Consider the following 57,671-nt stretch of genomic DNA (forward strand, 5'->3'; position numbering starts at 1 on the left):
GCTTTGCGTAACATTAGAATCGCTCCTGCATGTATTGACGAAGCTCAGGATCGTTTGCGATTTCCTTCAGAGTTAAAGCCACGACATCATTCAATGTTTGTTCAATGTCTGAGTCTGAAGCGCTAAGTGTGCCTGAGCGTTTAGCTGTACCAGTATAGGTCTTAACTAACTTGCCTTGCGGAGTTTCTGCGGTGATTTCAAGAATCACTTTCGCGTCCATCTCGTTTTCCATCACAGAATGTTTAACGTTGACTAGCGCTTCTTGTACTTCTAATTGAATAGAATTATCGCTGTTTAAATCCGAGTGAAAACCTTGAGAAGAGAACTGTTTCTCTAGCGCCTCTTCTAGCGAAATACGTAGGTTTTGCTTGGCATGGATTGGCAGAATGTTAGAGCGTCCGTTATCGACAAGTGCAACGTATTGCGCTGCACGAACGTCTTTACTGGTTAAGCTGTACGTCTTGCCTTGCACGATCGGGTTAGTGCTTAGTGTCGATTCAGCCTGTAGGTTCAGTTGTGGTTGTTGTGGCGCTGAACATGCAGCAAGCAAGGCAACCGAAGCCGCGAGTACCAGTTTTCTCATTTTATTATTCCTTTTAAACATGTTGCTAAAGTCAGGGCTTTATTGCTTTGCGCCTAATTTAGCAGGATCTTTTGTTGCCTGTAAAATCACGAACTTACTGTTAGAAGCGACTAGTTTCACATTTTTATCGCCAAACAGACGTTTTAGCTTCGCATCGTAACCAAGGTGACGGTTACCTATGACTAGTAATCTGCCACCTTTGTTCAAAATTTGTTTAGAGTCGCAGAACATCTGCCAAGCGATATGGTCGGTTACTGCTTGTTGTTGGTGGAATGGTGGGTTACACATCACCATGTCAGCACTATCAGGGTTAAAACCATCCAAACAGTTATTTGCAATGCATTGAATGTCGTAAGGTTCGCCTAGGTTATCAACTAAGTTTTGTTTAGCTGACTCGATAGCCATAAAGCTTTCATCCACACTCGTTAGGCGGGCTTGAGGGTTTAATTGGCCCATTTTCACTGATAGCACACCGTTGCCACAGCCGAGGTCTATGATGTGTTTCAACGTTGGATCTTGAGGTAGGTGTTGAAGCATAAAACGTGCACCTAAGTCCAGACTTTCGCCTGAGTAAACATTTGGTAGGTTTTTCAGTTGAATGTTTTCTCCATCTACTCCCCAAGCGGTCATCGGATCGACTTCTATGACTGGCAGTGTATTAGCATTAGAAAACACCAAACGATGTTTTTTCCACGCGAGAGACGTTTTTGTCTCACCTAAGTGTTTTTCAAACAATTTAAGTGTTGAAGTGTGAATCTCTTTTGCTTTGTTGACGGCAATAATTGGGCAAGAGTCAGGTAGCGTTTTACGTAGTTGACTTAATAACCAAACTAGGTGGCGATTACTTTTTGGCAATTGCATCAAGACCAAGTCTGTATTCTCAGGGATATCGTCCATCGTAGTGAGAAAGGCGACTGGCTTACATTGGTTATCTTCGAGGTTTTGCTGTGCACCCTTGTGTGAGATGAAGGAGTCACTCATGAGGGTGACATTGTGATTGTCCGAAAACCAACATGCCAAAGCGCCGAAGCTATCGTTAATAACAACAATGTTTTGGTTATCTGGTATTGCTAACTCTTCCACGTGATTGATGAGGTACTCATCCCCCGCATCCCATGCTTGAAGAGTCTCGTTAGAGCGCTTAGGGAAACGATGAAGCGATAGGCTTCTCTCGTGAAGATTCAGTTCGGTTTTCATAGCTAAACGTAAGTCAATTTGGAAATAAGTGATTATTGTCGCAAATGATGAGAGCTCAAGATACAAAAAGCTGTCAAATTTACTGATTTTCACAGGCTTTTGCTAAATCATGGCACATTGAAAGAGAGGGGAATATGAGTTCGCTTATTTAATTTGCCAATCGAGAGTATATACTTAGCGAATTGGCATCAATGAGGATGAAATATGATCCAAGAAATCATAGAAAAGAAACTGCATAGTGAGTTGCAACCTAATTATTTGAAAGTGATCAATGAGAGTTACATGCACAACGTTCCACCGGGTTCAGAAAGTCACTTTAAAGTGATAGTGGTCAGTGATGCATTCGCTGGTCAGCGCCTCATTGGGCGTCACCGTCAAGTACACACTGTACTGGCTGATGAACTTGATAATCACATTCACGCATTGGCGATTCACACCTACACCAATGAAGAATGGAAACAAGAGCAAGACGGTGCACCAGATAGTCCGATGTGTATGGGTGGCGGTCGTTAGAGTGTGATTAAAACACTGATTTAGAAAGATGGTTTCGACCATCTTTTTTTGTTTTACATCTTTACGGGATTAAAATGTGGCACAAATAAAGGTTAAAAAATGTGTTAACAGTGTTTCAACAAATGAATGAAAATTAACGCATGTTTCAAAGCGTGAATGTTTTATTTCCTTAGCAGATGCAAGGGATTTGGCATTTGTGCGATGGGTCAAAGTTATGACTATTCTTTAACCTTTTACACTCGATTCTACCGAAATAAACCCTCCTTTCCTAAGATTGGTCATGGCATCAAGTTCCTAAAAAATGCTAGACTACCGCACCTGATAAATCTCGCCTAATATTTGTGACGAGATAATTAATAGGATGTTGCGATTTTGATGTTTTAAACAGCATCGAAACCGGACACTGATGTCGTGTCTAAAAGTTACGCAATCAAAAGAATCTTTTTCCCGATAAAAGTAGTGCAAGTGCGTATGATTACAATAAAGAAGGGCTTGGATCTTCCTATCGCAGGAACTCCATCCCAGGTGATTAATGATGGTAAGACCATCAAAAAAGTCGCCTTGCTTGGCGAAGAGTACGTTGGCATGCGTCCTACCATGCATGTCCGCGTTGGTGATGAAGTGAAAAAAGCGCAAGTTCTTTTTGAAGACAAAAAGAACCCTGGCGTTAAGTTCACAGCACCAGCAGCCGGTAAAGTGATCGAAGTTAACCGTGGCGCTAAGCGTGTTCTTCAATCTGTAGTGATTGAAGTGGCAGGCGAAGAGCAGGTAACATTTGATAAGTTCGAAGCAGCTCAACTAGCAAATCTAGATCGTGAAGCGATCAAGACTCAACTGGTTGATTCTGGCCTTTGGACCGCTTTACGTACTCGTCCGTTTAGCAAGGTTCCAGCAATCGATTCAAATTCTAAGGCTATCTTTGTAACTGCAATGGATACTAATCCACTAGCAGCTCAGCCTGAGTTGATCATTAATGAACAACAAGAAGCATTCGTTGCAGGTCTAGACATTCTTTCAGCCCTGACAGAAGACAAGGTTTACGTATGTAAATCTGGCACTAGTTTGCCACGCTCTTCTCAGTCTAACGTAGAAGAACACGTCTTCGATGGCCCTCACCCAGCAGGTCTTGCTGGCACCCACATGCATTTCCTATACCCAGTAAATGCACAAAACGTGGCTTGGAGCATCAACTACCAAGACGTTATTGCGTTCGGTAAGTTATTCCTTACTGGTGAGCTATACACAGATCGTGTTGTATCTCTTGCTGGTCCTGTAGTGAATAACCCACGTCTTCTTCGTACTGTTGTAGGTGCTTCTCTTGAAGACCTAACTGACAGCGAATTGATGCCAGGTGAAGTTCGTGTGATTTCAGGCTCTGTACTTTCAGGTACTCACGCGTCTGGTCCACATGCTTACCTTGGTCGTTACCATCAGCAGGTTTCTGTCCTGCGTGAAGGTCGTGAGAAAGAACTGTTTGGCTGGGCTGTTCCTGGTAAAAACAAATTCTCAATCACGAAATCTTTCCTTGGTCACATCTTTAAAGGTCAGTTGTTCAACATGACAACAACGACTAACGGTAGTGATCGTGCAATGGTTCCAATTGGCAACTACGAACGTGTAATGCCACTTGATATGGAACCTACTTTGCTGCTTCGTGATCTATGTGCAGGCGATACTGACAGTGCTCAAACACTGGGTGCGCTTGAACTGGATGAAGAAGATCTAGCATTGTGCACCTTTGTATGTCCTGGTAAATACGAGTACGGTCTGCTACTTCGTGAATGCCTAGATACCATTGTGAAGGAAGGGTAATCCATGCTTAAGAAATTCATAGAGGATATCGAGCATCATTTTGAACCAGGCGGCAAACACGAAAAATGGTTTGCACTGTACGAAGCAGCGGCAACGCTTTTCTACACGCCAGGTCTAGTAACAAAACGTAGCTCGCACGTCCGTGATAGCGTTGACTTAAAACGTATCATGATCATGGTTTGGTTCGCGGTATTCCCAGCAATGTTCTGGGGTATGTACAACGCGGGTGGCCAAGCTATCGCAGCACTTAACCACATGTACGCTGGTGATCAACTAGCGACAGTTATCTCTGGTAACTGGCACTACTGGCTAACAGAAATGCTTGGCGGCACCATAGGTGCTGAAGCAGGTGTTGGCAGTAAAATGCTACTAGGTGCGACTTACTTCCTACCAATCTACGCAACAGTATTTATTGTTGGTGGTTTCTGGGAAGTGCTTTTCTGTATGGTGCGTAAGCACGAAGTTAACGAAGGTTTCTTTGTAACTTCTATTCTATTCGCACTTATCGTTCCACCAACGCTACCTCTATGGCAAGCGGCACTAGGTATCACATTTGGTGTTGTTGTAGCTAAAGAGATCTTCGGTGGTACTGGTCGTAACTTCCTTAACCCTGCACTTGCAGGCCGTGCGTTCCTATTCTTCGCTTACCCAGCTCAAATCTCGGGTGACGTAGTATGGACAGCAGCTGACGGCTTCTCTGGTGCAACTGCTCTTAGCCAATGGGCTCACGGCGGTAGCGGCGCGTTGATCAACAACATCACTGGCGCTCCTATCACTTGGATGGATGCTTTCATCGGTAACATCCCAGGTTCAATTGGTGAAGTATCGACTCTAGCTCTAATGATCGGTGCAGCGATGATCGTATACATGCGAATCGCTTCATGGCGCATCATTGCGGGTGTAATGATCGGTATGATTGCAGTGTCTACGTTGTTCAACGTGATTGGCTCTGACACCAACCCAATGTTCAACATGCCTTGGCATTGGCACCTAGTTCTAGGTGGTTTTGCATTCGGTATGTTCTTCATGGCGACGGACCCAGTATCAGCTTCATTTACCAACGGTGGTAAGTGGTGGTACGGCATCCTTATCGGTGCAATGTGTGTGATGATTCGTGTAGTTAACCCAGCGTACCCAGAAGGTATGATGCTGGCGATTCTATTCGCGAACCTATTCGCACCTCTGTTCGACCATGTAGTTATCGAGAAGAACATCAAGCGGAGACTAGCACGCTATGGCAAGTAATAACGACAGCATTAAAAAGACGCTGGGTGTTGTTATCGGGTTGAGCCTTGTTTGTTCAATCATCGTATCAACAGCGGCAGTAGGCCTGCGTGATAAGCAAAAAGCTAACGCTGTCCTAGATAAGCAATCAAAGATTGTAGAAGTTGCTGGCATTGAAGCTGACGGTAAAAAAGTACCTGAGCTATTTGCTGAGTACATTGAACCTCGTCTAGTTGACTTCAAAACAGGTGATTTTGTCGAGACTGCAGAAGACGGTTCTACAGCAGCTAACTATGACCAACGTAAAGCAGCGAAAGATCCAGCAGAGTCTATCAAGCTAACAGCTGATGAAGACAAAGCTAAGATCCTACGTCGTGCTAATACAGGTATCGTTTACCTAGTGAAAAGCGGTGATGAAGTATCTAAAGTTATCATCCCTGTTCACGGTACAGGTCTTTGGTCAATGATGTACGCATTCGTTGCGGTTGAAACTGACGGTGACACTGTGTCTGGTATCACTTACTACGAGCAAGGTGAAACTCCTGGACTTGGTGGTGAAGTAGAGAACCCAGCATGGCGTGCTCAATTCGTTGGCAAGAAACTATTCGACGAGAACCACAAACCAGCAATCAAGATTGTTAAAGGTGGTGCTCCAGAAGGTTCTGAACACGGCGTTGACGGCCTATCTGGTGCGACACTAACTGGTAACGGTGTTCAAGGTACATTCGACTTCTGGTTAGGTGACATGGGCTTTGGTCCATTCCTAGCAAAAGTTCGTGACGGAGGTCTGAACTAATGTCTAGCGCACAAAACATTAAAAAGAGCATTATGGCGCCGGTGTTGGATAACAACCCGATCGCGTTGCAGGTTCTTGGTGTATGTTCTGCTCTTGCAGTAACAACTAAACTAGAAACAGCATTTGTAATGACACTAGCGGTAACATTCGTAACCGCACTGTCGAACTTCTCTGTTTCTTTAATCCGTAACCACATTCCTAACAGTGTGCGTATCATCGTTCAAATGGCGATCATCGCATCTCTAGTAATCGTGGTAGACCAAGTGCTTAAAGCATACCTATACGATATCTCCAAACAGCTATCTGTATTCGTAGGTCTGATCATTACGAACTGTATCGTAATGGGTCGTGCTGAAGCATTTGCGATGAAGTCTGCGCCAATCCCATCTCTAATTGATGGTATCGGTAACGGTCTTGGTTACGGTTTCGTTCTTATCACTGTTGGTTTCTTCCGCGAGCTGTTTGGCTCAGGCAAACTATTTGGCCTAGAAGTACTACCTCTAGTGAGCAACGGTGGTTGGTACCAGCCAAACGGCCTGATGCTACTTGCACCATCAGCATTCTTCTTAATCGGTTTCATGATCTGGGCTATCCGCATTATCAGACCTGAACAAATCGAAGCGAAGGAGTAAGGACGTCATGGAACATTACATCAGTCTGCTAGTTAAATCGATTTTCATCGAGAACATGGCACTGTCTTTCTTCCTAGGTATGTGTACTTTCCTTGCCGTATCTAAGAAAGTTAAGACCTCTTTTGGTCTGGGTGTTGCAGTAGTGGTAGTACTTACTATCGCGGTTCCTGTGAACAACCTAGTTTACAACCTAGTTCTAAAAGAGAACGCGTTAGTTGAGGGCGTAGACCTTAGCTTCCTAAACTTCATCACCTTTATCGGTGTAATTGCGGCACTTGTACAGATTCTAGAGATGGTTCTTGACCGTTTCTTCCCACCTTTGTACAACGCGCTTGGCATCTTCCTACCGCTGATCACAGTAAACTGTGCGATCTTCGGTGGTGTATCTTTCATGGTACAACGTGACTACAACTTTGCTGAATCTGTTGTTTACGGTTTCGGTTCTGGTGTGGGCTGGATGCTAGCAATCGTTGCTCTTGCAGGTATCCGTGAGAAGATGAAGTATTCAGACGTACCTCCTGGTCTACGTGGTCTTGGTATCACGTTCATCACTGTAGGTCTGATGGCGTTAGGCTTCATGTCTTTCTCTGGTGTTCAACTGTAAGTCGGGTAAACCGCATTAATTAAGGAATAGTCAATGGACATTATTCTTGGTGTAGTGATGTTTACTCTGATCGTACTTGCGCTAGTACTAGTGATTCTTTTCGCTAAGTCTAAGCTTGTACCAACAGGTGACATTACAATTTCTGTGAACGATGACCCTTCACTGGCGATCGTTACACAACCAGGTGGTAAGCTACTATCTGCGTTAGCTGGTGCTGGCGTATTCGTATCTTCTGCTTGTGGTGGCGGTGGCTCATGTGGTCAGTGTCGCGTAAAAGTTAAATCAGGTGGTGGCGACATCCTACCTACCGAGCTTGACCATATTACTAAAGGTGAAGCACGTGAAGGTGAGCGTCTAGCGTGTCAAGTTGCAATGAAAACTGACATGGACATCGAGCTTCCTGAAGAAATCTTCGGCGTTAAGAAGTGGGAATGTTCAGTTATCTCTAACGATAACAAAGCAACATTCATCAAAGAGCTTAAGCTACAAATCCCAGATGGCGAATCAGTACCTTTCCGTGCTGGTGGTTACATCCAGATTGAAGCGCCAGCTCACCACGTTAAATACGCTGACTTCGATGTACCTGAAGAATACCGTGGTGATTGGGATAAATTTAACCTGTTCCGCTACGAGTCTAAGGTAAACGAAGAAACGATCCGTGCGTACTCTATGGCTAACTACCCAGAAGAACACGGTATCATCATGCTTAACGTTCGTATCGCGACTCCGCCGCCGAACAACCCAGACGTACCACCTGGTATCATGTCATCGTTCATCTGGTCTCTAAAAGAAGGCGACAAGTGTACGATTTCTGGTCCATTCGGTGAGTTCTTCGCGAAAGACACTGACGCTGAAATGGTATTCGTTGGTGGTGGTGCAGGTATGGCCCCAATGCGTTCTCATATCTTCGACCAGCTAAAACGTCTGCACTCTAAGCGTAAGATGTCATTCTGGTATGGTGCACGTTCTAAGCGTGAAATGTTCTACGTAGAAGACTTTGATGGCCTAGCGGCTGACAACGATAACTTCGTATGGCACTGTGCTCTGTCTGACCCTATGCCAGAAGATAACTGGGATGGTTACACAGGCTTCATTCACAATGTTCTTTACGAGAACTACCTACGTGATCACGAAGCACCAGAAGATTGTGAATACTACATGTGTGGTCCACCTATGATGAACGCTGCTGTAATCGGCATGCTAAAAGATCTAGGTGTAGAGGATGAAAACATCCTACTAGATGACTTCGGTGGTTAATCCCTCTAAGTGATTGAATCTATGGCTAGCTCTGTAAGAGCTAGCCATTCTTTTTTGTAAAATACAAAATGATATTCAACAGTTGCTATAGGAAATCGGTTTATCTCAAGAGAACCCATTTTCCATATCAATTTAACAACAATAGGAGTAAACAAGTGAGTAAATGGCTTGTTGCATTCGCTTCTCTATTGGTTTTAGCTGGCTGCGACCAACCAGCAGATCAAATTCATCTAAGTGGCCCAACAATGGGTACGACTTATAACATCAAATACATCGAGCAAGATGGTTTACCAAAACCAGATGTCTTGCAGGCAGAGATTGATCGCTTACTTGAAGAAGTGAACGATCAAATGTCGACATACCGTGAAGATTCAGAGCTGAGTCGATTTAATCAGCATCAAACCAGTGAACCGTTTGAAGTCTCGCCACAAACCGCTACGGTAGTGAAAGAAGCGATTCGTCTTAACGGCCTTACTTTAGGTGCACTTGATGTAACTGTAGGACCATTGGTTAATCTTTGGGGGTTTGGCCCTGAAGCGCGCCCTGATGTGGTGCCTTCAGATGAAGAACTGGCGGCACGCAAAGCGAATACTGGCATTCATCATCTTTCCGTTGAAGGTAACAAGATGTCAAAAGACATCCCGAACCTATACGTGGACCTATCGACTATTGCGAAAGGTTGGGGGGTGGATGTAGTAGCCGATTACTTGCACTCTCAAGGCATTCACAACTATATGGTGGAAGTTGGTGGTGAGATGCGCTTGAAAGGCCTTAACCGCGAAGGTGTGCCATGGCGCATCGCGATTGAAAAGCCAACTGTTGATGAGCGCTCAATCCAAGAAATTATTGAGCCTGGTGATATGGCAATTGCAACAAGCGGTGACTATCGTAATTACTTTGAGAGCAATGGTGTGCGATACTCTCATATCATCAATCCTCAAACAGGCAAACCTATTCATCATAAGGTAGTGTCTGTAACGGTACTGGATAAATCGTCGATGACAGCTGATGGTCTTGCTACTGGTATTATGGTGCTAGGTGAAGACAAAGGCATGGAAATCGCGAATGAAAATAACATCCCAGTTTTCATGATTGTGAAAACGGACGATGGTTTTAAAGAACTGGCTTCGGAAGCATACAAGCCGTTCATGAAGAAATAACAACTTAGTGAGCATGTCCCAATGAGTACATTTCTAATTACTTTTGCTGTCTTTGTTGCGGTGATTGCCGCGATGGCAGTTGGCTACATCTTCCAGAAGAAGGTAGTGAAAGGCAGTTGTGGTGGTCTTGGTGCGGTAGGCATCGAGAAGGTATGTAACTGTCCTGAACCATGTGATGCACGTAAAAAACGTGAAGCTCGTGAAGCACTACGTGCTGAAAAACTTGCTGCATGGGAAAAAGATCGCATTGCTTAATATGTGAATCCTAAACAGAAAAACCCAGCTTCGCGCTGGGTTTTATTTTTTCTGAGCCGTGAATGTTCGTTACTGGTAAATGGTCTGATTTCGGCCATTCCCTTTTGCTTGATACAGCCGGTCGTCCGCTACCTTAATCTGTTGGTCAAGGTTGCCGTCGATGTTTGATACTCCAACGCTAATCGTTACTTGAATACTCTCGTCCTGATAAGGTACGGGTGTTTTCTCTACACGTTGACGCATTTGTTCCAGTCGATTGACGAATTCATCATAACTGCCACAAGATTGTATACAGAACTCTTCACCACCAAAGCGTGCAATCACGTCTTCTGGGAAATAGATCTTCAGGATATTCGCTACCATCACCAAGGCTGCATCCCCGCCGTCATGCCCGTAATTATCATTCACCTTTTTGAAGAAATCGATATCTAGCATCGCGATGTTGCGCTGTTTACATCCGCAACAAGCTTGACCAAATAAAAATCGACGATTCCATAAGCCAGTTAATGAATCTTGGTTGGCCATCCGGAACAATTCGGTAGTCGCTTCTTTCATGTCTAAGATTTGATGGACACGACAGAAAAATTCCTCTTGGTTGAAGGGTTTATATAAAAAGTCGTTAGCGCCAGCCTTCAGAAAGCGTGCGGTCATGGTGTGGTCGTCACTGCCAGAGATGCCTAGGATAGCCAGTTGGTTTTTATCCAGCTTTTGGCGCAGTTCTCGGATCATAGTGATGCCGTCTTTTACCGGCATGTCATGATCTGTCAAAACCAAGGTGATGTCGGGATTTTGCTCGATGAGCTCAATGGCTTTTTGTCCATTTTCGGCTTGAAGCGTTTGAATATATTGATGTTCTAACAGCTGAACAACATGGTGACGAACGGTCATCGAATCATCAACAACCAAACATTTGTGGTGCTGGTTATTGGTCAAGCGCTTAAGCAATGGCAGAAGATAAGAGACAGATGCCATGCTGTCTTTCAGGATGTAGTCCAATACACCTTTTGCCAACATTTGCTCTCGAATATCTTCCTGAAACATGGCTGTCAGCACAATGACCTTATGTTTACAAGCAAGGAGGAGGTCGATGATCTCTCCATCCTGTGCGTCCGGCAAACAATAGTCGAGAACGGCACATAATAAGTCATGTTCATTCATCAAAAAGGATTTAGCTTCTTCAAAACTCTCTACGGCAAGCACTTCATAACCAGCTTGGCTTAAGATTTGATGCAAATAATTTCTGAAGGCGCGACTGTCTTCGACAACCAGTATTTTCTTACTCAAAGAAGTGTCCCTACTTTTAGTGTTACTTGCATCAATAATAACGAAATGTGAATACAGTGCTATCAATAATTCAGATTATTGACTCCAGATAACACTATTTTCAAAGCGGCTATTTATGGCTATACTGTTTTTTTAAACAGTATTTGTTTTGTGTGTAGATCGTGCTTGAAAGAATAAGAAAAATAATTCACGTTGATATGGATTGTTTCTATGCTGCCGTTGAGATGCGCGATAACCCAAATTATCGGGGAGTCGCCCTTGCGGTTGGTGGGCATGAAAAGCAGAGAGGCGTTATCAGCACGTGCAATTACGAAGCACGTAAGTTTGGTGTACGCAGTGCAATGCCAACCGCAAGAGCATTACAACTATGTCCGAACCTGCTTGTGGTTCCGGGGCGCATGCACGTGTATAAACAAGTTTCTCAGCAGATTCGTGCCATCTTTGAGCGTTACACGCAAATCATCGAGCCTCTCTCTTTAGACGAAGCTTATCTCGATGTCACGGACTCATCAGCATGTCGAGGCTCTGCAACTTTAATTGCCGAATCGATTCGCCACGATATACATGTTGAACTGGGATTGACCGCATCAGCGGGCATCGCACCGATTAAGTTTCTTGCCAAAGTAGCCTCTGACATGAATAAGCCAAACGGTCAGTTTGTGATCCCGCCGGATAAAGTTCAGGAGGTGGTGGACAAACTTCCACTCGAAAAAATTCCTGGAGTAGGCAAAGTCAGTTTGGAGAAGCTTCATCAAGCTGGGTTCTACTTATGTGAAGATATTAAAAAAAGTGACTATCGTGAACTGCTGCGTCAGTTCGGGCGTCAAGGTGCTTCGTTATGGAAACGCAGTCACGGTATTGACGATCGTGAAGTAGTGGTAGAGCGTGAACGTAAATCAGTTGGTGTTGAGCGTACGTTTAGCGAGAACATCTCGACTTACGATGAATGCTGGAAAGTAATAGAAGAAAAACTCTACCCAGAATTAGAAAAACGGCTAGAGAAAGCCAATCCAGATAAATCGATCATCAAGCAAGGCATCAAGCTCAAGTTTGCTGACTTTCAACTTACGACGATTGAGCACATTCATCCCCAGTTGGAACTAGAGGATTTCAAGGTGCTGCTGCGTGATATTCTTAAACGCCAAAATGGTCGAGAAATTCGTTTGCTGGGCTTGAGTGTGATGCTCAAGCCCGAAGCACAAGCTCGTCAATTGAGCTTTTTCTAGGATCGAGCGATTTCCACTTGTTTCAATACTTGCTCGAAAGAGACATTCGCCATTGCTCCATAACCTTGCAGTTTGCTCGCTTTTAACTGAGTGATAAGTGGCGTACTAATGCCACATAAAAAGCGAGAAACCGCTGCATTACTGACGGCGGTAGGTGATAGTTGGATGAATTCGTTAATCCATGCTGATAGGTGAGTGAGTTCAGGTATTTCATTTTGAGAGCTTGGAAACGTAGCGACGTGCCCGCGACATACTGAGCAGTGACCACATTGCGTCGGTGCATTGTGATCAGCGAAGTAATGGGCCAGTTGATGACTCAAGCAATCGTCAGATTGGAATAAATTCAGCATGGTATGGATACGGTCAATATCCTTGCGTTCTTTGGATTGAAATAATTCAACCAAATGCTGAGCGAGTCCGTCTTGGCTTTGAGTGTCTGGAAGGACAGAATACACATCTGTTAGTTGTTTGCTTTCCAGCTCAATCCAGCCGTTTTGATGGAAGTAATCCAAAGCCGCAACCACTCGACTTCTCTCCGATTGGTAATGCATCCACAGCGCTTCCAAATCAACCTGACACCAAACTTTGGCCCTTGTCGAACAGGTAAAAATAGCCTCAATAAACTGGCGACGTTCACCGTGAAATTGGTTGAGAATGAATTGCTGATCTTGCAAAAACTTGAAGCGATATTCAGCAAAATAACTGTATTTTGCGGTAATAACTTGGGCAAGCTCCAAATAAACTAGCAGTGTCTTTAATGGCAATTGACGAATGTTACTGTCTCGAGATAAACGCAAAGCCATTACTTCCCATTGAGGAGCATGTTCGCGAATTTGCTCCAACACATAATGAATTGAGATCGGTTCTGGGGTATCACCAAACACAAAGTTTTCTAGGACGGTTAAGCCCGAAGTATTCCCAAGTAAAATGCATTCTGAACGCTCGCCATCCCGCCCTGCACGTCCAATTTCTTGCGCGTAGTTCTCGATTGACTTAGGTAAGTCAAAGTGAATTACTCGGCGAATGTCGGATTTATCGACTCCCATACCAAACGCGATGGTCGCGACAATGCAGTCAATTTGTGACGCCATAAATTGATGTTGAATCTGTTCGCGGATTTCGCTTTTCATGCCAGCGTGGTAAGCATGTGCATTGACGCCCAAATGGATCAAAGACTTTGCCACTTGCTCGGCGGTTTGCTGCTGTGTCACGTAGACGATGGTCGGAAGTTTTGGTGCAGCCGTAATAAGATCGCCAAGTTGAGTGGGCTTATTCGCTTCTTCACAAGGAATAACGGAGATATCAAGGTTAGGGCGATAAAAGCCAGTCACTGTAATGTGTTCACTCGCGATATTGAACTTCTTCTGCATATCTTCAATAACCGCAGGGGTTGCAGTGGCGGTTAACAATAGAGATTGTTTGATGTTGAGGTCTTGCTGATATTGCGGAAGTTTGAGGTAATCAGGGCGGAAGTTGTGGCCCCATTCAGAGATACAGTGCGCTTCATCGACCACCATTAAAGAGATAGGAATTTGACGAATAAACTCTCGAAAGCGCTCGTTCTTCAAGCGTTCAACCGAGATCATCAAGATTTTAATCTTGCCACTTTTTACGCCCGCCATTACTTGTTGAGTTTCTTCGCGACTTTGGCTGCTGTCCACTGATGCTGCAGGAATCCCTCGACTTTGTAAAAAGCTTAATTGGTCTTTCATTAAAGCCAAAAGCGGCGAGATCACTAACGTTAGATTGGGTAGCAAAGTCGCGGGCAGTTGGTAACAAAGTGATTTACCTGAGCCAGTCGGAAAGATTGCGGCAGCGGAATGACCACTCATCACAGCTTCAATGACGGGTTGCTGTCCTGATCGTAAAGAATCAAAACCAAACACAGACTGAAGTGTTTGCTGAAGTCGGTCACTTTGCATAATAGGGAAACCTCTATTTGATGGTAAACTGTCGCAGAAAACGATTCTTTAAATTACCACATTCTAAATGCTTAATGCGCGCCCTAAAAGTATGAACAAAGCTGACTTAGTCCAAATTATCATTCAACACTTAGAAGAGAAGCTGCAAGTTGCTCACGCCTCTACACAACGAGCAATTGACGCCGCGACAGATGAAGAAACTGTCCCTGAGCATAAATACGATACACTAGCACTTGAGGCATCTTATCTTGCGCATGGACAGGCCATGCGCGTGCAAGAAAGTGAAGAAGAGCTTCGCCAGTACCGCACTCTTGTGTTGCGTGATTTTGTCGATGCTCGTATCGCGGTTGGTGCTTATATTGAATTAGTGGACGAAAATGATATCGAAAAAGCTTTCTTTATAGGGCCTTGCTCTGGCGGATTGACTGTCGAATGGCAAGGCAAAGAGGTGTTTGTTCTTACGCCGAAATCCCCCCTTGGTCGTGCTTTGATGGGGAAAGAAGAAGGGGAGGAAGTTGAGATGAAAATTGGCGATAAAACAACTTGTTATGAAGTCGTGACGATTTGCTGACATCCCACCCATAGGTGGCTGTTATAGTTAAACAGAATAATCATGAAAAAGAGAAAGTAATGAAGAAACTGCTCACGCTCTCCTTGTTGACTATCAGTGCCAGTGGCTACGCAGCTCAGTGTCGCGTTGATATTAACAACGAAGTTCGTATGGATGGTCAGAACTTAGAAATCGTACATGCCAATGGTGAAAAAGCGGTCGTCGATGAAGACAATAACCTGTTCATCAAAGGTGAAATGATCGAGCTAGATGATGATCAAAAAGCGGCAATTGAAAGTTACCGCGAGAAGATGAATGCTTATATTCCGCAAGCGAAACAGCTGGCGAGTGATGGCTTAGCCCTAGCAAATGACATCATCGATGATATCGCAGTAAGCCTTGATGCGCCTGATTCGTTTGATAACGTTAAGGTTGCGGTAAAGGATTTCTTTGCCGATGTAGAAGCCCGTTACTACAAAGACGGTGATTTTATTCTGCCTGCTGACAGTTTTGACTCGATGACAGAATCATGGTCACAAGACTTCGAAAAGGCACAAGAAATCTTTAACAAAGAATTCCTAACCAGCGCATTTGACGCTTTGTCTGCCAAGATGAAAGAAGACGGTGGTTTGAACTTGACTGCGCTGTCTGAAAGCATGACGGAACTGCAAGCCAAGGTACAAGAACGCTTAGCTGAGCATTCGAAAGACGTCGAAAAACAAGCGGAAGATTTGTGTGAATCACTGGATGATATGGCAGGTGAAGAGCAAGATCTGCTGAAGAAGATCCCAGCGTTAAAAGATTACCAAGTCTTCACGATTTAATTCGCGAAACACAAATAACAAAGAGCGCCTGTTATCGGCGCTCTTTTTACATGGGTACTATTCAGTATCTATACGAGTTATTCCGCATTCATCTGAGTTAACTTATCGCCCACTGGTTTCGAGAAGTTAAAGCCATCGTGTTCATCCCAATTGATTGACCATGTCATCACACCAGCGTAGTTCGGGTAGTTGAATGCTGGTTTCACTGTGCCACATGAAGTGCCTTTGGTTAAGCAATCTAATGCGTCTAGGATGTTCTGTGTTGGCGCCTGACCTGAGTTAGCTGAACTTGGACCCGACGGCAAGCCAATCGCGACTTGGTCATCACGCAGTGGCTCAAACATGGTGCCGTCTGCTAATTCAAAGCCTTCAATCAACATCTTAGATTGCGCCACCATCATATCCACTGAGCCTTCTGGTGCCGATCCTGGTAAGTAAGGGTTTGGCAAGCCACCGTTGTTGTATAACTGAACGTGTAGCAAGTCGAGTGTGCTGCGTGTTTCGTTAATCACAGGAATGTATGCGCCCCAAATACCGCTATAAGCAATGTAGCCACCTTGTACATAAGGGTGCTCAGGTGCCATGGTTAGGTACATATCGCCGCCCATGTTCTGCTCGATTTGCAACAAAGCACCACCTAAACGAGCTTGGATTTGCGAACCATGCAGCAGGTTAGAGCCACTTTCTAAATCTACATCCAAGCCATCAAAACCCCACTCAGCAATCAATCCGGTTAGGCTAGACACGAAGTTTGCTTCATCTTGGTCAGTGTTGAGTGTGATTGTGCCTTCTGCGCCACCAAGAGACAGAACGAACTTCTTACCTTTAGCTTGCAGAGCGGCCATGTCTTGCTTGAATTGAGTTGGGTCTAGCGCAGGACAATCACTATAGATGTCACCAGAGTACAGGTTGAAGTGCACGGTACCATCGCTGTTACGGTCGTTTTCTGCAAAGGCAACATCAATCACATCCCATGCATCAGACATGTCAGCGAGGCGGATAGGACAGCCTGCACCGTTCACGAAGTTGTGCCAGTAGCCAATCAACTTATGACGTTTCTCAGTTTGTTCAACAACGGTAATCGATGCCGCATCAGAAAGCGCTATTGTACCTGCAAGATCGGTGGCTTGAGCGCTTACCGTAAAGCTACCAATCGCGGCAGGTGTCCAGTTCGCCGAGTAAGGTGCTGTCGTGTCGGTTGCGACAATGGCACCGTTCACCATAAAGTCGACGTGTTTCACGCCAGAGGTTAGTGAGGTTGCATCCGCGCTTAGAACGAGATTTTTACCTAAACCGACGGTTTGACCTGCACTCGGTGACGTCAATGAAATCACCAAATCTTGGTCACTCACAGTCACGTTAACGACAGACTCGGACGTGTTGTTATCGTTGTCTGTTGCAACGGCTTTAAGTTGATTGGTACCAATTAGCGTTGCATTCCACAAGACTGAGTATGGTGCTTGAGCAACCACACCTAAACTGGTGCCATTGGCGAAGAACTCCACTTGAGTCACGTTATCGTCTGCATCGCTGGCATCCGCCGAGACTTCAACATTGTCGCCTGCGAGTAATACTTGGCCTTCGCTTGGTGCGGTGATAGCGACTTGAGGCGGTGTCGAACAGGCACCTAGCCCAGTCCATGCATCCTGCCAGTACAAACCTTCACCTGGCTCATAAGCCCAGGCTGCATCAGAAGAACACCAGCCTGCAACATCACAGCGATATTTCTGGTTGAGATTAGAGACGAGTGCACCTGCTTCATAGCGGTTACCTGCCACATAAGGCAAGGCGTCTGCACAACCGCCAGAACTAGAGTCGCTGACGACGAGCGAGACTTCTTGGCTCATGGTTGACAGGTTCGAATCATCGGTTGCTTGCGCTTTGAAGGTATGAGTACCGACTGCCGCCGTCCAGACATATTCATATGGAGCCGCAGTATCGACAGCCACGGATTGGTTGTTTAAGAAGAACTCAACTTGGGTGACTAAACCATCGCTGTCTGCTGCATCGGCCGTTACCGAAATAGTGTCACCTACATTTGGTGTTTCTGTACCTGTTGGGCTCGTTAGAGAAACGGTTGGAGGTGGCAATTCGGTTTGTGGTTGAACGAAGATAGAAACATTGGTTGCGGTTACCGCACCTTCGTTGTCGGTGGCGATTGCCGTTAACTGAGAGACACCCTCTACTGCTGTCCAGTTAGCTTGGAAAGGGGCTTGGCTTACCATTGCAACAGTTTGATTCCCAGCAAGGAACTCTACTTGAGCCACTTGCCCATCTTCATCAGCAGCATTGGCTAATAGCGTTATTACGCTGCCTTCTGGTATCTGTGCGTTATCGGTTGGAGAAGAGAATGAGACTGTTGGAGGTAGGTTTGTACCGCCACCATCACATTGCCCAAGGCCTTTCCAAGCCTCCCATGGTCCCGAGTTGTTTACCGGATTATTGCCTTGGGTCCAATAGGCCGCTTCATAAGCTGCGCCTTGGGTCCGTACTTGATCGCCAGAGTTATAAACGGTGGTACCATCCCATGCTGATAAATTTTGGCAGTTATAAGCTTGAGCTTGGTAGCTGACACTGAGTGCCGCGATGACCGCACCATGCAGTAGCGTGACCTTCATTTTTCTCTCCTTGAGTTACAAGATGTTCTGTTGAACTAATTAGATAACTAGTTGATAAATAGACATCAGGAGAGAAATTCGAAGCGTTATGTTTCACTTTTCAACACGAAATCACGTTGAACTATTCGTACTTTACAACTCGGCTCATTATTTTTCGGCTCACTTCACGCTGATTTATAAATTCATCAAAAAGACAAAAAACGATACTTGGCGAATATGAGATGTACGTGGAAATTTACAAACTGAATGTCTGCTAATTGATCTGATTGTCGAGTAATTAACCTAATGACTCTTGTTGAGTAGAAGATATTGCTATACTGTACTAGTCAGCTAGTTCATTGATATTTTGTGTGAGTGGTATGACACAACAAACTTCTTCTCAGCCTCGTGAGCATTTTGGCTCACGCCTTGGATTCATCTTAGCGGCAGCAGGTGCTGCAGTGGGTCTAGGTAACATTTGGGGCTTTCCTACCCAAGCAGCAAGTAACGGCGGCGGTGCCTTCTTGTTGGTGTACTTGGTGATGATTCTTATCGTTGCATTCCCAATGCTGGTGGTTGAAATGGCGATCGGTCGTCATGGTCAAGCAAACCCAGTAGACAGCATGCGTTCTTTAACAGACAACCCTGTGGGCAAGAAGCTTGGCGGCCTAGTTGGTTGGATTGGTCTGAGTGTGCCAAGTGCGGTTTTGGCGTTTTACTCGATTGTAGGCGGTTGGTTGATCTGCTTTATGTTGGGCGCAGTGACCGACATCATGGGTATGGAAGCGGCGACACAATGGTTGAAAGGCTTCAGCGTTGAACGCAACTTGTTTGGTACGATTACATTTTATGTATTAACCATTTTGATCGTACAAGGCGGCGTGAAGCAGGGCATTGAGAAGTGGTCAACACGTTTAATGCCAGCACTGTTTGTTCTGTTCGGTTTGCTGCTCATCTACATCATGACGCAAAACGGTGCGATGGAAGGTTTGAAGCACTACCTAGTGCCTGATTTCGAGAAAGTATGGGATCGCAAACTTATCCTTGCCGCAATGGGCCAAGGCTTCTTCTCACTGACCATCGGTGGCTGTTCGATGCTTATCTATGGCTCTTACCTAAGTAAGAAAGAGAACCTGCCGAAGATGGCGATGAACGTGACTATGGTCGATACCGCAGTTGCCTTTATTGCTGGTCTAGTGGTGATGCCAGCAATGTTCGTTGCGATGCAAAAAGGCGTTCAAATCTATGCAGAAGATGGTTCGCTATTAAGTTCAGATACGTTGGTATTTACAGTTCTACCGCTGATGTTTGATAGCTTAGGTTTGCTTGGCCAACTGTTCTCAATCGTGTTCTTCTTACTGCTGACGATTGCAGCACTGACGTCATCTATCTCGATGCTTGAATGTCCGGTTGCTCTGGTTGGTGAGCGATTCAACACTAAACGCAGCACGACAAGCTGGGTATTGGGTGGCCTGATTGCGCTGTTCAGTGTGGTTATCGTATTTAACTTCGGTGCACTATTTGGCATGGTTGCGACTATCGCGACGCAATATTTACAACCGATGGCAGCACTGTTGTTCTGTCTGTTTGGTGGTTGGGTATGGAATCGTCACTCGAAAATCAAAGAGCTTGAACAAGGTTGTCCTGAGTTCACCCAAGGTTGGTTTGGTAAGTTGTGGCCTGCATACGTGAAGTTTGTTTGTCCGATTCTCGTGGCGACTGTTATCTGGGCTTCGTTCGGCTAATAAGCTGACTCAAAACATAAAAGAAAAGGGCTTGATGAATGCATCAAGCCCTTTTTTCTATTCGTGTTTTTGCTATCCGTCTCGGCTCACGATTAACGGAACTGACCTGCATCAGGTAAGAAATCGAAACCTGCCGTCGCCAGCTTTGCTTCAAGCGCAGCACGGTCGATATCAAAAAATACGACCAACTTATCTAGATCACCGGCAAAGTCGTCACGCAGCTTCATATTGACGATGCTCATTAACATGATTGGATCCATGGACTCAAAATTTGCCAGATTCATTACTTATCCTCAAAATCTGAAATCAGCAGGTTTGCTGCTGCAAACGCGGCTTTTTCACGAGCTTCTTTTGGTAGGGATTCGTCGGCAGCGATGTCGTTTAACGCTTTTACTGCACACGAGATCGCTTGAGGAATGTAGCCTTGATCGCCACTACCGATTTGAGCGTAAAGCTCACGAACTAATTCACAACAGCCGTATACTTGCATGGCTAAATCCTTAAGGAATGATAACTGCTCTCAAATATACACATAGCCGTTTTGAAACTCAAAGCAGAGAATTGTTTTGGCTCAAGTTAACACGCAACTTGAGCAAACATTCATCACTGTAATTGTGCTTCTAACTGATAAGTGACCTCTGGAGAAAGGTTGAGCTGCTTCGCAAGCTCCTGCAAATACGTTTTCTCCATAAAGTTTTGCTCATCGGCCACAATCAACGACGCCAGATAAATTTCTGATGCCTGTTGTGGCGACGTTGCTAAGCGCGCGATTTCTGCTGGATCGAGAGGTTTATGCAGCTCTTGATGAACCAACTGTCTTACATGATCATCTGCACCCATTTCTGTCAGTGCTTGTTCGATGCGAGCCATTTCTTGTTCATCGACGTGGCCATCGGCTTTGGCTGCACCAATCATGGCTTTAAGGATCAGTTTTGCATGTTTGTTGTCATCAGGATCGAAGCTTTCGTTGACGCCCTGTGTGTCCTGCTTCGCTTGCCAATCATTGTAGACTTTGTAAGCCAGAGCACCTAATGCCGCTGCGCCACCGACTTTGAGTGCGCCTGTACCGACTTTCTTGGCCATCTTTTTGCTCTTTTTAGAGCCCATTAACATGCCGATAAGACCGCCACCAATCGCGCCGGCACCAAGTGTTTTCAGTTGGCTAGAGCTTGATGAGGATTTGATATTGCTGGTTTGTTTACCAATCGCATCGGTACCTTGCTTGATTAGGTCTGATTTGAGCGCTTGGTTAAGAAGACTTTTTAGATCCATGAATGACCTCCTTACTAGATTGAATCCAGTGTAAGGTGATGAGTCTGAACCAAAGATTAACAGCGCCAATATTAGGTAGGGCCAAAAGGCTTAAAAAACAGACGTAAAAAAGGGCTGACCGAAGCCAACCCTTTTTATCACTCTGTATTCAGCACAATGTGCTTATTGCAGTTGAGCTTTAATGTGTTCAACGATGTCTGCCATAGCAATCGCTGTTTTCTCACCAGAGCGGCGGTTCTTGTACTCGAAGTTGCCTTCTTTCATTGAACGATCACCGATCACGATAGTGTGAGGAATGCCGATAAGTTCCATATCAGAGAACATCACGCCTGGGCGCTCTTTACGGTCATCGAATAGTACTTCGATACCCATAGCCGTCAGTTCAGCGTACAGCTTCTCAGCCGCTTCTTTCACTTCTTCAGACTTGTGCATGTTCATTGGCACGATAGCCACTTGGAAAGGCGCTAGTGCGTCTGGCCAAATGATACCGTATTTGTCGTGGTTTTGCTCGATTGCAGAAGCAACAACACGAGATACACCGATACCGTAACAACCCATTTCTAGGATAACGTTTTTACCGTCAGGACCAAGAACGCCACAGTTCATCGCTTGAGAGTAAACATTACCTAGTTGGAAGATGTGACCAACTTCGATACCACGTTTAAGCATTAGCGTGCCTTGACCACATGGGCTTGGATCGCCTTCTACTACGTTACGTAGATCTTCAACTTGGCCTAATTCAACGTCACGGCCCCAGTTGATACCGAAGTAGTGTTTGCCGTCGATATTTGCACCTGCGCCGAAGTCGCTCATTACAGCAACAGAGCGGTCAACGATGAATGGCAGTTCAAGACCAACAGGGCCTAGAGAACCAGCGCCAGCACCGATCAGTGCACGCATTTCCTCTTCTGATGCCATCTCTAATGGAGAAGCAACTTGAGGTAGGTTTTCTGCTTTCACTTCGTTTAGCTCGTGGTCACCACGAACGATAAGAGCAATGATGTCAGCATCTACTTCATCAGACGCTTTCACGAATAGAGTTTTCACTGTCTTCTCAATCGCTAGACCGTGTTGCTCTACAAGCTCCGCGATTGTTTTCGCGTTTGGCGTATCAACCAACGTCATCTCTTGATTTGGCTCAGCGCGCTCACCTGCAGGTGCTGCCGCTTCTGCTTTTTCGATGTTCGCTGCGTAATCAGACTCAGTAGAGAATGCGATTAGGTCTTCGCCGCTTTCAGCAAGTACGTGGAACTCTTGAGAACCACTACCACCGATAGCGCCAGAGTCAGCAAGTACTGGACGGTACTCAAGACCCATGCGATCGAATGCTTTACAGTAAGCGTCGTGCATCGCTTGGTAAGATTTCTCTAGACCTTCTTTGTCGATGTCGAAGCTGTATGCATCCATCATGCAGAATTCACGTGCACGCATTACGCCGAAACGTGGACGACGTTCATCACGGAATTTAGTCTGGATTTGGTACAGGTTTAGCGGAAGCTGTTTGTAAGAGCTCACTTCGTTACGCACAAGGCTAGTGATCACTTCTTCAGCTGTAGGGCTAAGAACAAACGGACGAGTATGACGGTCAGTAAAGCGAAGTAGCTCAGGACCCATCTTCTCAGAACGACCTGTCTCTTCCCATAGTTCAAACGGCTGAACAACGGGCATCAAAGTTTCGACTGCACCTGCATTGTCGATTTCTTGACGAACGATGTTTTCGACTTTACGCAGCACACGTAGACCAGTAGGCAGCCAGGTGTATAGACCTGAAGCCAGCTTACGGATCATACCCGCGCGTAGCATGAGCTGGTGGCTCACTACTTCTGCGTCGTTTGGAGTCTCCTTCAGAGTAGAAAGAAGATAATTACTGGTACGCATTAAATTTATCCGTTTATTAAAGTTAGATACTCAAGCCAGAATGGACAGGAGCATGAGGTCCCACAAAGGGAAAATTGTTAGCCGCTTATAATATCAGCCAAATGCCTTTGTCAAAAGCTTTCAATCGCAGTAACTGTTATTAAGTTATCGCTAACCGTGAACTTAACGTTCAGATCGAACAAATTTACCGCATATTCCTTACTGTCAGGCTTGTTTTTCTTGTAAGCCGGACGAGGATCTTGTGCCAGAACTTGCTCGATCACTGTTTTGACATACTCAGTATCGCTACGCTTTTTGAGTGCCGCCAGTGCAGCTGAAGAAAAGCCGATCTGAGATGTTTCGGGTTCGTCTTCTGCGTAGCCACCTTGTGCCTCTGTAATAGAATCTGAGTAGGGGATGTATGGTTTGATATCAACAATTGGCGTGCCATCGACCAAGTCTACGTTACCAAGATCCAAATAGATCTGATCGCCTTTCTTGCTAATACCTTTGACTTCCACTGCCGACATGCCAATGCCATTGGGACGGAAAGTAGAACGTGACGCAAAGACGCCAACACGTTCATTGCCTCCTAAACGAGGCGGGCGCACGGTGGGTTTCCATCCCGCTTCTAAGTTCTGATCAAACAAAAACAGTAGCCATACATGAGAAAACTGCTCTAAACCACGAAGGGCTTCTGGACTATTTGCTGCGCCTTGAAGTTTGACACGTGAATGCGCCGCAGGCACCAAGCGAGGTTGGCGAGGGACCGCAAACTTCTCTTTATATGGGCTTTCAATTACGCCAATAGGCTCAATGGAATACATGAATATGGTGTCTTATACATGGAAGATGAAAACTAAAGTACCACAAAATTCCGCTTGCTTTTTTGTTGAGAATGATTCCTAATTGATATGTTATATTATAACAATTAATCAAGAGGGAAATTTTAATATGAAACCAGGAATTCACCCTGAATACCGTCCTGTAGTATTTCATGACACCAGCGTAGACGAATACTTTGTTGTTGGTTCGACACTACAAACTGATCGCACCATTGAATGGAAAGACGGCAAGACTTACCCATATTTCACACTGGATGTGTCATCTGCCTCTCACCCGTTTTACACAGGCAAGCAACGTGTCGTACAAGCTGAAGGTCGTATTGCTAACTTCAATCGCCGCTTTGGTCAATTCAATAAAGATAAGGAGTAAAAAATGAAGGTTGTTAAGTCATTAAAGAGCGCAAAAAGCCGTCACCCAGATTGTCAGATCGTAAAAAGAAGAGGGCGTTTATACGTTATTTGCAAAACGAACCCACGCTTTAAGGCGGTGCAGAAATAACCATAAATATCGTATCGATTTATGGGATGGTGTGACTTATAATTCTGATTTATGATCTGTATGTGGGTGATATAACTATATTTTTATCGATAATAGGTCATAAATCCGCCTTTGAGTTACATTCTGTAACGTTTTGAACTTTCACTTAACCCTTGTGTCGAGTACCCTGCGCAAGCTTTATGACATTTTTGTCACAAATGCGCAGGAATAAATACAAGGAGGGAACAGATGAGTTCATCTGCTTCAATGAAACAAAACTCACCAAAGAAGCCGCTGTTCACGCGTTTTCTAGATACAGTTGAATATTTGGGGAACCTTTTACCCCACCCAATCACACTTTTCGCCATTTTCTGTCTTGCAATCCTAGTTATGTCGGGTATCGCTGGTTACTTTGAAGTTTCCGTTGTCGACCCGCGCCCAGAGGGTGCGCCTGGCCGTGCTGCTGATGGTATGATTCAAGTCGTAAGCTTGCTAAATGCTGAAGGCTTACAGCTGATTGTTACAAATCTAGTGAAAAACTTTGTTGGCTTCGCACCGTTAGGTACCGTCTTGGTTGCGATGCTTGGTGTTGCCATTGCAGAACATTCTGGTCTACTTTCTGCTGCAATGCGTGGCCTAGTAATGGGCGCTTCTCAGCGCATGGTTACTGTAACCGTTGTTTTCGCTGGTATCATTTCAAACACGGCTTCTGAGCTTGGTTACGTGGTACTGATTCCACTGGCAGCAATGTTGTTCCACTCATTAGGTCGTCATCCACTAGCTGGCCTTGCCGCTGCATTTGCTGGTGTATCGGGCGGCTACTCTGCAAACCTACTTATCGGTACGGTTGATCCACTGCTATCAGGCATCACTGAAACAGCAGCACAGATGATTGACCCAACTTACTCTGTTGGTCCAGAAGTAAACTGGTACTTCATGTTTGTTTCTACCTTCTTCATCGCGATTACCGGTGCATTTGTTACTGAGAAAATCGTTGAACCAAAACTTGGTAAATATAATGACGAAGAAGCGGCTGAAGACTTGTCTCAAGACAAGATGGGCGGTTTAACTGACGTAGAGAAAAAAGGCCTTAAGCTTGCGGGTATCGCAGTATTGGCAGTGTCTGCACTACTAGCATGGACTATTGTTCCTGCTGATGGTGTTCTACGTTCTGACGCTGGCACAGTAGCGGGCTCTCCATTCTTGAAGAGTATCGTCGCGTTTATCTTTGTTTTCTTCGCGGTACCGGGTTTTGTGTACGGTCGCGTAGTTGGTACGATGAAGAATGACCGTGATGTCATTGATGCCATGTCGAAGTCAATGTCTTCAATGGGCATGTACATCGTACTGGTATTCTTCGCGGCGCAATTTGTTGCTTTCTTTAAGTGGACGAATTTTGGCCAAGTGTTTGCAGTAGCAGGCGCAAGCTTCCTACAAGAAATTGGTCTAACTGGTCCAATGCTGTTCTTCGCCTTCATCCTAATGTGTGGCTTCATCAACTTGATGATTGGTTCAGCATCAGCACAGTGGGCAGTAACTGCACCAATCTTTGTACCAATGTTAATGCTAGTCGGTTACGCTCCTGAAACCATTCAAGCGGCTTACCGTATCGGTGACTCAACGACGAACATCATCACACCAATGATGAGCTACTTCGGTCTTATCCTTGCGGTAGCAACGCGCTACATGAAGAATCTAGGTATCGGTACGCTGATCGCGACCATGTTGCCTTACTCGATTGTCTTCCTTGTTGGTTGGAGTGTGCTGTTCTACCTGTGGGTATTCGTATTCGGTCTACCAGTAGGTCCAGGTGCAGCGACATACTACACGCCTTAATAGGCAACCTCACTCAGCTCAATCAAAGCCTGCGTTTATCGCAGGCTTTTTTCGTTCAAAGACCTGCGAAACGATAGGTTAGACCGACTTCTAACGACCAACCTATATCACGCTGTATCAATGTGCTGTCACTGTCATGATGAATAAATTCTGCTTTGGTGATTGCAATCCAAGATGGTGTGACTTCATAAAGACCAATAAGTCCTGCTTGGTAAACAAAAGTAGAATTGGCTTTAAATTCTCTTAGCCCTGATGCTGCCGCTTCTCGCGCAGAGACACTGTACAGATGGTTAGAGAGTTTTTTATCTCGGTAATCGACTTCTAGAAAGGGGGTGAGGGTAAACGGTGGTAACCAAGTCTCTAGTGTCCGGCCGAGATGCAGTTGAACTTCGTAACCATTGTGATCTGAGGTGACATCATGCAGATAAGTCAATCTTGCGCCAACAGTGCCCAAAGTAATACCAAGTTCACCATTGCCATCACGATCGTCAATGCCGTTTGGCAGATCGGCAAACGTATCGGAGACTTCCGCGAAGCGCCAGTTTGCTGATAGCCCCACATAAGGTAACGCCTGCCAGTTTGCTAAGCTACCATCGACAAAACCGATAGGGCCGGAATAGAACAAGTTAGGTGTCGCAACCAACTGAGGTGTGTCTTTGACGGAAAAAGCGCTTTCGCCAGAGGTGATACTACCGCCAACAATGCCAAAGGGTTCTTGGCTGGCAAGCAACGTCGTAGAAAAGAAAAGTAATGAAAAGGGGACGACGATCCGTGCGTTCATAAATAAAACTCCATTCTTGTTATAACAACAAAGAACGGAGTTTTGAGGTTCTCATTTCACTGGCGACGATTTTTGTGGGTAAAAATGAATGCCTAACGTTTTGCGAGGATTCTGTCGAGGTGATTGGCGAACTCGCGACGTTCCGTTTGAGACAGCGCTGCTGGCCCTCCCGTTTGAATACCGCTTGATCGCATGGTATCCATAAAGTCACGGATATTGAGTCGCGCTTTGATAGTATCTTTCGTGTAAAGCTCGCCTCGTGAACTTAGCGCCAATGCGCCTTTGCTAATGACTTCATCTGCAAGTGGAATATCTGATGTGATCACCAGATCATTGGCTTCGACACGACGAACAATTTCGTTATCCGCAATATCAAAACCGGCAGGCACTTGCAGAGAGTGAATATTGGCACGCTTTGGTACAGGAACTACGTGGTTTGCAACAAAGGTACACTCAACACCGGTTCGTTCTGCCGCACGTACGATAGTCTCACGAATGACTTTCGGACAAGCATCTGCATCTACCCATAATTTCATGCTGTTTTCTCATTTAGTTTGGCTTCAAGCTCTTCAACACGAGCCACCAGTTTAGCTACTGTGTTTTCCAGAATGGTGATGCGATCTTCTTCTTTCGGTGTTTGTACCGCAACTTCAACTTTAGGAATGCGATTCGCGCTTTTCCAACTTTTGATGGTTGCGATTAATGCTGGCATAGGCACAGGCGTTTTCATTCGAGCTTTGACCAGAGCAACGGTTGGCTCTTTACCTTGCTGTTGCAACTGCTCCATCACGGCTTCCAGCTCTTTAGTGACGTCTTGAGTTAACATATTTTGTCCCTACTAAAATGACTTCTGTCATCATACGTTGAGGCGCTGAAATTAGCGAATGGCAATTTCGGCAGACCCTTGTGCGAGATCTCTCACAGAGGTTGTGAGAGAAAACGATTTCGTCGTCAGAACAAAAGAAATTAGTTGGCATAAGATTATGAAAAATAACGATTTAACATCTTTTTAACTAAGTTTTCAAACAAAAGAATATCTTGGGCTGATTGTGATTTACAAGGAAAAGCGTAAATTAAACCTTGTCGGCAGGAAGCAGACATGGAACAGGAAAGCACCAAGGATTTGGTCATCGTCAGGACGACGATTTGATTATTCAGGATGAGTGATCAAGCACGGAGCGCAGGACATTGTAAGGACACAATCATCAATAGGATGTTGATGACTAAGGATAGACAATGGACCCCTCTTAGGATTGAGGTAAGGACAGCATCAGGAAGATGCAATGGACACCGCTCAAGGAACAAGTGATGCGCGCTAACGAGGATTGTTAGCTATCAGGATGATAAGGACACCGCTAGGACGGCGACGTAAGGACTAAGCTGACGGAATCAGCCACTATTATGGATGATGCATGGAGCACTATTTAGTAGCCGGACTGCTGCGAGTAAGACTATGACCCCGATACGCTAGTGTCGGGGTCTTTCTTATTTTGCACTTTCATAATTTCAGATAATTAAAAGTGTCAATATCACATAATTTATAAATTCCTCATAACACTGAATAAAAAACAATCCAGATCAATATTCTTTCCAATCAGTTGGTTTAACTTTCGGCTTCTCTAAAAGGCGTTATGTACCGCATAACAAATGAATAGCTCTTGAGCTTCTGCTATGCGGATAAATTAAGTTTGCTGTAATCAAGGAACAGATGTGACCATAGTAACCAGAAGAATGCTTCTTCTACCCTACAATGAGTCGTTGCAACTAGAGTTCGTGATGTTAAATTGCTGCGCTAAGAATCGCGCAGAGATGAATGGACCACATACCGTGTCTTCTGCGAAACAGTTGTTTGAGAAGATTCTGGATGATGAGAATGTCTACAGTATGGCGGTACTTGAAAGTACCAGCCGTGACTATATGGGACACGTGTTCATTTCGAATCTGGAGCATGAACCAGAGCTGGGATTTATCTTTGATAAAGCTTATTGGGGTAAAGGATTAGCAACAGAAGCGCTAAAGGCGTTTTTCCCGAAGGCGTGCCGTGAGCTTGGACTACACAAAGTCAAAGCAAATGTGAATAGTCATCACAAAGCATCCATGGCAGTACTGGAAAAACTTGGATTTACAAAGACAAGAGAAAGCAAGGACCTATACGGCCCTTACTTTGAAATGGAATTTACAAGCGATGTGGCGGTAGGTGAAAGTTCAGCGGCCTAAACCCGATCATCGTCAATTCTCCTTGGTAGCAATCGTCACCAAGAGATGAGAACTCAAATTGATACACTGTATGCCAACGCCAGGTTCCGTCTGGCGTTTTCATTTTATGTGCACCAAATGCGATGCTGACCAATTGCAGATCAAGTTGCTCGCATTTGCGTGTAATAGCCGCTTTCGCTAATTCTGATTGGCGTCTTTGTTGCCAAAACAAAAAGCAGAAAAAGCACAGTCCTAAAATGGCTAGTAAGTCACCAATCATCCCTAATCCTTTATTATCCCTTGGTCGCTTGCTGCAATTTGACTAATGCCGTCGCTAGCTCTTCCGATGGGCTAGAGTGTAATAGAGGTAGCAGAACCATTCTTAGTTCTGGCAGCATCACTAAGTCGGCAAATAATTGGTTGAAGAGTGCTTGGTTGCCTGTTTGAGCAAGGCGCAGTAAAAACTGCTCAGCGACATTTGCATCAGCCAATAAGTGCCAAGTGCGGCCTGCGATACCAATTAAGACCTCTTGATGACTTAAACGTGGGCTTTGTAAAATTGTGTTTAACACTGGCAGTGAAATTTCCGACGATGCGCCTGCTAGAGCACGGATTAACGCAGATAATAGGAACAGATCAGGCTCATCACTTTTAATCTCTTGCTGTGCTTGTTCTGCAATACGCTGTGCTAGGCGCTCTTGCAGTTCTACATGTTCTAAAGCACCAAGCAGAGCGTAGCGTGGTTCGTTTGGTAGATGGTTTAAGGCCTTACGTAGTGTCACCGCATTTTGCTCTTGGCCAAGGCGTGCGGCCATATCAGTAATACCTTGTAGACCAACGGTTTGCCAGTTTTCCCAACCGAGACCACCAGTGAAATAGTGCTGAGTATGTTCGTAATACTGGCTGGTGGGTAAATCTAAACTAGCGCGAACTCGGCTATGAAATACCGCCATCTTCTCTTCAGCGGGTTTGAAAGTATATGGGTTGTTAGAAAGCTTTTGTTGTTGCTCTTCCGACATTTCCTCATTCAGACGAGTTCCCATCGCCTCTACAACGTATTTAATGAAGTTACCGATATCGGATTGCTTTAGCAAACCACGTTCATCCAGCTCAAATTTTAGAAACCAAATCCACGGTTGTTTTTGTTCATTCCAATACGCTATCGCGAGGTGCGCTTTACGTTGCATTGGGAATGGGTAAGGGCACTGGCCTTTTTCTACGTCGGCGAAGACTTGTGGATCGATGGTCTTGATACGACGACCAAGGTCGAAGATTTGATACTCACATTGGCTGTTGCTAAGCAACTGGGTGAGTGTTTGAATGTTTTCCATTAAATACGACATCCTAATGTTCTTTTCACAAGAAATGGTATCATTCTCGGCTAATTCAAGGTTCGAGACGGAATTAATGGCAACAAACATCCAATTGGTCGACTTACTTCAACAACTTGAAGCGCAATTACAGCACTATGAGCTGTGGCAACAAACCATGCCTACGACAGAAGCGTTACAGAGCACAGAACCTTTCGCGATTGATACGCTGCATCCCCATGAGTGGTTACAATGGATTTTTATTGCACGTATGCGCGCGTTAGTGGAAAGTAATCAGCCTTTGCCGCGTGGCTTTTCTATCGAACCGTATTTCGCGGAAGCTTGGAAGCAAGAACCACATTATGCTGAGCTACTTGTAACCATCCGAACCATCGACGAACTATGTAAGTAATCTCAATGTCAGAACAAGAAACATCACAAGTTGTTACTCCAGTGGAATTGGAGATCGTTTATCAGGATGAGTACTTTGTTGCAGTAAATAAGCCTGCAGGTATGTTGGTGCACCGCAGTTGGTTAGATAAACACGAAACAGTTTTCGTGATGCAAACGCTGCGCGATCAAATTGGCCAACATGTGTTTCCTTTGCACCGTCTGGATCGTCCGACGTCTGGTGTGCTTGTGTTTGCATTGTCGAGTGAAGTTGCATCGCAAGTGATGCCGATGTTTGCTGAACATAAGATGGAGAAAACCTATCACGCGATCGTTCGCGGCTGGATCGAAGAAGAAGGCGTTCTCGATTACGCGCTAAAAGTTGAGCTGGATAAAATTGCCGATAAGTTCGCTTCGCAAGAGAAAGAAGCGCAGGATGCAGTGACAGCCTACAAACCGTTAGCGAAAGTTGAGGTGCCGTATTCAACAGGTAAGTTCCCAACCACTCGCTATTGCTTGATGGAAATGCAGCCAAAGACAGGGCGTAAGCATCAGCTGCGTCGCCACATGGCCCACCTACGTCATCCTATCGTCGGTGACACCAGCCATGGTGATGGTAAGCATAACAAGTTGTATCGTACAGAGTTTGATTCTCACCGTTTGTTGCTGCACGCGTCGGAGTTACGTTTTGTCCACCCATTTACCGAGCAAGAAATCGTAATGAAAGCGGGTATTGATGAAACGTGGCAAAAATTGTTTGCACGATTCGAGTGGGATGAATCATTGGTGCAATAAGTCGTTAGTTTGATGAGCTCCGCTTTGATTCAATCAAAAAGAAGGGGTTGGTATCTATACCAACCCCTTTTAAATTGTTTAGTTCTTAACGTTTTATTTCAGCTTTTCTAGATCCGCTTCGATCTCGGCGATTTTACTCGAAACCACTTTTTCCAGATGACGAAGATCGGACAGAATCTTCTGCTTCACGTCCACTTCTGCGGTTTTCACCGGTTTAGTTATCTTGTTTAATTCGTCGATGACTAGAGTTAAGTTACGATTGATTTCAGTAATTTCTTTGTACTTATGGCTGCCGCTGTCGACCAAGACGTTCTTTACTTGGCGTGGATATTTGAATTTAACGCTTTTGGCAAAGAACTCGCCTTTTTGTTTGTGGAAGTAAATTTTGAGGACGTCTTTGTGTGCTTCTTGGCGTAGGGAGTAACGTTCAATTTGTTTTGGTTCGTGGATACCCAAACCAGTGAGGTGGGGATACATAGGCTACCTCTGTCTCATAACTAGAATAAGTTTTCCGTATAACTGTAGCAGCCCATTTATGAGCTAGATAGCTGATATTTAGTCAAATTGCTCAACTTGTGGGCAAGATCGCTCTGGTTCTTGCCCACGGTTTTATTGCTTAATCGCTTTTACGCAGAAACAGAATCGGACAACTTTTCAATCAGCTTCTCGCGCAATTCGTCTTGTTGTTCATCACTCAGACGACCACCAGCATCACTTGTGAGGATAAACAAATCTTCTGCACGTTCTCCAATTGTGGTGATCTTAGCGGCGTGTAAGTTAATGCCTAAGTCTGCAAACGTACGCCCCACTTTGGCTAGAAGCCCAGGCGTATCAAGTGCCACGAACTCCATTAAAGTGCGTTTCTTGCTCTTAGTTGGTAGAAAGTCGACTTTGGTTTTGACGTTAAAGTGCTGAAGTTTATTTGGTGTACGACGTGTTTTGATTTTTGTCGGACGACCATCTTCCAATACGTGAGTAATGTGCTTGGTGACAGCGCCATGACGACCTTCTTCAATTGCTTTACCGTGTTGATCCAGCACCATAAAGGTATCGAGTACATAGCCATCTTTACTGGTCATGATCTGCGCGTCATGAACGTTAAAATTACGACGATCGAGCTCTGCAACCACCGTCGCGAATAGGGCTGGTTGGTCTGGGCAGTAGACGAACACTTCGGTACCACCACGCGTGGCTTTTTTGCTGATCAGAACCAGTGGTTTACTTGCGTCTTCCATACGCAGCAAGTTCTCACAATGCCAAGCAATTTGTTTATGGGTATGACGCAAAAAGTAGTCGGCTTTAAAGCGCTGCCAAAGCACCTCGATCTCGCGTGCCGAGAAACCCTCTTTACGCAGTAGCGCTGACGCCATTTGCTGGTTGTGGCGTATACGTTCACGAACATCCACAGGGTTCTCCAAGCCGCGACGCAACGCGCGCTGAGTTGAGTAGAACAATTCCGCGAGCAGGGTACGCTTCCAGCTATTCCAAAGCTCTGGGTTAGTCGCACAGATATCGGCAACAGTCAGGCATACTAGGTATTCAAGATACTCTTCATCACGTACTTGTTTCGCAAACTCAGTGATGACGTCTGGATCGTATATATCGCGTCGCTGAGCGGTCACAGACATCAGTAAGTGATGCCTTACTAGCCAACTTACCAATTTCGCTTCAGGTTTAGATAGGCCGTGCTCAATACAAAAATCATACGCTTCACCTTCACCAATAACGGAGTGATCGCCACCACGCCCTTTACCGATATCATGGAAAATCGCGGCCAGAATCAGCAATTCTTTCTTTTGAATACGAGGGTAAACTTCACAACAAATCGGGTGCTTGCTGTGGTTTTCTGCGTAGCTAAAAGTATTGATGTGTTTGAGTAGGCGAATGCTGTGTTCATCCACGGTATAAACATGGAACAAATCAAATTGCATCTGACCGACAATTTGGCTCCATTGCGGAAGATACGCCGCCAGTACACCAAGTTTGTGCATCAGACTGAACGCCTTATGCAGCGCATTTGGATGACGACACAGTGCCATAAACTTTTCACGCGCTTCAGGAATAGTGTGCAAGAACTTGTTTAAGCGACGACGCGCAGTACGCAACTGACGCAACGTAGGAGGGCTCACGCCTTCGATGCTCGAATCATTGGCGATGTGCAGGAACATATCCAAAATGGTTTCAGGACGAGCTTGGAACAGCGCGGGTTTGCGAGCCTCGATCAGTGAACCACGGCGTTGGAAATCCTCATCAATGATTTCGGCATCTGCAGAGGCACCACCGTTGATGATCGCTTGATCAAACAGCTTGAGAAGCATTTTATTAAGCTCTGCTACACGTCTAAGCGTACGGTAGAACTCTTTCATCATCATTTCGACGCCGCGGTTACCTTCGCCGACATAGCCCAAATGTTCAGCCACTTGTGCTTGATGTCCGAACGTTAAACGGTTGTCATAACGGCGTAGTTCAATATGCAGAGCAAAACGGACTCGCCATAAGAAATCCTGACACTCAACCAACTCACGGTATTCTGCGTCGGTAAGAAAGCCATAGCGGCTCATTTCCAGCAATGAAGTCGCACCAAAGTGACGACGTGCTACCCAACTTAAAGTGTGAATATCCCGTAGACCGCCTGGGGTTGACTTGATGTCAGGTTCAAGGTTGTAGGTGGTGTCATGGTAACGAGCATGGCGCTCACGTTGTTCTTGAATCTTGGCGCGGTAAAAGGTTTCACTTGGCCAGAAAGAGTCGGATAGCACCACTTTCTTCAACGCTTGGAAAGTGTCTTCACTACCACACAACAAACGAGCTTCCTGTAGGTTGGTTGCAACAGTTAAATCCGCTCGGCCAATTTCCGCACATTCAGCAACAGTTCGAACGGCATGACCGACTTCGAGGCGCAAATCCCAAAGTAGGGTAATGAATTCACTGATTTTAGCTTCAAGGGCGTTCGGTAATTTGTTGTTCGACAAAATCAAAATGTCGATATCAGAAAGGGGGTGTAACTCACCACGGCCATAACCACCTACTGCAACCAGCGATATATTATGGATGTCTTTGAAGCCAAAGTGTTGCCACAAACGGTTGAGGAGTAAGTCCATGTACTCAGCGCGTGACAACACCAAATTGGTGACCGGATGGTGGTTAAGAAATTCTTGTTTTTGGAATGAACTGAATTTTTCGAGTTCTTGCTTAAGTTCAGCGATGTTGATCTGTTCATCGGTAAACGAAAGAGGGGACTGAAGAGTCATATTTGCTATCCGTGCAACTTGCTACTGTAAGCAATCTAACAAATTTGAAGCAGATAAAAAATATCCCCGCATGGGCGGGGATAAGGAAAGTGATATGCGATTATGCGTTTTTCATTAAACGAGGAATCGTGTCGTCGCTACGAAGCGTCAGCACTTCACAACCGTCTTTCGTCACCACAATGGTGTGTTCCCACTGTGCCGAGTTTTTACCATCGCCAGTGTATACCGTCCAATCGTCTTGTGCGTCGACTGTACAGCCAAACTTACCTGCGTTGATCATTGGCTCGATAGTAAAACACATGCCTTCTTTTAGTACGCGACGGTCTTTGTTCTTGTAGTGAACCACTTGTGGCTCTTCGTGGAACTCATCACCGATGCCGTGACCGCAGAAGTCTTTCACGATAGAGAACTTGTTGCGTGGGTTGTTCTTGTTGTTCTCTTTGATGTACTTCTCGATTGCTGTACCGATATCACCAACTGTTGCACCAGGCTTAACTTGACGCATACCAATGTACAGAGACTCTTGAGCAACCATACACAAACGTTTGTTTGCTGGAGATACATCACCAACTAGGAACATCTTAGAAGTGTCGCCGTGGTAGCCTTGTGGACGAACGCTTAGATCTGCGTTTTCATCGTTAGGCACGATAACCGTGATATCAACGTTAATGATGTCACCATCTTTAAGTACCGCTGGCTTCATTTGGCCATTTGCACCTTTTTCATCTTCTGTCGCAGGGATGCCGTGACAAACGATGTGGTTGATTGACGTACAGATTGATTTAGGGAATCCATGGTAATCAAGCGGTGCAGAGTAAGCGCCTCGCTCTAGAGCGTAATCGTGACAGATTTTGTTTAATTCTTCTGTCGTCACACCCGCCTTGATGTGCGGTTCGATCATTTCTAGAGTGTCTGCGGCTAGCTTGCCCGCAATACGCATGCGTTCGATTTCTTCAGCAGTTTTAATCTTGATTGACATTGGCTTTCTCTACTTATTCGTAAGCACGTAAACGTGCGAATGCGCGCATTCTATCAGACAACCCTTGCTTAACCCAAGCCAGTTAAGAATATGAGTCATTCTTACTTAAAGTGTAGTGATGGAATTTGGTGAAGAGTAGGGTGGTCATGCAATGGGGGTAAGAAGTGTAAGAAACAATTTTTACTAGCCATCTTAGGCTAAAATATGGTATAAAGCGCGCCGGAATCGAGGACTGTTCTCTTTACTTTTCATTAGAAGAGTAGCGAAGCAAGCTTCTTCCAATTAACTTTTATCTTTAAATCACACACATTCCGTCACATGTTCCGGGGTGCTGAGCAGAAGCTTGGTCGGAATTATGGGGGATGTGGAGGCCTAACCCCATAGAGGATTTTAAAATGGCAACTGTATCAATGCGCGATATGCTGAAAGCTGGTGTTCACTTCGGTCACCAAACTCGTTACTGGAACCCAAAAATGAAGCCATTCATCTTTGGTGCTCGTAACCGCGTTCACATCATCAACCTAGAAAAAACTGTACCAATGTTCAACGAAGCTCTAGCTGAACTAGCTAAAGTTGGCGAGAAGAAAGGTAAAGTTCTATTCGTAGGTACTAAGCGCGCTGCATCTGAAGCTGTTAAAGAAGCTGCAATCGCAAGCAACCAATACTACGTTAACAACCGTTGGTTGGGCGGCATGCTAACGAACTACAAAACAGTTCGTCAGTCTATCAAGCGTCTAAAAGATTTCGAAGCACAAGCACAAGACGGTACTTTCGAAAAACTAACTAAGAAAGAAGCTCTAATGCGTACTCGTGAAATGGAGAAGCTAGAGAAATCTCTTGGTGGTATCAAAGATATGGGCGGCCTACCAGACGCTCTATTCGTAATCGACGCTGATCACGAGCACATTGCAATTAAAGAAGCTAACAACCTAGGTATTCCAGTATACGCTGTGGTAGATACTAACTCTAACCCAGACGGCGTTGACTACATCATCCCAGGTAACGACGACGCGATCCGCGCAGTTCAACTATACCTAAACGCTGTTGCATCTGCAGTAACTGAAGGTCGCAACAAAGACGTTGCAGTAGTTGCTGAAAAAGACGGTTTCGTAGAAGCTGAATAATAGCGGCTCTGCGTCACACTTAGTCTATGTGAAACCTTGTTGTAGCATAGACTGAGTTATAGTTAGCAATGGGGGCCGACAATGTAGGCCCCTGTTTTTTACCTTATTTCGAATCAAACGAGGAATAGAGAATGGCAACTGTAACTGCTGCTCTAGTTAAAGAACTTCGCGAGCGCACTGGCGCTGGCATGATGGAATGTAAGAAAGCGCTTGTAGAAGCAAACGCTGACATCGAACTAGCAATTGAAAACATGCGTAAATCTGGCGCAGCGAAAGCAGCTAAAAAAGCTGGTAACGTTGCAGCTGAAGGCGCAATCATCATCAAAGAAGAAAACGGCGTAGCTGTTCTTCTTGAAGTTAACTGTCAAACTGACTTCGTAGCAAAAGACGCTAGCTTTACTGCATTCGCTGAAGACGTTGCAGTTGCAGCACTAGCTTCTAAAGCTTCTGTTGAAGAGCTTCAAGCTCAATTCGAAGAAACTCGCGTTGCACTAGTTGCAAAAATCGGTGAAAACATCAACATCCGTCGCGTTGCTTACGTTCAAGGTAATGCAATTGCTTCTTACCGTCACGGTGAGAAAATCGGTGTTGTTGTTGCTGGTGAAGGCGATGCTGAAACTCTTAAGCACGTTTCTATGCACGTTGCTGCTTCTCGTCCTGAGTTCGTTAACCCAGAAGACGTACCAGCTGACGTAGTTGCTAAAGAGAAAGAAGTTCAAGTTGAAATCGCTATGAACGAAGGCAAGCCTCAAGAGATCGCTGAGAAGATGGTTATTGGCCGCATGAAGAAATTCACTGGCGAGATCTCTCTAACTGGTCAAGCTTTCATCATGGAACCTAAGAAAACTGTAGGTGAAATGCTGAAAGAAAAAGGTGCATCTGTATCTACTTTCGTTCGTCTAGAAGTAGGTGAAGGCATCGAAAAAGCTGCAGAAATGAGCTTTGCTGAAGAAGTTGCTGCGGTACAAAAAGGTTAATCCTTAGCGTATAGAGCAAATATTAGACCGTAGCCTTGGCTGCGGTCTTTTTACGAAAAGAGCGGCGAAACTTAGCCGTGATGAATAGCTATAAGTCACCTTGTGTCTATTCATGACTGTTAATCAACAACTCTCTTTTGGAAGGTAAACTCCATGACTACGAACCCTAAACCAGCGTATCAACGTATTCTATTAAAACTGAGTGGTGAAGCTCTTCAAGGCGAAGAAGGTTTCGGTATTGACCCTGCGGTTCTTGACCGTATGGCTCAAGAAGTTAAGGAGCTGGTTGAACTGGGTGTTCAAGTTGGTGTGGTAATCGGTGGTGGTAACCTATTCCGTGGTGCTGGTCTGGCTGAAGCGGGCATGAACCGCGTTGTGGGTGACCACATGGGTATGCTAGCAACAGTAATGAACGGTCTAGCAATGCGTGACGCACTTCACCGCGCATACGTAAATGCTCGCGTAATGTCTGCAATTCCTCTAAAGGGTGTGTGTGACGATTACAATTGGGCAGACGCTATCCGCGAACTTCGCCAAGGCCGTGTAGTAATCTTCTCGGCAGGTACAGGTAACCCATTCTTCACAACAGATTCAGCGGCTTGTCTACGTGGTATCGAAATCGAAGCTGACGTAGTTCTAAAAGCGACAAAAGTTGATGGTGTATTTACTGCTGACCCAGTAGCAAACCCAGACGCAGAGCTGTATGATAAGCTATCTTACACTGAAATTCTGGATAAAGAATTGAAAGTGATGGACTTGGCTGCGTTCACACTTGCTCGTGACCACAAAATGCCAATCCGCGTATTTAACATGAATAAGCCAGGCGCACTACGTCGCGTGGTAATGGGCGAAGCTGAAGGCACGTTGATCTGCGCTGACGCGTAAATCTCAGCGCCATTCAACAAGAGACATTGGATGGCGTTTTGCTTTGCTTAAGCCCTTTAAGCTTTCTTCATGAAAGATGACATTTTTAAGGTGAAACCGTGATTAACGAAATCAATAAAGACGCGCAAGAGCGCATGGACAAAAGCGTTGAAGCGCTAAAGAACAACCTTTCAAAAGTTCGTACTGGCCGCGCACACCCAAGCCTACTATCTGGCATCTCTGTAGAATACTACGGCGCAGCTACTCCTCTTAACCAAATCGCTAACGTTGTTGCTGAAGACGCTCGTACTCTAGCAATCACAGTTTTCGACAAAGAACTAACTCAAAAAGTTGAAAAAGCGATCATGATGTCTGACCTTGGCCTAAACCCAATGTCTGCTGGCACAATCATCCGCGTTCCACTTCCACCGCTAACAGAAGAGCGTCGTAAAGACCTAGTTAAGATCGTTCGTGGTGAAGCTGAAGGCGCACGTGTTGCTGTTCGTAACATCCGTCGTGACGCAAACAGCGACCTAAAAGGTCTTCTAAAAGATAAAGAAATCTCTGAAGACGAAGATCGTAAAGCACAAGACGAAATTCAGAAATTGACTGACGTAGCAGTTAAGAAGATCGACGACGTTCTTGCTGCAAAAGAAAAAGAGTTGATGGAAGTTTAATACTCCCATCCACATCACTGTTGGAAAACGCTGTGCTCACAGCTCAGCGTTTTTTTGTGTTAGTCTATCCAACTGATGGAACTCAATTAACTCCCTATGCAAAATTCTCAAGCCTTCTCTGATTCCCTTCCTAAACATATTGCCATCATTATGGACGGTAATGGTCGTTGGGCTAAGTCCAAAGGAAAGCCTCGTGTATTCGGTCATAAAAAGGGCGTAAACGCCGTTCGTAAGACCGTTGCAGCCGCTTCCAAGCTTGGTATCAAAGCCATGACTTTGTTCGCTTTCAGCAGCGAAAACTGGCGTCGTCCAGAAGAAGAAGTCGGCCTTTTAATGGAGCTATTCATTTCTGTCTTATCGAGTGAAGTGAAAAAGCTGCACAAAAACAACTTACGCCTACGTGTCATTGGCGATACCAGCCGTTTTAGTGAACGCTTACAAGGTAAAATTCTTGAAGCGGAAGCTCTAACTGCCGGCAACACGGGGATGGTGATTAACATTGCAGCCAACTATGGTGGCAAGTGGGACATCACAGAGGCGGCCAAATCGTTAGCGTTAAAAGCGCGTAACGGTGAGATCCGTGTAGAGGATATCAATGAGCAGTTGATTACCCAGCATCTGACTATGGCTGATCTACCAGAAGTCGATCTATTGATTCGTACTAGTGGTGAGTGTCGCATCAGTAACTTCATGCTGTGGCAAATGGCTTATGCTGAAATGTACTTTACTCCTGAGTACTGGCCTGAATTCGATGAAGACAGCTTAGTAGAGGCTGTGACTTGGTTTATCAACCGAGAGCGTCGTTTTGGTTGTACTGGTGAACAAGTGAAGGCATTGATGGCTGCTCAATAAGGACTAGTTAGTTTGAAACAGAGAATAATAACAGCACTAATTTTAGCTCCCCTGGTTATTTTAGGTATTTTTAAGTTACCACTAATGGGCTTTATCATCGCATTGACCGCGATAACCCTATTAGGTTTTTGGGAGTGGACTCAGTTTACAGAAAGCAAATCTCGCATTGCTGCCCTTGTTCCGGCTGCCGTTGTTACCGGACTTAGTTTTCTATTCATTTCGCCTGATGCAGCAAGCCTTAACCAACTGGCAGCTCCGCATTACACCGTTTTAGCACTCGGTTTTGCTTGGTGGATTATCGCAAGTGGAATGGCAATTACTTACCCTAAAACCACTAATTTGTGGCAAAGTAGTAAAGTGTTGCGCCATGTATTTGGTTTCCTTACGTTGATCCCTTTCTTATGGAGTGTGATCATTCTTAGGGCTTCTGATTTTGCAGTAGATCCATACCACGGCGCAAAACTTGTGCTGTATGTTTGCTTCTTGGTATGGGCTGCTGATAGTGGTGCTTACTTTGCTGGTAAAAGCATGGGTAAGCGCAAAATGGCGCCTCATGTGAGCCCAAACAAGACGATAGAAGGCTTGATTGGCGGCATTATCGCAGCATTAATTGTTGGCTGGTTGTTCGCCGGTTGGTTTGATATCCAATTTACTAGTCCAATTCACATGGTGGTCATCACATTGGTTACTGTCGTGATTTCTGTGCTTGGTGATTTGGTTGAAAGCATGTTCAAACGTGTGTCAGGCATCAAAGACAGCAGCAAGATCATTCCAGGTCACGGCGGTATCCTAGATCGTGTCGATAGCCTTACCGCTGCATTCCCAGTATTTGCTCTTCTTTACTACGTATTCTAATTTAATCGGGAGCGGCATCGTCGCTCTTGAGTTTTTCTAACGGTCTTACATCATGCAAAAGTTAACGATTCTTGGTGCAACAGGCTCAATCGGTGCAAGCACACTAAAAGTGGTTGAACAAAATCCTGAGCTGTTTTCTATCGTCGCATTAGCGGCCAGCACTAACGTTGAAAAGATGGTCGCACTTTGCCGCAAATGGCAACCAAAATACGCTGTTATGGCGGATAAGGCTGCGGCAGTGGCATTAAGCGCTGAGCTAGCTTCAATCTCGCCAAAGACTGAAGTATTAGGTGGTGTTGATGCACTTTGTCATGTTTCTGCACTGGAAGAAGTCGATAGCGTAATGGCGGCAATAGTGGGTGCTGCAGGTCTGTTGCCAACAATGGCAGCGGTAAAAGCGGGCAAGCGTGTGCTACTGGCAAACAAAGAAGCACTTGTGATGTCTGGTCAAGTGTTCATTGACGCAGTTGAAGAACATGGCGCAGAGTTACTTCCTGTAGACAGTGAGCACAATGCGATTTTCCAGTGCCTACCACAACAAGTTCAAACTAATCTAGGCCGTTGCAACTTAGAAGAGTATGGCATTTCCTCGATCCTGCTGACTGGTTCTGGTGGTCCATTCCGCTATACCGATATTGCAGAGTTAGATAAAGTGACGCCAGCACAAGCGATTGCTCATCCTAACTGGTCAATGGGGCCAAAAATCTCGGTTGATTCTGCAACCATGATGAACAAAGGCCTTGAGTACATTGAAGCAAAATGGCTATTTAACGCCGCTCGTGAACAACTGAAAGTGATCATTCACCCTCAGTCTGTCATTCATTCCATGGTTCAATACCGCGATGGTTCTGTACTGGCGCAAATGGGAGAGCCAGATATGGCAACCCCGATTGCATTAACCATGTCATATCCATCCCGTGTGGATGCGGGAGTGAAACCGTTAGATTTTACTCAAGTAGGTGAATTGACATTCCTTCAGCCAGATTTTGCACGCTATCCGTGTTTGAAGCTGGCTATCGATGCGTGCTACGAAGGCCAACATGCCACAACGGCTCTGAATGCAGCGAACGAAATTGCCGTTGATGCTTTCCTAAATAATCGACTTGGTTTCACAGATATCGCTCGCATCAATGAGTCAGTTTTGAACAAAATAACTGCAAGCCATAAAAGTGAGAATGTGAATAGCTTGGAAAGCTTGATAGAGCTAGATAGAATGGCACGAACTATCGCCTTAGAATTTTTACGCGAGCGTAGCTAATGACTGGTATTTTGTGGAATTTGGTTTCTTTTATCGTTGCATTGGGCATCTTGGTGGCTGTGCACGAGTTTGGTCACTTTTGGGTTGCTCGCCGTTGTGGTGTCAAGGTTGAGAAATTCTCAATCGGTTTTGGTAAGTCTATCTGGAGCAAGGTAGGCAAAGATGGCACTGAGTACAGCATTTCAATGATCCCATTGGGTGGCTACGTCAAAATGGTGGATAGCCGTGTTGATGAAGTACCTGAAAACGAAAAGCACATGGCGTTTGATCAAAAGCCATTGTGGAAGCGCACATCAATTGTTGCGGCGGGTCCTATTTTCAACTTCCTGTTCGCGATCGTTGCGTATTGGTTAGTTTTCCTGATTGGTGTGCCAGCGGTTAAACCTGTAATTGGTGAAGTTACGCCCAATTCAATCGTTGCTCAGGCAGGAATTGAAACAGGGATGGAACTAAAATCTATCTCAGGTATCAAAACTCCGGATTGGGAATCAGTCAACATGGGTTTAATCTCTCATATTGGCGATGATTCAATGACAGTGACCTTAACTTCATCGAATGAAGTGGGCTTTGAAGTGACCAAAACTCTTGATATCCGTGATTGGAAATTTGATCCCGAAACTCAATCAGCAATGCATTCACTTGGCTTTACGCCGTTCACTCCAGAGATATATACGGAGTTAGCGCAAGTAAGTGAAGGCGCTGCGGGTGAAAAGGCGGGTTTACTGGCTGGTGACAAGATTGTCGCGATTAACGGCAAAAAGATTTCTAACTGGAATGAAGTGGTTGAAGCTATTCGTTCTAACCCAGAAACGCCAATTGACCTGACGGTGTTACGTCAGGGTGATGAGCAATCATTGACGTTGACTCCAGGTCGCCGTGAGCTAGCTAACAAACAAGTGGTTGGTTTTGCGGGTATCGCACCTGAAGTCGCAGAATGGCCAGAAAGTTATCGCTTCGAATTACAGTTTGGTGTATTCGAGTCTATTGGCAAAGCGATTGACAAAACTGGTCAAGTTATTGGACTTACAATCAGCATGCTTAAGAAACTGATTGTAGGTGATGTTGGTCTGAACAATCTGAGTGGGCCAATTTCAATCGCCAAAGGAGCAGGGGCGACGGCAGACTACGGTCTGGTTTACTTTTTAGGTTTTCTCGCACTAATTAGTGTTAACCTAGGTATTATCAACCTCGTTCCTTTACCAATGTTGGATGGTGGTCATTTGCTATTTTTTGCAATCGAAGCCGTTATCCGACGCCCAGTACCTGAAAAGGTACAGGAAATGGGTTATCGAATTGGTGGTGCGATTATCTTCTCGCTCATGGCGTTAGCGCTATTTAATGATTTTACTCGTCTGTGATAGTTCAGAGACAAAAGCAGTAGCAAGGAATAATTAGAACAAGTATGGCGATTAAGCGAATTCTGTTTGCAAGTTTACTGGCGACCAGTGTATCTGCAAACGGAGCACAGAACTTTGTAGTTCAAGATATTGAGATCGATGGATTGCAACGTGTGGCACTGGGTGCTGCGTTGCTGAAGATGCCTGTACGTGTCGGCGATACTGTTGACCAAGGCGATGTTGCTGAGATCATTCGTGCACTGTACGCATCGGGTAACTTTGAAGATGTAAAAGTACTGCGCAACGGTGATGTGTTGGTTGTTCAAGTGAAAGAGCGCCCAACGATTGCTAGCATCTCATTCTCAGGCAACAAAGCAATCAAGGATGAGCAGCTACAAGAAAACCTGAACGCTTCTGGTGTTCGCGAAGGTGAAGCGCTTGACCGTACTACGCTAAGCAACATCGAAAAAGGTTTGGAAGACTTTTACTACAGCGTTGGTAAATACAACGCGACCGTAAAAGCGGTTGTTACTCCATTGCCTCGTAACCGTTCCGATCTGAAATTTGTCTTCACCGAAGGTGTATCGGCAAAAATTCAGCAAATCAACTTTATCGGCAATGAAGTCTTTTCTGATGAAGACCTTCTTTCTCGTTTCAACCTAAACGTAGACGTGCCATGGTGGAACTTCCTAGCGGACGAAAAATACCAAAAGCAAGTACTTGCTGGTGATATCGAAGCGCTGAAGTCTTATTACCTTGACCGCGGTTATCTGAAATTTAACGTTGATTCGACACAAGTGGCGATTTCTCCTGACAAAAAAGGCGTATACATTACGCTTGGTCTTGAAGAAGGCGACGTGTACACCGTGAAGGACGTGAAATTCCGTGGTGATTTGATCGGTGAAGAAGCAACGTTCGAAAAGCTGGTTCCATTTGAAGACAACGAGACGTACAACGGTTCTCGTGTGACTTCGATGGAAGAAGGTATCAAACGTGTGCTTGGTGAATCTGGTTACGCTTACCCGCAAGTTAACACCATTCCTGAGTTCGACGACGAAAACAAACAAGTATCACTTGTTGTGAACGTAGAACCAGGCAACCGCATCTACGTACGCGATATTCGTTTCACGGGTAACAACTCTACGAAAGACGAAGTACTGCGTCGTGAGATGCGTCAGATGGAAGGCAGCTGGTTAAACTCGAAATCGATTGAAACGGGTAAAACGCGTCTAAACCGTCTGGGTTACTTCGAAAACGTAGAAGTACAAACTGTACGTGTACCTGGCAGCGATGACCAAGTAGACCTAGTTTACTCAGTTAAAGAGGCAAACTCAGGCAGCGTTAACTTTGGTGTCGGCTACGGTACTGAATCAGGCGTCAGCTTCCAAGTTGGTCTACAACAAGACAACTTTATCGGTAGTGGTAACCGCGTTGGTATTAACGCGATGATGAACGACTACCAGAAAAACGTGAGTTTGGACTACCGCGACCCTTACTGGAACCTAGATGGTGTAAGTTTGGGTGGTAAGATCTTCTATGACGAGTTTGAAGCATCTGAAGCGGGTATCGTTGACTATACCAACCAAAGTTACGGTGCAAGTTTGACATGGGGTTTCCCATTCGACGAATTGAACCGTTTTGAGTTTGGTGTTGGTTATACCCACAACAAGATCGGTAACTTGTCGCCTTACTTACAGGTAGAACAGTTCCTACAAGCGCAAGCAGACAATATCGACTCTAGCGGCGCATTGAATACAAACGATTTTGACTTCAACATCTCATGGACACGTAACAACCTAAACCGTGGCTACTTCCCAACAGCGGGTAACCACCAACGTGCATTCTATAAGATGACCGTACCTGGCTCTGACGTTCAATACTTCAAGATGCAGTATGATGTTCGTCAATACGTGCCACTGACTAAGAAGCATGAATTCACGCTCTTGTTCCGTGGTCGTCTAGGTTATGGTAACGGTTATGGTCAAACGGATGGTAACGATAACTTGTTCCCATTCTACGAAAACTACTACGCAGGTGGTTTTACAACACTACGTGGTTTCGGCTCTAACTCTGTAGGTCCAAAAGCGGTTTACCGTGATTACTCAGGCTCAAATAACGGTGCGGACACCGCAACAGATGATTCTGTTGGTGGTAACGCGGTAGCGCTGGCGAGTATCGAGTTGATCGTACCAACACCATTTGCTTCGGATGAAGTTCGTAACCAGATTCGTACCAGTATCTTCTTCGATATGGCGAGTATTTGGGATACCGAATTTGATTACCGTAGCTCAGGTGCTGAATACGGCGACCGTTACTACTACGATTACTCAGATCCAACCAACTACCGTTCATCTTACGGTGCGGCGTTGCAATGGATGTCTCCTATGGGGCCACTAGTCTTCTCACTAGCGAAACCAATTAAGAAATATGATGGCGACGATGAAGAGTTCTTCACGTTCACTATCGGTAGAACCTTCTAAAGAGGAAAATATTTTGAATAAAATGATCAAAGCGGCTGGGATTGGCCTTCTTGTACTTAGCTCTTCAATGTTTGCAAACGCGGCTGAAGCTGCTCAGAAAATTGCTTACGTAAACACGGCTCAGGTTTTCCAATCTCTTCCTCAGCGCGAAGTGGTTCTACAAAAAATGCAGAAAGACTTCAAGAGCAAGGCAGACGAGCTGAAGTCTATCCAAGCAAAAGCGAAGACTAAGATTGAAAAGCTACAGCGTGATGGCCAACTTCTAGGCCAAGACGAAGTTGAAAAGCTACGTATCGACATCGCTAAACTAGACAGCGAGTACAAAGTAAAAGCTCAAGCTCTAGAGAAAGCAAGCGCACGTCGTGAAGCTGAAGAAAAAGCGAAGCTATTCAAAACGATTCAAGATGCTGTGAAGAAAGTAGCAACGAAGAAAGGTTACGATATGGTAATCGATATTTCTTCTCTTCAGTACGGTAAGCCAGAATACAACATCTCTGAAGACGTAATTAAAGCTCTAAAATAAGAAGTTATGAAGACATTAACATTAGCCGAGTTGGCGACAATTACCGGGGGAGAGCTATTTGGTGACGAGTCACTCGTCGTAAGCCGTGTAGCTCCAATGGATAAAGCACAAGAAGGTGACGTTACCTTTTTGTCTAACCCAAAATACGCAAAGCACCTTGCTGAATGTCTCGCAACAGTCGTGATGGTGAAGGAAGAGCACAAAGAGCAGTGTACAGGCAATGCGCTTGTTGTCACTGATCCTTATGTAGCTTTTGCTCGTGTGGTTCAAGCTATGGATACCACACCGAAGCCTGCTGAAGACATTGCACCTAGTGCCGTGATTGCAGCAGACGTGAAGATGGGTGCAAACGTAGCAGTCGGTGCAAATGCAGTGATTGAAACGGGTGTAGAGCTTGGCGACAACGTTATTGTTGGTGCGGGCTGTTTTATCGGTAAAAACGCAAAGTTAGGCAACAACACCAAGCTTTGGGCTAATGTTACTATCTATCATGAAGTGTCACTTGGCGATGACTGTCTGGTTCAATCTGGCACAGTCATCGGCTCAGACGGTTTCGGTTACGCGAACGATAAAGGCGAGTGGATCAAAATTCCTCAGCTTGGTTCAGTGCGCATCGGTAATCGTGTTGAGATTGGTGCATGTACCACGATTGACCGTGGTGCGCTTGAAGACACCATCATTGAAGACAACGTGATTCTTGATAACCAGCTTCAAATCGCTCATAACGTGCAGATCGGATATGGTACCGTGATGCCAGGTGGTACTATTGTCGCTGGCAGTACCAAAATTGGTAAATACTGCCAGATCGGCGGCGCGTCGGTTCTTAACGGACATATTACGATTGCAGATGGCGTAGCTATCACCGGTATGGGCATGGTTATGCGCAGTATCGAAGAGAAAGGCTTGTATTCGTCAGGTATTCCACTGCAAACGAACCGAGAGTGGCGTAAGACGGCAACTCGAGTTCATCGCATTGACGATATGAACAAACGCCTGAAAGCTGTTGAGAAGCAGCTGGAACCGAAAGAAGAATCTTAGTTCCATAATTCTGAACAAAGACTCGCGAAATGCGGGTCTTTTTCTTCTATAATGACGCGCTATAAGTAGATTTATCACCAAGCTGGTATACACTTTGCAGGCATTTCCTGATTAAGTGGCTTTTGCCGCTGCCTTGCCATCTTGGTTGTTGAGTATTGATATAGGAAGACGACTTTGACTACTGAAAAGAAAACGATGAACATCTCTGAAATTCAAGAGCTACTACCTCATCGCTACCCATTCTTATTGATCGACCGAGTGATTGACTTCCAAGAAGAGAAGTACCTTCACGCGATTAAAAACGTGTCGGTTAACGAACCTCAGTTCACAGGTCACTTTCCACAATTGCCAGTCTTCCCAGGTGTTCTTATTCTGGAAGCGATGGCGCAGGCGACAGGCTTACTTGCATTTAAATCATTTGGTGCGCCAACTGAAAATGAGCTGTACTACTTCGCAAGTGTTGACGGTGCAAAATTCCGTAAACCAGTAGTACCAGGCGACCAAATGATTATTGAAGTAGAATTTTTGAAAGAGCGTCGCGGCATTGCTGCATTCAAAGGTGTAGCGAAGGTTGACGGCGAAGTAGTATGTTCAGCAGAGCTGAAGTGTGCTCGTCGAGAGTTTTAATATGATTCATGAAACCGCTAAAATCCACCCAGCTGCGGTGGTAGAAGAAGGCGCGAAAATTGGCGCTAACGTGACTGTTGGTCCATTCACTTACATCACCTCAACGGTAGAGATCGGTGAAGGTACGGAAGTGATGTCTCACGTAGTGATCAAAGGTCACACCACAATTGGTAAAGACAACCGCATTTTCCCACATGCTGTCATTGGTGAAGAAAACCAAGATAAGAAGTACGGTGGCGAAGATACAACAGTGGTTATCGGTGACCGCAACGTGATTCGTGAAGCGGTTCAGGTTCATCGTGGCACTGTCCAAGACAAAGCAACCACTGTGATTGGTGATGATAACTTGCTGTGTGTTAACGCGCACATTGCTCACGATGTTATCGTTGGTAACCATACTCACATTGGCAACAACGCGATTCTTGGCGGTCACGTAACGGTTGATGACCATGCTGGCGTTATGGCACTTTCTGCGATTCACCCATTCTGTACGGTAGGTGCTTACGCTTACGTTGGCGGCTGTTCTGCAGTTGTTCAGGATGTACCAGCTTACGTACTTGCACAAGGTAACCATGCGACACCATTTGGTTTGAACTTGGTTGGTTTGAAGCGTAACGGTTTTGAAAAACCAGAAATCCGTGCATTGCAAAAAGCGTACAAAGAGCTTTACCGCTCAGGTAAAACGCTAGAAGAAGTGAAACCGATCCTTGCTGAAATGGCACAAGAGTGGCCAGCAGTAAAACGTTTCTCAGACATTCTGGAAACAACGGAACGTGGCATCATTCGTTAATTTACGAATGTGCGGTTAATGAGAAAAGATCGCGCCCAATTGGGCTGCGGTCTTTTTGTGTTTTATGGATAGGGTAAAATAGCAAGATCCTCGGATATTACTCTCTATCCATAGCGCATAGGAAAAAGCGAAAGAAAGATGGAAAGACCACTACGTATTGGCATCATTGCCGGAGAACTGTCAGGCGATACTCTTGGCGAAGGCTTCATCAAAGCAGTTAAAGAACAATACCCAGATGCAGAATTTGTCGGTATTGGCGGCCCTAAAATGATCGCGCAAGGCTGTGAGTCACTGTTTGAAATGGAAGAGTTGGCTGTGATGGGCTTGGTTGAAGTTCTGGGTCGCTTACCAAGATTATTAAAAGTGAAAGCAGAGCTGATTAAGTATTTCACTGCAAATCCGCCGGATGTCTTTGTAGGGATCGATGCACCAGACTTTAACCTACGTGTTGAGTTAGATTTAAAAAACGCAGGAATCAAAACGGTACACTACGTGAGCCCTTCTGTTTGGGCTTGGCGTCAAAAACGTATCTTCAAGATTGAAGCGGCAACCAACCTAGTATTGGCTTTCTTACCTTTCGAAAAAGCGTTTTACGACAAATTCAATGTGCCTTGTGAATTCATTGGTCACACATTGGCAGATGCCATTCCTCTGCATTCAGACAAGGCTCCTGCACGTGAGTTACTAGGTTTAAAACATGATAAACAATGGTTAGCGGTGCTTCCGGGGAGTCGTGGCAGTGAGTTGAAAATGCTCTCTCAACCGTTTATTGAAACCTGTAAAAAACTGCATCAGAAGTTCCCTGATCTTGGCTTTGTTGTTGCGTTAGTAAATCAGAAACGTCGCGAGCAATTCGAGCAAGCGTGGAAAGAGTATGCGCCAGAGTTGGATTTCAAACTGGTAGACGATACCGCTCGTAATGTGATTACGGCGTCTGATGCCGTGATGTTGGCGTCTGGTACGGTCGCGCTTGAGTGTATGTTGTTAAAACGACCAATGGTTGTAGGGTACCGTGTTAACGCGGTTACCGCCTTCTTAGCCAAGCGCCTGCTGAAAACCAAATACGTGTCATTACCAAACATTTTGTCGGATAGCGAGTTAGTAAAAGAATACCTGCAAGAAGAGTGCACTCCAGAAAACTTATTCACTGAAGTGTCTCGCTTACTAGAGAGCGATAACCAACAGATGTTGGATAAGTTTACGGAAATGCATCACTGGATACGCAAAGACGCGGACCAACAGGCTGCAAATGCGGTTCTAAAACTGATTGAAAAATAGAGATTTACCATGGCTGTAAAACCAAAAACGACCAAAGCGAAAGTAGAGCTCCCACCGTTTGAATACCCACAAGGTTACCAATTGGTTGCGGGTGTAGATGAAGTAGGGCGTGGGCCTCTTGTCGGCGACGTTGTTACCGCTGCGGTTATCTTAGATCCAAATAACCCAATTGAGGGTTTGAACGACTCGAAAAAGCTGAGCGAGAAAAAACGTCTCGCACTTCTGCCCGAAATTAAAGAGAAAGCCTTAGCTTGGGCGGTCGGTCGCTGTTCTCCTGAAGAAATTGACGAGCTTAACATATTGCAAGCCACCATGGTTGCCATGCAACGTGCAGTTGCCGGTTTGAAAGTGCAGCCAGACCTCGCACTTATCGATGGCAACCGCTGTCCGCAGTTGCCAATGGATTCCCAAGCGGTGGTGAAGGGTGATTTGCGAGTTGCGGAAATCAGCGCGGCTTCAATCATTGCAAAAGTGGTTCGTGACCAAGAAATGGAAGAATTGGACAAGCAATACCCACAGTTTGGTTTTGCAAAGCACAAAGGTTACCCAACCAAAGCGCACTTTGAAGCGATTGAAGAGCACGGCGTGATCAGTGAACATCGCAAGAGCTTCAAGCCAGTGAAGAAAGCGCTTGGTATTGAAGAATAATTAGCGGCTGCTTGGTGTTATAAGCCAGCCCTTAGGTTAGAATTCCCAACAAGATTTAGTTTTACGGTACCTGTTAATGTCAGATCCCAAGTTCATTCACCTTCGTGTCCATAGTGACTTCTCGATGGTGGATGGTATCAACAAAGTTCCACCGCTCGTTAAGAAAGTCGCCGAACTCGGCATGCCAGCAATGGCACTGACCGATTTCACCAACTTATGTGGTTTGGTGAAATATTACGGCACAGCTCACGGTAGTGGTGTTAAGCCAATCATTGGTGCAGACTTTAAAATGCAATCCGATGAGTTTGGCGAGGAACTGACACAACTGACCGTATTGGCGGCGGACAACACCGGTTATAAAAACCTAACATTGTTGATTTCCAAAGCGTATTTACGTGGTCACGTTCAACATCAGCCTGTTATCGATAAAGCATGGTTAGCGGAACTGTCAGAAGGACTTATCATTCTTTCTGGTGCGAAGAACGGTGAAATCGGTAAGGCATTGCTAAAAGGCAACCGTAAAGTTGTCGACAGCTGCGTCGAGTTTTATAACCAATACTTCCCTGACCGCTTCTATCTAGAATTGGTTCGAACCGGTCGCCCAGATGAAGAAACCTACCTTCACTTTGCGATTGAATTGGCAGAAGAGGTAGAACTGCCAGTTGTTGCAACTAACGAAGTGGTGTTCATCAGCGAAGACTTGTTTGATGCTCATGAAATCCGCGTTGCGATCCACGATGGTTACACCCTAGAGGATCCACGACGTCCAAAGAACTACAGTCCAGAGCAGTATTTGCGTACGGAAGAGGAAATGTGCGAGCTGTTTGCCGACATTCCTGAAGCGCTGGAAAACAGTGTCGAAATCGCTAAACGCTGTAATGTAACGGTTCGTCTCGGTGAATATTTCCTGCCAGCCTTCCCAACCGAAGGGATGGAAGAAACCGAATTCTTGGTGATGAAATCTCGTGAAGGCCTGGAAGAACGTCTTGAGTTCCTATTCCCAGACGAAGCCGAGCGTAAAGAGCGTCGACCAGAATACGACGATCGCCTTCAAATCGAACTCGACGTAATCAACCAAATGGGATTCCCGGGTTACTTCTTGATCGTAATGGAGTTCATCCAGTGGTCGAAGGACAATGCGATTCCAGTAGGCCCAGGTCGTGGTTCGGGTGCTGGTTCTTTGGTGGCATACGCACTGAAGATCACCGACCTTGACCCGTTGGAATATGACCTTCTTTTCGAACGTTTCTTGAACCCAGAACGTGTCTCTATGCCCGATTTCGACGTCGACTTCTGTATGGACAAACGTGACCAAGTTATTGACCACGTAGCAGAAATGTACGGTCGTGATGCGGTATCGCAGATCATCACGTTTGGTACCATGGCGGCAAAAGCGGTAATCCGCGACGTTGGCCGTGTATTGGGCCACCCATTTGGTTTCGTTGACCGTATCTCGAAACTGGTTCCGCCTGACCCAGGTATGACGCTAGAGAAAGCGTTTAAAGCTGAGCCAGCGCTACCAGAGCTTTACGACGCCGATGAAGAAGTCAAAGAGCTGATCGATAAGTGTCGTATCCTAGAGGGTTGTACACGAAATGCCGGTAAGCACGCGGGTGGTGTTGTAATTTCACCTACCACGATCACCGACTTTGCGCCGATTTATGCTGATGCGGAAGGCCACTTTCCCGTTACTCAGTTCGATAAGAACGACGTTGAAACCGCTGGCTTAGTTAAGTTTGACTTCTTGGGTCTGCGTACCTTAACCATCATCGACTGGGCACTGGGCCTGATTAACCCACGTTTAGAACGTGAGGGTAAAGAATCCGTTCAAATTGAATCGATCCCGCTGGTGGATCCGGCGTCTTTCCGACTATTACAAAACTCAGAAACTACTGCGGTATTCCAGCTGGAATCGCGTGGTATGAAAGAACTGATCAAACGTCTTCAGCCGGATTGTTTCGAAGACATCATCGCACTGGTAGCCCTCTTCCGTCCCGGTCCGCTACAGTCGGGCATGGTAGATAACTTTATCGACCGTAAACACGGCCGAGAAGCGATCTCTTATCCAGATGAAAAGTGGCAACACGAATCACTTAAAGAGATTCTGGATCCCACTTACGGCATCATCCTGTATCAAGAACAGGTAATGCAGATTGCACAGGTACTGTCTGGCTACACCCTTGGTGGTGCGGACATGCTTCGTCGTGCGATGGGTAAGAAAAAGCCAGAAGAGATGGCGAAGCAGCGTGCCACCTTTGAAGAAGGCGCGATTGCTAACGGCGTCGATGGCGAGTTGGCGATGAAAATCTTCGACTTGGTAGAAAAGTTTGCAGGTTACGGTTTTAACAAATCGCACTCGGCAGCTTATGCGTTGGTTTCTTACCAAACGCTATGGCTAAAGACGCACTTCCCAGCAGAGTTCATGGCAGCGGTAATGACCGCCGATATGGACAACACGGAAAAAGTCGTTGGCCTTGTAGACGAATGTTTCCGCATGAAACTGACCGTCTTACCGCCAGACATTAACTCCGGTTTATACCGCTTTAACGTGGATGAAAACGGCGCGATTGTTTACGGTATTGGCGCAATTAAAGGTGTGGGTGAAGGCCCAATTGATGCGATTTTAGAAGCGCGGAATAAAGGCGGTCACTTCATTGATCTGTTTGACTTCTGTGCGCGCATCGATCTGAAAAAGGTCAACAAACGCGTTATCGAAAAACTGATTTACGCGGGCGCACTTGACCGACTTGGTCCACATCGTGCGGCGTTGATGGCATCGTTGAATGACGCGGTCAAAGCGGCCAGCCAACATCACCAAGCTGAAGCATTTGGTCAGACTGATATGTTCGGCGTATTGACCGATGCTCCGGAAGAAGTGGAACACAAATACACCCAAGTTCCGGCGTGGCCAGAGAAAGTATGGTTAGAGGGTGAGCGTGAGACGCTAGGTTTGTATTTGACAGGCCACCCAGTAAACGCATACATAAAGGAACTAAATAAGTACGTTAGTTGTCGACTAAAAGATGCGACACCAACTCGACGTGATCAATCTGTGACCGTTGCGGGCTTGGTTATTGCAGCTCGTGTGATGACAACGAAGCGCGGAACACGCATCGGTTTGATGACTTTGGATGACAGAAGTGGTCGAATGGAAGTGATGTTGTTCTCGGATGCGCTCGATAGATATGCAGAACTTCTCGAAAAAGACAAAATTTTGGTCGTTTCTGGACAGGTCAGCTTTGATGACTTCAATGGTGGCCTTAAAATGTCGGCGCGTGAGGTCATGGATCTTGGTAGTGCACGTGAAAAATATGCACGTGGTTTGTCAGTATCCATCGATGCGAGCCAAATTAACGATAAATTCTTTGAGCAATTTACGCGTATTTTAGAACCGTACAAAGCCGGAACCGTACCTGTCAATGTATACTACCAGCGTGCCGACGCCAGAGCGCGGTTAACATTGGGCACCGAATGGCGAGTAACGCCAAGTGATACATTGCTAGACGATTTAAAACAGTTACTTGGCAAAGGCCAAGTAGAACTCGAATTTAACTAAAAATTCAGCGCAATATGTTAGACGCTGAGTCAAAAAGGATTCATAGATGAGCCTAAACTTTCTTGAATTTGAAAAGCCGATTGCAGAACTAGAAGCGAAAATTGAAGCGCTACGTGACGTATCTCGTCACGGTGGTGATTCTGCAGTTGACCTTGATAAAGAAATCGAACAGCTTGAGAAAAAGAGCCTAGAACTTAAGAAGAAAACCTTCAGCAACCTAGGCGCATGGGAAACAGCTCAACTGGCTCGTCACCCTTTACGTCCATACACATTGGATTACATCCAGCACGCGTTTGAAGAGTTTGACGAATTGGCGGGTGACCGTGCGTTCGCAGACGACCAAGCTATTGTTGGTGGTATCGCACGTCTTGAAGGCCGTCCAGTGATGATCATTGGTCACCAAAAAGGTCGTGAAACCAAAGAGAAAGTGAAGCGTAACTTTGGTATGCCTAAACCAGAAGGTTACCGTAAAGCACTGCGTCTGATGGAAATGGCTGAGCGTTTCAACATGCCTATCATCACTTTCATCGACACAGCTGGCGCATACCCAGGTGTTGGCGCGGAAGAGCGCGGTCAATCTGAAGCAATCGCAAAAAACCTAAAAGTGATGTCTGGTCTTAAAGTACCAGTAATCTGTAACGTGGTGGGCGAAGGTGGTTCAGGCGGTGCACTTGCTATTGGTGTAGGCGACTACGTGAACATGCTTCAGTACTCAACGTACTCAGTAATCTCTCCAGAAGGTTGTGCTTCAATCCTATGGCGTGATTCAGACAAAGCACCTCAAGCAGCAGACGCAATGGGTCTAACTGCTCCTCGTCTAAAAGAGCTTGAGCTTATCGACGAAATCATCGAAGAGCCATTAGGTGGTGCACATCGTGACCACGTTCAAATGGCGGCGAATATGAAAGCAAATCTGCTTCGTCAGCTAGAAGACCTAGAACAGCTGGATCACGAAACGCTACTTGAGCGCCGTTACCAGCGTCTAATGAACTACGGTTACTGCTAAATTACGGTCACTGTTAAGCGCTAGCTGATCTCTCTTGAGATAACAGATAAAATAGAAAGGGTTGGGCATGTGTCCAGCCCTTTTTTTGTTTCTACCGGATTGCTTATGGAATCGCTTTACTCAAATTTTGCTCAAGTTCTCGACCGCTATCATCAACCAAACACTAAGATCGTTTTGGCGTTCAGTGGTGGGGTGGATTCGCGTCTGTTGCTTGAGCTGTTGAGTCGTTACCAACAAGCGCGTTCAGCAGACGGTAGCTCTGCAGATTCCCAACTAATAAACTGTCATGCTGTGTATGTTCATCATGGTTTGAGTGTGAATGCTGATGATTGGGCACAAAAGTGCAAGCAATGGGCACAGCAAGCTGGGTTCTCATGTTCCGTTGAACGCGTGAACCTAGATATTAACAGTGGTGAAAGCATTGAGCTTTTAGCTCGTGAAGCGCGCTATCAAGCTCTGGCGAAGCACATCGCAGTCGGTGACTTACTGCTGACCGGTCAACATGCCGATGATCAGGTCGAAACCTTCTTATTGGCACTAAAACGTGGCAGTGGACCGAAAGGGTTGTCGTCGATGGCAGAAAGTATGCCGTTTGCTAGTGGGACATTAATACGCCCATTACTGACCATTAAGCGAGAGCAAATCGAAGCGGCAGCCAGAGAGCAAAAACTGGATTGGGTAGAAGACGAAAGTAACCAAGATATTCGTTACGATCGTAACTTCCTCCGTCATCGCATTGTGCCTGAGCTATCTGAACGTTGGCCGAGCATCCACCAAGCGGTGCAACGCAGTGCGACTTTGTGTGCCCAGCAAGAGACCTTGCTAGATGAGTTGCTCGAAGCGGCATTCAATCAGGCAATGCAGCCGGATTTGAGTTTGAGTATTGACGTTTTAACGGCACACAGTGAGTTGGCGCGCGCACGTTTGATTCGTATGTGGCTGGCAAAACTCAATGCCAATATGCCGTCTCAAGTGCAGTTGAACCTGATTTGGGATGAAGTGGCGCGGGCTCAACAGCACGCCAACCCAAAATTGAAGATCAAGCGAGGTGAAGTGCGCCGCTTTCAACATCGACTCTACTGGGTCACTGAAACTTCAGATGTGACCTCGTGGCAAGCCGAGTGCCCTTTGAATACGCCTCTAAAGCTTCCTGAGCCGTTAGGGGAGCTTGAGTTGAGTACCAAGTCATGTGAGCTAAGTATTACCCTACCTGCGCACCCAGAGCGACTTAGAATTACATTTAACCCTGAAGGCTTGTCTGCACACCCGACGACTCGTCACCACAGTCGTAAGCTGAAAAAACTCTTTCAGGAATACAATGTGCCGAGCTGGCGACGTCGTCAAATTCCAATTCTAATGTATGAAGATAAAGTGGTTGCCGTCGCTGGCCTGTTCGTTGATCAAGCCTTTAGTGGTCAAGACTGTGAACTGATCTGGCGCAAGATGTTGTAATTCATGCAACAATATCGGTTATAAAACAAAAATATCTTTAAATAATAATCGATTAGGTGAAGCAATGAAGAAAATAATTATGGGCGCAGGAATCGCGCTAGCCATGTTAAGTGGGCAGGCAATGGCGGCAGGCGATGTGGCTGCTGGCCAAGCAAAAG

At 45.5% G+C, this 57,671-nt stretch carries 57 protein-coding genes (2 of these 57 running past the window's edge); 38 read left to right on the forward strand and 19 right to left on the reverse strand.

Annotated elements, in window-relative coordinates; all coding sequences use genetic code 11:
• The 3 genes in view from VJL_RS15235 to VJL_RS15245 are tightly spaced (at most 39 nt apart) and all read right to left on the reverse strand, a layout consistent with a single transcriptional unit that may run on beyond the window.
• Positions 1–14, reverse strand: the beginning of a protein-coding gene (locus tag VJL_RS15235) for a peptidylprolyl isomerase (RefSeq protein ID WP_038864639.1). Its footprint begins 532 nt before the window's first position; the window shows 14 of its 546 coding nt (coding positions 1–14); it begins with the start codon at positions 12–14; its stop codon lies beyond the left edge, outside the window.
• The gene (locus VJL_RS15240) at positions 14–583 is read right to left on the reverse strand and encodes a YajG family lipoprotein (RefSeq protein WP_038864641.1); all 570 of its coding nucleotides are present in this window, start codon (positions 581–583) and stop codon (positions 14–16) included. The genes VJL_RS15235 and VJL_RS15240 overlap by 1 nt, the downstream gene beginning before the upstream one ends.
• Before the next feature lie 39 nt (positions 584–622).
• Entirely contained in the window at positions 623–1,780 is a 1,158-nt protein-coding gene (locus VJL_RS15245) for a methyltransferase (RefSeq protein ID WP_038879244.1), read from the reverse strand.
• Positions 1,781–1,984: 204 nt separating this feature from the next.
• Between VJL_RS15245 and bolA the strand changes: the two genes are divergently transcribed.
• From bolA to nqrM, 9 genes are all read left to right on the forward strand, one after another.
• Positions 1,985–2,293, forward strand: a complete 309-nt coding sequence (gene bolA / locus VJL_RS15250) for a transcriptional regulator BolA (protein ID WP_005427328.1) — start codon at positions 1,985–1,987, stop codon at positions 2,291–2,293.
• Positions 2,294–2,764: 471 nt separating this feature from the next.
• Positions 2,765–4,105, forward strand: a complete 1,341-nt coding sequence (locus VJL_RS15255; RefSeq protein WP_038864644.1) for a Na(+)-translocating NADH-quinone reductase subunit A — start codon at positions 2,765–2,767, stop codon at positions 4,103–4,105.
• A gap of 3 nt (positions 4,106–4,108) precedes the next feature.
• Positions 4,109–5,350, forward strand: a complete 1,242-nt coding sequence (locus VJL_RS15260; RefSeq protein WP_005436648.1) for an NADH:ubiquinone reductase (Na(+)-transporting) subunit B — start codon at positions 4,109–4,111, stop codon at positions 5,348–5,350.
• Positions 5,340–6,125 carry a Na(+)-translocating NADH-quinone reductase subunit C gene (locus VJL_RS15265; protein ID WP_038864645.1) on the forward strand — a complete coding sequence of 262 codons (786 nt, stop codon included), beginning with the start codon at positions 5,340–5,342 and terminating at the stop codon, positions 6,123–6,125. The genes VJL_RS15260 and VJL_RS15265 overlap by 11 nt, the downstream gene beginning before the upstream one ends.
• Positions 6,125–6,757 carry an NADH:ubiquinone reductase (Na(+)-transporting) subunit D gene (locus VJL_RS15270; protein ID WP_005436651.1) on the forward strand — a complete coding sequence of 211 codons (633 nt, stop codon included), beginning with the start codon at positions 6,125–6,127 and terminating at the stop codon, positions 6,755–6,757. Before VJL_RS15265 ends, VJL_RS15270 begins: the two co-directional genes overlap by 1 nt.
• A gap of 7 nt (positions 6,758–6,764) precedes the next feature.
• Positions 6,765–7,361: an NADH:ubiquinone reductase (Na(+)-transporting) subunit E gene (gene nqrE, locus VJL_RS15275; protein WP_005436652.1), complete on the forward strand. Its 597-nt coding sequence runs from the start codon at positions 6,765–6,767 to the stop codon at positions 7,359–7,361.
• A gap of 33 nt (positions 7,362–7,394) precedes the next feature.
• Complete coding sequence (nqrF, locus tag VJL_RS15280; protein WP_038864647.1) at positions 7,395–8,618, forward strand: NADH:ubiquinone reductase (Na(+)-transporting) subunit F; 1,224 nt, start codon at positions 7,395–7,397, stop codon at positions 8,616–8,618.
• A 155-nt stretch (positions 8,619–8,773) separates the two neighbouring features.
• Positions 8,774–9,778 carry an FAD:protein FMN transferase gene (locus VJL_RS15285; RefSeq protein ID WP_038864649.1) on the forward strand — a complete coding sequence of 335 codons (1,005 nt, stop codon included), beginning with the start codon at positions 8,774–8,776 and terminating at the stop codon, positions 9,776–9,778.
• A gap of 21 nt (positions 9,779–9,799) precedes the next feature.
• On the forward strand, positions 9,800–10,033 hold the full coding sequence (gene nqrM / locus VJL_RS15290; protein ID WP_005427386.1) for a (Na+)-NQR maturation NqrM: 234 nt from the start codon (positions 9,800–9,802) through the stop codon (positions 10,031–10,033).
• 69 nt (positions 10,034–10,102) lie between these two features.
• Here the strand turns inward: nqrM and VJL_RS15295 are convergent, their stop codons facing one another.
• Positions 10,103–11,317, reverse strand: coding sequence for a diguanylate cyclase (locus tag VJL_RS15295; RefSeq protein ID WP_038879113.1), 1,215 nt, complete (start codon positions 11,315–11,317; stop codon positions 10,103–10,105).
• Between the two features lie 161 nt (positions 11,318–11,478).
• Here VJL_RS15295 and dinB point away from each other — a divergent pair, with 161 nt between their 5' ends.
• The gene (gene dinB, locus VJL_RS15300; protein WP_038879116.1) at positions 11,479–12,543 is read left to right on the forward strand and encodes a DNA polymerase IV; all 1,065 of its coding nucleotides are present in this window, start codon (positions 11,479–11,481) and stop codon (positions 12,541–12,543) included.
• Here dinB and VJL_RS15305 read toward each other — a convergent pair.
• Positions 12,540–14,465, reverse strand: a complete 1,926-nt coding sequence (locus VJL_RS15305; RefSeq protein ID WP_038879119.1) for a RecQ family ATP-dependent DNA helicase — start codon at positions 14,463–14,465, stop codon at positions 12,540–12,542. The two genes, dinB and VJL_RS15305, sit on opposite strands and share 4 nt — an antisense overlap.
• 91 nt (positions 14,466–14,556) lie before the next feature.
• On the opposite strand from VJL_RS15305, the gene VJL_RS15310 reads away from it, so the two are divergent.
• A complete protein-coding gene (locus tag VJL_RS15310; protein WP_038879246.1) occupies positions 14,557–15,036 on the forward strand; it encodes a GreA/GreB family elongation factor in 480 nt (159 codons plus the stop codon).
• Positions 15,037–15,095: 59 nt separating this feature from the next.
• Positions 15,096–15,839 (forward strand): YggN family protein, encoded by a 744-nt coding sequence (locus VJL_RS15315; protein WP_038864657.1) that lies wholly within the window; start codon positions 15,096–15,098, stop codon positions 15,837–15,839.
• Between the two features lie 77 nt (positions 15,840–15,916).
• On the opposite strand, the gene VJL_RS15320 is transcribed toward VJL_RS15315, so the two are convergent.
• Complete coding sequence (locus VJL_RS15320) at positions 15,917–18,457, reverse strand: Ig-like domain-containing protein (RefSeq protein ID WP_038879122.1); 2,541 nt, start codon at positions 18,455–18,457, stop codon at positions 15,917–15,919.
• A gap of 359 nt (positions 18,458–18,816) precedes the next feature.
• Here VJL_RS15320 and VJL_RS15325 point away from each other — a divergent pair, with 359 nt between their 5' ends.
• Positions 18,817–20,181: a sodium-dependent transporter gene (locus VJL_RS15325; RefSeq protein WP_038879125.1), complete on the forward strand. Its 1,365-nt coding sequence runs from the start codon at positions 18,817–18,819 to the stop codon at positions 20,179–20,181.
• A 92-nt stretch (positions 20,182–20,273) separates the two neighbouring features.
• Here VJL_RS15325 and VJL_RS15330 read toward each other — a convergent pair whose 3' ends face one another.
• The 5 genes from VJL_RS15330 to tsaA all read right to left on the reverse strand — a co-directional run bounded on the left by VJL_RS15330 (position 20,274) and on the right by tsaA (position 24,137).
• Entirely contained in the window at positions 20,274–20,465 is a 192-nt protein-coding gene (locus tag VJL_RS15330; protein ID WP_038864663.1) for a DUF4250 domain-containing protein, read from the reverse strand.
• A complete protein-coding gene (locus tag VJL_RS15335) occupies positions 20,465–20,671 on the reverse strand; it encodes a YaeP family protein (protein WP_038864665.1) in 207 nt (68 codons plus the stop codon). The genes VJL_RS15330 and VJL_RS15335 overlap by 1 nt, the downstream gene beginning before the upstream one ends.
• Before the next feature lie 113 nt (positions 20,672–20,784).
• On the reverse strand, positions 20,785–21,453 hold the full coding sequence (locus VJL_RS15340; RefSeq protein WP_038879127.1) for a tellurite resistance TerB family protein: 669 nt from the start codon (positions 21,451–21,453) through the stop codon (positions 20,785–20,787).
• A gap of 162 nt (positions 21,454–21,615) precedes the next feature.
• Positions 21,616–23,331, reverse strand: a complete 1,716-nt coding sequence (locus VJL_RS15345; protein ID WP_038879131.1) for a proline--tRNA ligase — start codon at positions 23,329–23,331, stop codon at positions 21,616–21,618.
• A gap of 110 nt (positions 23,332–23,441) precedes the next feature.
• Positions 23,442–24,137: a tRNA (N6-threonylcarbamoyladenosine(37)-N6)-methyltransferase TrmO gene (gene tsaA / locus VJL_RS15350; RefSeq protein ID WP_038879134.1), complete on the reverse strand. Its 696-nt coding sequence runs from the start codon at positions 24,135–24,137 to the stop codon at positions 23,442–23,444.
• 127 nt (positions 24,138–24,264) lie between these two features.
• On the opposite strand from tsaA, the gene VJL_RS15355 reads away from it, so the two are divergent.
• From VJL_RS15355 to VJL_RS15360, 3 genes are all read left to right on the forward strand, one after another.
• A complete protein-coding gene (locus tag VJL_RS15355; RefSeq protein WP_038864672.1) occupies positions 24,265–24,525 on the forward strand; it encodes a type B 50S ribosomal protein L31 in 261 nt (86 codons plus the stop codon).
• Between the two features lie 3 nt (positions 24,526–24,528).
• A complete protein-coding gene (gene ykgO, locus VJL_RS27965) occupies positions 24,529–24,654 on the forward strand; it encodes a type B 50S ribosomal protein L36 (RefSeq protein ID WP_005380299.1) in 126 nt (41 codons plus the stop codon).
• Between the two features lie 228 nt (positions 24,655–24,882).
• A complete protein-coding gene (locus VJL_RS15360; RefSeq protein WP_038864674.1) occupies positions 24,883–26,469 on the forward strand; it encodes an AbgT family transporter in 1,587 nt (528 codons plus the stop codon).
• Between the two features lie 55 nt (positions 26,470–26,524).
• Here the strand turns inward: VJL_RS15360 and VJL_RS15365 are convergent, their stop codons facing one another.
• From VJL_RS15365 to VJL_RS15375, 3 genes are all read right to left on the reverse strand, one after another.
• Positions 26,525–27,250, reverse strand: coding sequence for a MipA/OmpV family protein (locus VJL_RS15365; protein ID WP_038879136.1), 726 nt, complete (start codon positions 27,248–27,250; stop codon positions 26,525–26,527).
• Between the two features lie 92 nt (positions 27,251–27,342).
• Positions 27,343–27,786 carry a YaiI/YqxD family protein gene (locus tag VJL_RS15370; protein WP_038864678.1) on the reverse strand — a complete coding sequence of 148 codons (444 nt, stop codon included), beginning with the start codon at positions 27,784–27,786 and terminating at the stop codon, positions 27,343–27,345.
• The gene (locus VJL_RS15375) at positions 27,783–28,076 is read right to left on the reverse strand and encodes a hypothetical protein (protein ID WP_038864680.1); all 294 of its coding nucleotides are present in this window, start codon (positions 28,074–28,076) and stop codon (positions 27,783–27,785) included. Before VJL_RS15375 ends, VJL_RS15370 begins: the two co-directional genes overlap by 4 nt.
• Before the next feature lie 905 nt (positions 28,077–28,981).
• On the opposite strand from VJL_RS15375, the gene VJL_RS15380 reads away from it, so the two are divergent.
• Positions 28,982–29,467 carry a GNAT family N-acetyltransferase gene (locus VJL_RS15380; RefSeq protein ID WP_038864682.1) on the forward strand — a complete coding sequence of 162 codons (486 nt, stop codon included), beginning with the start codon at positions 28,982–28,984 and terminating at the stop codon, positions 29,465–29,467.
• Here the strand turns inward: VJL_RS15380 and VJL_RS15385 are convergent.
• Positions 29,427–29,726, reverse strand: a complete 300-nt coding sequence (locus VJL_RS15385) for a DUF3301 domain-containing protein (protein ID WP_038879139.1) — start codon at positions 29,724–29,726, stop codon at positions 29,427–29,429. The two genes, VJL_RS15380 and VJL_RS15385, sit on opposite strands and share 41 nt — an antisense overlap.
• A gap of 13 nt (positions 29,727–29,739) precedes the next feature.
• A complete protein-coding gene (locus VJL_RS15390) occupies positions 29,740–30,777 on the reverse strand; it encodes a DUF3549 family protein (RefSeq protein WP_038879142.1) in 1,038 nt (345 codons plus the stop codon).
• A gap of 76 nt (positions 30,778–30,853) precedes the next feature.
• On the opposite strand from VJL_RS15390, the gene VJL_RS15395 reads away from it, so the two are divergent.
• Positions 30,854–31,168, forward strand: coding sequence for a YqcC family protein (locus tag VJL_RS15395; RefSeq protein WP_038864800.1), 315 nt, complete (start codon positions 30,854–30,856; stop codon positions 31,166–31,168).
• 5 nt (positions 31,169–31,173) lie between these two features.
• Positions 31,174–31,941 (forward strand): tRNA pseudouridine(65) synthase TruC, encoded by a 768-nt coding sequence (gene truC, locus VJL_RS15400; RefSeq protein ID WP_038879143.1) that lies wholly within the window; start codon positions 31,174–31,176, stop codon positions 31,939–31,941.
• A gap of 93 nt (positions 31,942–32,034) precedes the next feature.
• On the opposite strand, the gene VJL_RS15405 is transcribed toward truC, so the two are convergent.
• The 3 genes from VJL_RS15405 to map all read right to left on the reverse strand — a co-directional run bounded on the left by VJL_RS15405 (position 32,035) and on the right by map (position 36,171).
• Positions 32,035–32,418: a DUF3461 family protein gene (locus VJL_RS15405; protein ID WP_038864687.1), complete on the reverse strand. Its 384-nt coding sequence runs from the start codon at positions 32,416–32,418 to the stop codon at positions 32,035–32,037.
• A gap of 149 nt (positions 32,419–32,567) precedes the next feature.
• The gene (glnD, locus tag VJL_RS15410) at positions 32,568–35,192 is read right to left on the reverse strand and encodes a bifunctional uridylyltransferase/uridylyl-removing protein GlnD (RefSeq protein WP_038879145.1); all 2,625 of its coding nucleotides are present in this window, start codon (positions 35,190–35,192) and stop codon (positions 32,568–32,570) included.
• Positions 35,193–35,292: 100 nt separating this feature from the next.
• On the reverse strand, positions 35,293–36,171 hold the full coding sequence (map, locus tag VJL_RS15415; RefSeq protein ID WP_038864689.1) for a type I methionyl aminopeptidase: 879 nt from the start codon (positions 36,169–36,171) through the stop codon (positions 35,293–35,295).
• 395 nt (positions 36,172–36,566) lie between these two features.
• Here map and rpsB point away from each other — a divergent pair, with 395 nt between their 5' ends.
• The 19 genes from rpsB to VJL_RS15510 form a co-directional block, all read left to right on the forward strand.
• On the forward strand, positions 36,567–37,295 hold the full coding sequence (gene rpsB, locus VJL_RS15420; protein ID WP_038864690.1) for a 30S ribosomal protein S2: 729 nt from the start codon (positions 36,567–36,569) through the stop codon (positions 37,293–37,295).
• 131 nt (positions 37,296–37,426) lie between these two features.
• Entirely contained in the window at positions 37,427–38,272 is an 846-nt protein-coding gene (gene tsf, locus VJL_RS15425; RefSeq protein WP_038864691.1) for a translation elongation factor Ts, read from the forward strand.
• A 153-nt stretch (positions 38,273–38,425) separates the two neighbouring features.
• Complete coding sequence (pyrH, locus tag VJL_RS15430) at positions 38,426–39,157, forward strand: UMP kinase (protein WP_005436777.1); 732 nt, start codon at positions 38,426–38,428, stop codon at positions 39,155–39,157.
• Between the two features lie 98 nt (positions 39,158–39,255).
• Positions 39,256–39,813, forward strand: coding sequence for a ribosome recycling factor (gene frr / locus VJL_RS15435; protein WP_038864693.1), 558 nt, complete (start codon positions 39,256–39,258; stop codon positions 39,811–39,813).
• 96 nt (positions 39,814–39,909) lie between these two features.
• A complete protein-coding gene (gene uppS, locus VJL_RS15440; protein WP_038864695.1) occupies positions 39,910–40,665 on the forward strand; it encodes an undecaprenyl pyrophosphate synthase in 756 nt (251 codons plus the stop codon).
• A gap of 12 nt (positions 40,666–40,677) precedes the next feature.
• Complete coding sequence (locus VJL_RS15445) at positions 40,678–41,520, forward strand: phosphatidate cytidylyltransferase (RefSeq protein ID WP_038879147.1); 843 nt, start codon at positions 40,678–40,680, stop codon at positions 41,518–41,520.
• 52 nt (positions 41,521–41,572) lie between these two features.
• The gene (gene ispC, locus VJL_RS15450; RefSeq protein WP_038879149.1) at positions 41,573–42,778 is read left to right on the forward strand and encodes a 1-deoxy-D-xylulose-5-phosphate reductoisomerase; all 1,206 of its coding nucleotides are present in this window, start codon (positions 41,573–41,575) and stop codon (positions 42,776–42,778) included.
• Positions 42,778–44,136, forward strand: coding sequence for a sigma E protease regulator RseP (gene rseP / locus VJL_RS15455; RefSeq protein WP_038879151.1), 1,359 nt, complete (start codon positions 42,778–42,780; stop codon positions 44,134–44,136). The genes ispC and rseP overlap by 1 nt, the downstream gene beginning before the upstream one ends.
• 44 nt (positions 44,137–44,180) lie before the next feature.
• On the forward strand, positions 44,181–46,595 hold the full coding sequence (bamA, locus tag VJL_RS15460; protein ID WP_038864709.1) for an outer membrane protein assembly factor BamA: 2,415 nt from the start codon (positions 44,181–44,183) through the stop codon (positions 46,593–46,595).
• Between the two features lie 13 nt (positions 46,596–46,608).
• Positions 46,609–47,118 (forward strand): OmpH family outer membrane protein, encoded by a 510-nt coding sequence (locus VJL_RS15465; protein ID WP_038864801.1) that lies wholly within the window; start codon positions 46,609–46,611, stop codon positions 47,116–47,118.
• A 6-nt stretch (positions 47,119–47,124) separates the two neighbouring features.
• Complete coding sequence (lpxD, locus tag VJL_RS15470) at positions 47,125–48,156, forward strand: UDP-3-O-(3-hydroxymyristoyl)glucosamine N-acyltransferase (protein ID WP_038879155.1); 1,032 nt, start codon at positions 47,125–47,127, stop codon at positions 48,154–48,156.
• Between the two features lie 174 nt (positions 48,157–48,330).
• Positions 48,331–48,783, forward strand: a complete 453-nt coding sequence (gene fabZ / locus VJL_RS15475; protein ID WP_009707417.1) for a 3-hydroxyacyl-ACP dehydratase FabZ — start codon at positions 48,331–48,333, stop codon at positions 48,781–48,783.
• A gap of 1 nt (position 48,784) precedes the next feature.
• Positions 48,785–49,573: an acyl-ACP--UDP-N-acetylglucosamine O-acyltransferase gene (gene lpxA / locus VJL_RS15480; RefSeq protein WP_038864713.1), complete on the forward strand. Its 789-nt coding sequence runs from the start codon at positions 48,785–48,787 to the stop codon at positions 49,571–49,573.
• A 138-nt stretch (positions 49,574–49,711) separates the two neighbouring features.
• The gene (gene lpxB / locus VJL_RS15485) at positions 49,712–50,851 is read left to right on the forward strand and encodes a lipid-A-disaccharide synthase (protein WP_038864715.1); all 1,140 of its coding nucleotides are present in this window, start codon (positions 49,712–49,714) and stop codon (positions 50,849–50,851) included.
• 9 nt (positions 50,852–50,860) lie between these two features.
• Positions 50,861–51,499 (forward strand): ribonuclease HII, encoded by a 639-nt coding sequence (gene rnhB / locus VJL_RS15490; RefSeq protein WP_038879157.1) that lies wholly within the window; start codon positions 50,861–50,863, stop codon positions 51,497–51,499.
• Positions 51,500–51,575: 76 nt separating this feature from the next.
• Positions 51,576–55,055: a DNA polymerase III subunit alpha gene (gene dnaE, locus VJL_RS15495; RefSeq protein WP_038864719.1), complete on the forward strand. Its 3,480-nt coding sequence runs from the start codon at positions 51,576–51,578 to the stop codon at positions 55,053–55,055.
• A 46-nt stretch (positions 55,056–55,101) separates the two neighbouring features.
• Complete coding sequence (gene accA / locus VJL_RS15500) at positions 55,102–56,061, forward strand: acetyl-CoA carboxylase carboxyl transferase subunit alpha (RefSeq protein ID WP_038864720.1); 960 nt, start codon at positions 55,102–55,104, stop codon at positions 56,059–56,061.
• 105 nt (positions 56,062–56,166) lie between these two features.
• A complete protein-coding gene (gene tilS / locus VJL_RS15505) occupies positions 56,167–57,513 on the forward strand; it encodes a tRNA lysidine(34) synthetase TilS (RefSeq protein WP_038879160.1) in 1,347 nt (448 codons plus the stop codon).
• A 64-nt stretch (positions 57,514–57,577) separates the two neighbouring features.
• Positions 57,578–57,671, forward strand: partial view of a c-type cytochrome gene (locus VJL_RS15510; RefSeq protein WP_038879163.1) — the 5' end (the start) only. 221 nt of this gene lie beyond the right edge of the window; 94 of the gene's 315 nt are visible here — the first part of the coding sequence; the start codon lies at positions 57,578–57,580; the stop codon falls past the right edge of the window.

This window comes from Vibrio jasicida CAIM 1864 = LMG 25398, assembly GCF_000400365.1.
In the GTDB taxonomy this organism is placed as follows: domain Bacteria; phylum Pseudomonadota; class Gammaproteobacteria; order Enterobacterales; family Vibrionaceae; genus Vibrio; species Vibrio jasicida.

Excerpts from the sequence above, each read along its gene's own strand:
- VJL_RS15240 (WP_038864641.1), bottom strand. The coding sequence starts at position 583 with ATGAGAAAACTGGTACTCGCGGCTTCGGTTGCCTTGCTTGCTGCATGT.
- VJL_RS15245 (WP_038879244.1), bottom strand. The coding sequence starts at position 1,780 with ATGAAAACCGAACTGAATCTTCACGAGAGAAGCCTATCGCTTCATCGT.
- bolA (WP_005427328.1), top strand. The coding sequence starts at position 1,985 with ATGATCCAAGAAATCATAGAAAAGAAACTGCATAGTGAGTTGCAACCT.
- VJL_RS15255 (WP_038864644.1), top strand. The coding sequence starts at position 2,765 with ATGATTACAATAAAGAAGGGCTTGGATCTTCCTATCGCAGGAACTCCA.
- VJL_RS15260 (WP_005436648.1), top strand. The coding sequence starts at position 4,109 with ATGCTTAAGAAATTCATAGAGGATATCGAGCATCATTTTGAACCAGGC.
- VJL_RS15265 (WP_038864645.1), top strand. The coding sequence starts at position 5,340 with ATGGCAAGTAATAACGACAGCATTAAAAAGACGCTGGGTGTTGTTATC.
- VJL_RS15270 (WP_005436651.1), top strand. The coding sequence starts at position 6,125 with ATGTCTAGCGCACAAAACATTAAAAAGAGCATTATGGCGCCGGTGTTG.
- nqrE (WP_005436652.1), top strand. The coding sequence starts at position 6,765 with ATGGAACATTACATCAGTCTGCTAGTTAAATCGATTTTCATCGAGAAC.
- nqrF (WP_038864647.1), top strand. The coding sequence starts at position 7,395 with ATGGACATTATTCTTGGTGTAGTGATGTTTACTCTGATCGTACTTGCG.
- nqrM (WP_005427386.1), top strand. The coding sequence starts at position 9,800 with ATGAGTACATTTCTAATTACTTTTGCTGTCTTTGTTGCGGTGATTGCC.
- VJL_RS15305 (WP_038879119.1), bottom strand. The coding sequence starts at position 14,465 with ATGCAAAGTGACCGACTTCAGCAAACACTTCAGTCTGTGTTTGGTTTT.
- VJL_RS15310 (WP_038879246.1), top strand. The coding sequence starts at position 14,557 with ATGAACAAAGCTGACTTAGTCCAAATTATCATTCAACACTTAGAAGAG.
- VJL_RS15315 (WP_038864657.1), top strand. The coding sequence starts at position 15,096 with ATGAAGAAACTGCTCACGCTCTCCTTGTTGACTATCAGTGCCAGTGGC.
- VJL_RS15320 (WP_038879122.1), bottom strand. The coding sequence starts at position 18,457 with ATGAAGGTCACGCTACTGCATGGTGCGGTCATCGCGGCACTCAGTGTC.
- VJL_RS15325 (WP_038879125.1), top strand. The coding sequence starts at position 18,817 with ATGACACAACAAACTTCTTCTCAGCCTCGTGAGCATTTTGGCTCACGC.
- VJL_RS15330 (WP_038864663.1), bottom strand. The coding sequence starts at position 20,465 with ATGAATCTGGCAAATTTTGAGTCCATGGATCCAATCATGTTAATGAGC.
- VJL_RS15335 (WP_038864665.1), bottom strand. The coding sequence starts at position 20,671 with ATGCAAGTATACGGCTGTTGTGAATTAGTTCGTGAGCTTTACGCTCAA.
- VJL_RS15340 (WP_038879127.1), bottom strand. The coding sequence starts at position 21,453 with ATGGATCTAAAAAGTCTTCTTAACCAAGCGCTCAAATCAGACCTAATC.
- VJL_RS15345 (WP_038879131.1), bottom strand. The coding sequence starts at position 23,331 with ATGCGTACCAGTAATTATCTTCTTTCTACTCTGAAGGAGACTCCAAAC.
- tsaA (WP_038879134.1), bottom strand. The coding sequence starts at position 24,137 with ATGTATTCCATTGAGCCTATTGGCGTAATTGAAAGCCCATATAAAGAG.
- VJL_RS15355 (WP_038864672.1), top strand. The coding sequence starts at position 24,265 with ATGAAACCAGGAATTCACCCTGAATACCGTCCTGTAGTATTTCATGAC.
- ykgO (WP_005380299.1), top strand. The coding sequence starts at position 24,529 with ATGAAGGTTGTTAAGTCATTAAAGAGCGCAAAAAGCCGTCACCCAGAT.
- VJL_RS15360 (WP_038864674.1), top strand. The coding sequence starts at position 24,883 with ATGAGTTCATCTGCTTCAATGAAACAAAACTCACCAAAGAAGCCGCTG.
- VJL_RS15365 (WP_038879136.1), bottom strand. The coding sequence starts at position 27,250 with ATGAACGCACGGATCGTCGTCCCCTTTTCATTACTTTTCTTTTCTACG.
- VJL_RS15370 (WP_038864678.1), bottom strand. The coding sequence starts at position 27,786 with ATGAAATTATGGGTAGATGCAGATGCTTGTCCGAAAGTCATTCGTGAG.
- VJL_RS15375 (WP_038864680.1), bottom strand. The coding sequence starts at position 28,076 with ATGTTAACTCAAGACGTCACTAAAGAGCTGGAAGCCGTGATGGAGCAG.
- VJL_RS15380 (WP_038864682.1), top strand. The coding sequence starts at position 28,982 with ATGCTTCTTCTACCCTACAATGAGTCGTTGCAACTAGAGTTCGTGATG.
- VJL_RS15385 (WP_038879139.1), bottom strand. The coding sequence starts at position 29,726 with ATGATTGGTGACTTACTAGCCATTTTAGGACTGTGCTTTTTCTGCTTT.
- VJL_RS15390 (WP_038879142.1), bottom strand. The coding sequence starts at position 30,777 with ATGGAAAACATTCAAACACTCACCCAGTTGCTTAGCAACAGCCAATGT.
- VJL_RS15395 (WP_038864800.1), top strand. The coding sequence starts at position 30,854 with ATGGCAACAAACATCCAATTGGTCGACTTACTTCAACAACTTGAAGCG.
- truC (WP_038879143.1), top strand. The coding sequence starts at position 31,174 with ATGTCAGAACAAGAAACATCACAAGTTGTTACTCCAGTGGAATTGGAG.
- VJL_RS15405 (WP_038864687.1), bottom strand. The coding sequence starts at position 32,418 with ATGTATCCCCACCTCACTGGTTTGGGTATCCACGAACCAAAACAAATT.
- glnD (WP_038879145.1), bottom strand. The coding sequence starts at position 35,192 with ATGACTCTTCAGTCCCCTCTTTCGTTTACCGATGAACAGATCAACATC.
- map (WP_038864689.1), bottom strand. The coding sequence starts at position 36,171 with ATGTCAATCAAGATTAAAACTGCTGAAGAAATCGAACGCATGCGTATT.
- rpsB (WP_038864690.1), top strand. The coding sequence starts at position 36,567 with ATGGCAACTGTATCAATGCGCGATATGCTGAAAGCTGGTGTTCACTTC.
- tsf (WP_038864691.1), top strand. The coding sequence starts at position 37,427 with ATGGCAACTGTAACTGCTGCTCTAGTTAAAGAACTTCGCGAGCGCACT.
- pyrH (WP_005436777.1), top strand. The coding sequence starts at position 38,426 with ATGACTACGAACCCTAAACCAGCGTATCAACGTATTCTATTAAAACTG.
- uppS (WP_038864695.1), top strand. The coding sequence starts at position 39,910 with ATGCAAAATTCTCAAGCCTTCTCTGATTCCCTTCCTAAACATATTGCC.
- ispC (WP_038879149.1), top strand. The coding sequence starts at position 41,573 with ATGCAAAAGTTAACGATTCTTGGTGCAACAGGCTCAATCGGTGCAAGC.
- rseP (WP_038879151.1), top strand. The coding sequence starts at position 42,778 with ATGACTGGTATTTTGTGGAATTTGGTTTCTTTTATCGTTGCATTGGGC.
- bamA (WP_038864709.1), top strand. The coding sequence starts at position 44,181 with ATGGCGATTAAGCGAATTCTGTTTGCAAGTTTACTGGCGACCAGTGTA.
- lpxD (WP_038879155.1), top strand. The coding sequence starts at position 47,125 with ATGAAGACATTAACATTAGCCGAGTTGGCGACAATTACCGGGGGAGAG.
- lpxA (WP_038864713.1), top strand. The coding sequence starts at position 48,785 with ATGATTCATGAAACCGCTAAAATCCACCCAGCTGCGGTGGTAGAAGAA.
- lpxB (WP_038864715.1), top strand. The coding sequence starts at position 49,712 with ATGGAAAGACCACTACGTATTGGCATCATTGCCGGAGAACTGTCAGGC.
- rnhB (WP_038879157.1), top strand. The coding sequence starts at position 50,861 with ATGGCTGTAAAACCAAAAACGACCAAAGCGAAAGTAGAGCTCCCACCG.
- dnaE (WP_038864719.1), top strand. The coding sequence starts at position 51,576 with ATGTCAGATCCCAAGTTCATTCACCTTCGTGTCCATAGTGACTTCTCG.
- accA (WP_038864720.1), top strand. The coding sequence starts at position 55,102 with ATGAGCCTAAACTTTCTTGAATTTGAAAAGCCGATTGCAGAACTAGAA.
- tilS (WP_038879160.1), top strand. The coding sequence starts at position 56,167 with ATGGAATCGCTTTACTCAAATTTTGCTCAAGTTCTCGACCGCTATCAT.